The sequence below is a fragment of the Pseudomonas umsongensis genome (assembly GCF_012647205.1).
In the GTDB taxonomy this organism is placed as follows: domain Bacteria; phylum Pseudomonadota; class Gammaproteobacteria; order Pseudomonadales; family Pseudomonadaceae; genus Aquipseudomonas; species Aquipseudomonas umsongensis.
Genome location: NZ_CP051487.1, coordinates 6637057 through 6690075, shown reverse-complemented (window position 1 = coordinate 6690075; position 53019 = coordinate 6637057). Strand labels below are relative to the sequence as shown.

The following is a 53019-nucleotide window of genomic DNA, read 5'->3' as shown; positions in this document are numbered from 1 at the left end:
AGGTAAATTCAGGAGTCAGTCACGAAATGGGCCGGCATTTTAACAGGCTCAGAGAATTGTGCTGCTCTCTCCGACTTGTGACGTACAGCGCGATCTGTATTTGCCGGTTTTGTTACTTTCACGCAGGATGCACGACGAATTCGCGTCTAATGTTCGTAATTCCGGATACAAAGGCCTCGGATGTCCATTGGTCATCAGGGATCGGCGCGGCATAATGCCGTCGCCTACATCTTTGCAGAGTCTAGGGAGCTAGCTTGTCTACGCCTGTCGAACCCTTGCGTTTGCTGCTATTGGCCGAAGAGCCAGCGTGGGCAGCGTTGTTGCGCGAGTGTCTGGCTCCGATGGGGAGCTTGGCCGTGCTCATCAGTGCGCCGAGCTGGGAGTCGGTCAGCAGTCTGTTCGATGACAACCGCAGCGCGGTGTTGTTGACGATCCCGGCTCTCCAGCCGGCGCCGGGCCGTTGCTGCCTGCCGACGGTGTTGCTGCTCGAGCATGAACCCGTGACCGCGCCCGACGGTGTAAGCGACTGGCTGGTGCGTGACCATCTTGACCCGGGCATGTTGCGCCGTTGCCTGCGCCATGTGCGTGAGCGCGGCTTACTGGAAAACACCCTGCAACGCCTGGCCGAGCAGGATCCGCTGACCGGCATCGCCAACCGCCAGGGTTTCCAGACCCTCTTGACGGCGCGGCTGGCGGAAAACGATGGTCGTGGCCTGGCCCTCGGCCATCTTGACCTCGACAACTTTCGTTACGCCAATGATGCCCTCGGCCACCAGGCCGGTGACCGCCTGATCCTGCAAGTGGTCGCGCGGCTCAAAGGCCAGCTTGAGGCCGGCGATCAACTGGCGCGATTGGGCAGCGATGAGTTCGCCTTGCTGATCGACACCCGCCGCGCTCCTGAGCGCGCCGAATGGATGGCCGAGCGCATTACCGAAGCGTTGGCCGAGCCTTATTGGGTCGACGGCGAAAGCCTGCTGATCGGCTCCAGCCTGGGCATTGCCCATGCACGAGCGCAGGCGGGCGCCGACCCGTTGATGTGGCACGCGCATATCGCCATGCAGCAAGCGAAAAGCACCCAGGGCTGCACATTTCATATTTTCAACGAACGCATCAACCGCAATGCCCGCAGTATCGCCGACCTCGAAACCGAGCTGCGCCGGGCCTTGCGCCGCGATGAGCTGGAACTGCATTACCAGCCGCGAATGAACCTTGAAGACGGGCAAATCGTCGGCCTCGAAGCCTTGGTGCGCTGGCGTCATGCCGAGCGCGGCTTGCTGCCACCGAGCGAGTTCGTGCCCCTGGCCGAGCAGAGCGGTTTGATCGTGCCGCTGGGTTACTGGGTCATTTCCCGGGCATTGCGCGATATGCAGGCGTTGCTTGAGCTAGGTTTGCCGCCGTTGCACATGGCGATCAACCTGTCGTTCCGGCAATTTCAGGACAGCCAGTTGCTCTCGACCCTGAGCCGGCTGATCAGCGAGCGCGGAGTCGAAGCGCAGTGGCTGGAATTCGAACTGACCGAAACCGCGGTCATGCGCCGCAGCGACCTGGTCAAGCAGACCATGGACGCCCTTGGGCGCCTGGGCGTGCGCTTCTCCCTCGATGACTTCGGTACCGGCTTTTCATCCTTTGTGCACCTCAACAGCCTGCCGATTACGTTGTTGAAGATCGACAAGAGCTTTGTCGGTGGCATGGAGCAGCGCGAAGAAAACCGTCAACTGGTGCACGCGATGATCAACCTGGCGCACAACCTCAATCTGGAAGTGGTTGCCGAGGGCGTGGAGACGCCGGAGCAACTGGATCTGTTGCGCGGGTTCGATTGCGATCAGGTGCAGGGGTATCTGATCAGCAAGCCGTTGCCGTTGGCGGAGCTGGTGGAGTACCTGATGTTTGACGGCAATCAGCAGGCGCCGCTGGAAATCGTGGTCTGAACACAAAACCTGTAGGAGCTGGCAAGCCAGCTCCTACAGAGTTTTCATTCGGCCTGGATGGCGTCGAAATGTCCTGGCACCGGCTCCCGCCGAATCATCCGCTTCATCTTCCATTCAAACGCCAGCGTCAGGGCCACCGCTGCACAGGCCAGTCCCAGTGCCAAGCCCCACCAGACGCCCGTTGGCCCCCAATTCAAGTGGAACGCCATCCACCAGGCTGCCGGGGCGCCAATCAGCCAGTAACAGCCCAGGCCCACCAGGAAGGTGGTCTTGGCGTCCTTGAGCCCACGAATACAGCCCATGGCGATGGTTTGCGTGCCGTCGAACAGCTCGAACCATGCCGCCACTGCCAGCAGGCTCACCGCCAGGTTGATGACATCGCGAAACGCGGGGTCGTTGTGATCGAGAAACAGCCCGACCAACTGATTTGGCAACAGCCAGAAGACCATCGCAAAGCACAGCATCGCCACCGCGCCAAAAGCCAGGCCCACCCTTCCGGCCAGCCGTGCGTCCAGTAACTGCCCGGCGCCGTAGTGCTGACCGATGCGCATGGTGATCGCGTAGGAAATCCCCGCGGGCACCATGAATGCCACCGAGACAATTTGCAGGGCGATCTGGTGCGCCCCCAGCTGCGTGCTGCCCATGGTGCCCATGCACAAAGCGGCGAAGGCAAACAGCCCAACCTCCACGGCGTAGGTGCCCCCAATCGGCAGCCCCAGGCGCCACAGCTCCTTCAGGTACTGTCGGTTGAGCCGCAACAGACCCCGGCGCAGGGGATAGGCGTCGTAGGCCGGGTGCCGGCGAATGTGCCACGCCAGCGCCAGCGCCATCAGGTTGGCGACAATTGCCGTGACCAGGCCAATGCCCATCAGCCCCAGTTTCGGCAAACCGAACATCCCGGTGATCAACGCGTAGTTCAGCAGGAAGTTGGCGACGGTGCCCCCCAGGCTGATGACCATGACCGGCGTTGCCCGGCCGATCGCGCTGGTGAAGCCACGCAGGGCCATGAAGCTCAGGTAGCCGGGCAGGGCGAACGGCAGGAAGATCAGGAATTGACCGGCCGACTGGACGTTGCTTTCGGTCTGGCCGAACAGCAACAGTACCGGCTTGAGGTTCCACAGCAGCAAGCCCGCCACCAGCGCCATCAGCCAGGCCAGCCATAACCCGGCCTGGGTCAACCGGGTCGCGCCGAGGATGTCGCCCGCACCCTGGCGGATCGCCACCAGGGTGCCGACCGCCGCGATCACGCCGATGCAGAAAATCGACACGAACGAGTAAGTCGCCGCACCGAGCCCGCCGCCCGCCAGGGCCTCGGGGCTCAGTCGCGCCATCATCAAGGTGTCGGTGAGGACCATCAACATGTGCGCCAACTGCGAGGCGATCAGCGGCCCCGCCAGCCGCAGGATGGCCCAGAGTTCAATTCGCGCTGGATGCTGCATGGTCATCACGCTCGATTATCAAAGGAGACAGGAAAGCGTCGATTCTCGGCGCTCTACGGGGATTGCACAAAGGGATAAAAAGGATGGGTAGCATGATTCAAACTCATGCTGGAGATTTTCTGCTAGGGTATTCAAAACCGCTGTAGGAGCTTTCCTGATGTCGCGTCGTCTTCCTCCTTTATATGCTCTGCGCGCATTTGAAGCAGCGGCGCGTCACACATCGTTTACCCGGGCTGCGGAAGAGCTGTCGATTACCCAAAGCGCGGTCAGTCGGCATATTCGTACGCTCGAAGAGCATTTTGCCTGTCGGTTGTTTCACCGCAGCGGGCGAAACCTGCAACTCACTGAGTCGGCGCGGTTGATCCTGCCGGGCATTCGCGACGGTTTCTCTGCCCTGGAGCGCGCCTGCAATACCTTGCGCGCCGAAGACGACATCCTGCGTATGAAAGCCCCGTCGACCTTGACCATGCGCTGGTTGCTGGCGCGGCTCAGCCGTTTTCGGCACCTTCAACCGGGCAATGAAGTACAGCTGACCAGCGCGTGGATGGACATCGACTCGGTGGACTTCAATCAGGAACCGTTCGATTGCGCCGTGATCCTCAGCAACGGGCATTTCCCGCCGGACTGGGAGGCTACTTTGTTATTTCCAGAGGAACTGATTCCGGTGGGCGCGCCCAATCTTCTGAACGATCAGCCGTGGGACGTCGCACGGCTGGCCAGCACCGAACTGCTTCACCCAACACCCGACCGTCGCGACTGGCGCAGCTGGCTGGAGCGCATGGGCCTGACTGACCAGGTCTCACTCAAGGGCGGCCAGGTGTTCGACACGCTGGAGTTGGGGATGATCGCCGCCGCCCGAGGCTATGGCGTGTCCATGGGCGATTTGTTGATGGTGGCTGAAGATGTTGCGCAGGGTCGCCTGAGTTTGCCGTGGCCGACGGCGGTCGCCAGCGGTGAGAATTATTACCTGGTCTGGCCGAAAACCCGCCCCGGAGGTGAGCGTTTACGCCGCCTCAGCGTTTTTTTGTTGGGCGAGGTTCGGGCCATGGAGTTACCGGCGGTCGAGCACTTGAGCTGAATCATCGCCGGCAAGCCTCAATGGCGGATCCGTCGCCAAGCTAATCACACTTGGCATTGCTGGATACTTCCTTGCTCGCCTGTTTCAACAGGTTACCCAACTCAGCTGCGTTGGTGCTGTTGTAAATCCGACCTCCGGTATTTTCAGCGATACAGCGTGACGGGCCGCCCGCACCGATTTTCACCACGTTGACTCGCAGGCGTGGTTGCTCCCTGGCGATTCGACGGGATACCGCGCAAACATCCTGTCCGCAACCGTCTTCGCCGTCGACGAACATCACGATCACGGCATCGTTATTGCGTCCGTCGACCGTGCTCGCCGCGTGGGCCAGGCTGTCGGCCAGCGGTGTGCCTTCGTCGGGAACCAGGCCTCGAATCCCGTTGATCAACCGCGGGCGGTCGCCGAACTTGAACAAACCCCGGTCCGGCGTTCTTTCGCAGCCGGCAAAGGTGATCAGGCGTGTATCAATCTTCGGGTCCAGCCCGTTGATCATGCCGGCCAGCGACTCCTTGGCGACGTCCATGCGGCTGGGCTTGGCGGTAAGCCGCATGGTGCGGTTCGGGTCCAGCAGCTTGTTGATGTCAGGACCGTAGAACCAGTCCTCGTCGGCTCTCACTGCCTTGATGTTCAAATCCATCGAACCCGAGGTGTCGAGCACCACCACGAACTGCGGGACCTCTGACTTCGGTGCTGTTTTGCGGCATGCGAAGTTGTCCAGCGTCGGAGCTGGGGGCGGGGCTGGTGGCGGGGCAGCCACTACCGGTTTTGGTGGTGGAACCGGTTTGGGTGGCGGGGCCGGCTTGGGTTCCGGTACGGGTGCCGGTGCCGGTGCCGGTGCCGGTTTTGGGGGTGGGACCGGCTTGGGTTCCGGCACCGGTTCTGGTGTGGGTTCTGGTGCCGGAACAGGTTTCGGTTCCGGTTCCACCACAGGCGCGGGGGCGGGTTCAACCGGTTTCTCAAGCGGTTTCTCAGCCGGCGTAACCACCGGCGCCACAGGCGCTACAGGCGGAACCACGACCACCGGCTCACGGTGCAGGAACCACCAGAGCCAGAGCGCCAGAAGCAGCAACAGCAGCGCGAGTAAGGCCGCCGCGATCCACCAGCCACGCCGCGACGGCGGTACGATCGGTGCCACCGGAATCACTGGCGGCACAATCGGTTTGGGCGGACGCTGGTTCCAGCGCACCACCAAAGGCTCACCGTTGAGGCTGTAGAGTTTGTCCAGCTCAGGCGTGCCGAGCAGGCTGCGCAGGTCTTGCGCTTCCGTCGGTTGACCGCGTTTTTGCAGTTCATCCGCCAGCTGTGCGAGGGACGTTTGGCGCACCTCATAGGTTTCCAGCAAACGTCGTTGCGCGTCCTCGTTGAGATCGGCATAAGGCGTGGGTTGGCCACCCAGTTCAGTCCACCATTCCAGCACGTCGCCGCTGCCCATCCGCGGGATGGCAAACAGACTGGCGACGGTCGGCGGAAAGTGTTTCTGGATGAGGGCGACTTTGGCTTGCAGCGCACTCATCCCCTCCGATGTGGCTTGCGCATCCCTGATGACCCGCTGCATGACGACGATTCCTGAAAAAGTGCAGGCATCCCTCGGGATGCTTGCGGGGTGAAAAGTTACTCTTCGTAGCCGAGGCTGAATTGCAGCTGGTTGACCTTTTTCTGCAACGTTTTCAGTTCTTGCTGCCTGGCCGCCAGTGCCGCTGGCGATGCTTTGGCCGTTGGCGCCACTTGCGTAGCCTTGAGTTGCTTCTCGAGGTCGGCAATCTGCTTCTGCACTTGGGCTTCATTGCCGCGCCGGGCCTTGAGCGAGGTCAGCAGTTTCGACAGCGACTGATTCAGCGCCGCCTGGGATTTCTGCTGGCTGGCCAGGTCGGCCTTGGTGCTGAGCTGCTGGGCCTGAATGTTCTCGTACACCTGACGGAACATTGCGTTTTGCTTTCGGGATTCGCTCAGGGCCTCTTCCTTCTGCTTGACCTGATCGCTGTAACCACCGGAATAGTCGCAGTTCATCTTGGTCAGCATGCTGCTGTCGCGATTGGTCGCATCGCATTCGCCGGGCTGGGTCGCGCAACCGCTCAGGGCCAGGACGGCAGTGATGACCATCAGTTGTCTTGGTGTCATGTGTTTAGCCCAGGGTGATTGCGGAGCGTTGGCTGTACAGCGCGTCGACTTCCTTCTGGAGGCTGACGACTTTCTGGTTCATTCTCTGAATGTTCATCTCCACTTGCCTGATCTCGGCGCTGCTGCCTTGCGAACGCTCGGCGTCTGCCACCTTGCGGTACTCGGTGACTTTGGTCCGCATGTTGGCAAGGTCTTTGCGCAGGCGCGCGATGTCCGAATCGATCCCGGCGATTTGCGCCTGGGCTCTGCTCTTGTCGACTTTCTTGTTGGCGATGTCCTTTTTGATCTGGGCAATTTGCGCACGGTCATCATTGATCACTTGCTGAGCGGTCTCAGTCCGGGCGATCACTTTCTGCGTGTCTTGTTCGACGTCGCTGTTCATCTTCGCCAAGCGGGTGGTGGTGTCGGCGTATTCAGCGCGACGTTGATCCAGGTAATAGTTCGCACCCATGGCCACGCCACACGCGGTAATACCGGCAGCGATGACGCACACGGTTTTGTTGCTGCTGTTGGACAGCGCGCAAGCGAGGATGCCGACACCGGCGCCGACGGCGCAGGCCTGGTATCCGGACTTGCTGAAGAACTCTGCGTCATTGCCCTGGGTCAGGCGCGGGTCGGTACCGTCGCCTTCACCTTCGCCGAGCATGGAGCTGCCGGTGTTGGCGCAACCGGTCATTAGCAGGCTGCTGGCGACTACGAAAGCGATCTGTAGTTTGAAGCGAGTCCAAAGGCTGCGCGACATGGTGAAACTCCTACGTAACGGTGTTGACGCATTGTTATTGAGTGACGGTTTTGCAGCTGTTCAACCAGGCTGCAGTGTCGATTTTCTGCTTTTGCAGGAACGCTTTCTGATTGGCCCAGTGCGTGCGCAAGTAAGGTTTCAGGTCTTGCAACTGCTTGTTGCGGGTGATGATTTCTTCCATCACCGGGACTTGCGTTTCAAGCAGTGGCTGGCCGTACAAGGTAGCCGATTCCACCAGGCTGCTGGCGTAGTAACGGCTGAGTTTGTGCAGGCGATCCTTTTGCTCCTCGAGCTTGCCTTTACGCATGTCGCAACTGGTGTCTTTGTCCGCGCCTTCGCAGTTGAGCTTGTAGTTCTTTTGCAGGAAGTCCACGTACTGGCCGTCGTCGAGCATCTTGGTGCACAGGAACGCACCCAGGTTGAGGCTGGCGCGGATCGCCTGGTCGCGGGTTTCTTCCTGCTGCTGGTTGCTAGCGCGCAGCTGGTTCTCCAGGGCCTGGAGCTTTTCCTTGAGCGCTTTGTCTTCGACGCCCGAGGCGAGGCTGTTCAGCGATTGCACGGTGCCTTTGTCGGCGGATTCGGCTTCGTTGCTTCCGGTGCCGAGTTTCTTCCAGCTGCTTTCGATGCTGGCGACCCGTTCGCGAGAGGTGAGGGTCGGGGAGACCAACACCAGTCGCAGGCCGGTGGTCTTGTTTTTCACCTGGCCCTCGGCATTGTAATACGGTTCTTCCTTACGTAATGCAGTATGCAGGTCGGCCTGCGCGGTCAGGTAGTTTCCGCCACGGACGACGTAGCCGCCGGCCTGGCCGTGCTGGCGGTCGAGCTTGTTCAGGCGAAACGGCTCGAACATCATTTCGTCGACGTTACCGAGCATGTCATGCAGGCCCAGCGGGTTGGGCTTTTGCAGGCCGGTCAATTGCACTTTGCCGTTGGACGATTGCGCCCCGGCGAACCACTCGTAGGCGTTGATGCCTTCTGGCATCGGGTAGTGCGTGTCGCGGAATTCAGCAGCGCCGACTTCCAGCCCGCCGCGCGCGGCGAACTCCCATTCGACCTCGGTTGGCAGGCGCAGGAACCCTTGGGCGCCGTCTTCCTTGGGCAGCTTGCCAGCGGCGTTTTTGCGTAGCCACAGGTTGTACTTGTCGGCGGCCTCGATGGCTTGCACCCAGCTCACCGCCGTTTGCGGCAAGCGCATCTTGGTGGCAGCGGTGGGGCAGGTTGCTTCGGTCAGCGCGGCGTATTGCAACTGACTCATCTCGTACTTGGCCATCAGGTAGTAGCGGGACTTGTCGCTCTTGGCGCCGGTAAAACTGCCGGCGATAAAGGTCGGGCGGGTCTGCTCGACATAGCCGTATTCCGCACCGTCCTGACCGATGTTGATCGGATAGTCGTCGAGCGGGCCGGCGACCGGGATGAACACCTTGCGGAACACCATCGAGCCTTCGCAGGGCATCGGCAGCACGACGTCGCCAGCCTCGGGCATCGGGTTGTAATACTTCTCTTCCCAGCCCGCCGCCGAGGCGTCGAGCAAGTAGCCGAGGCTCAGGGGTAACAGCAAGCCAAAACGTTTATAGCTCACGCAGACTCTCCGCAGGTTGGATGTTGATGGCTCTCAGGGCGCCGATCATGGCCACCAAGGCAGCGACCAGGAAGGTCAGGAGCAGGGCGGCGACGCCATGCCAGACAGTGATGTGGCAAACGAAGGTGCCGGTGGCTTGGCTGCTGCCGAGCAGGTAGTCGAACAAATGACTGCCCACCGCATAACATCCCAGCCCGCCCACGTAGCCAGCCAGACCCAGCACCAGCGCTTGCAGGACCACGAAGCCGCCGACAGACCTGCGCTTGAAACCCAGCAGGCGCAGGACCGCCAGGCTTTTGCGTTTGCGATCGATGTTGGCCAGGAACGCGCCAACCATGGACGCCACGCAGCCGATCAGCGCCGCCATGGCGATCACCCCGAAGATCAACCCCAGCACATGGTTGATGGCTTTGACGTTGTCGATGTCGGCCAGTCGGCTCGACGTTTCGATGTGTTGTTCGTTGAGCCAGCGTTCCAGCGGCGCGACCTGATCGATGTCGCGCGCATAAACGCGGGCGCGGGCATACAGCGGCTGTAGATTATCCTGAGGCTTGCCGGTGGTGACGCCAAATTCACTGACCTGATAACCGTCGCGAAAACGCTCCAGATCCAGCAATAGCGGCGGGGCGACAAACGCGGCAGCGCGACCGAAGCGGGCGCCGTCGAGCACGGCCAGTACCGTCAGCGTCATCTCGCCGCGTTCATTGACACCTTCCAGGCGGCGTAAGGCGCGCAGCTGCACGCTGTCACCGGCCTTGGCCTGCAAGCGCTGCGCTGCGCTGGCGCTGAGGATCACCTGATTGCCGACGGGGTTGAGGGATGCCAGGTTCAGCTGAGGGTCGCCGGGCTCAGTGGCGATGATTTCCGCACCTTCGACAAAGCGTTGCATGCCGATCAGCAGGTCCGCCTGGGTATTGAGCGAGCGGGTTTGGCCGAGGGCAAAACCGGTCTCGGGGCGCTGGCGCAAACGCTCGATCCAGGCCGAGTCGTAGTTGCCGTTGCTGAGCATCTTCACTTCAAGGTTGCGCGGGTCGCGCAGCAGTTCGTCCTGCAGCTGGCTGACCACCCCGTGTTTGAGCCCGAACAGCAGCAACAACGGCGCGATCACCGCCACCAGGGACGCGGCGATACACAGCGAGACCTTGCGGTCGTGCCAGAGGTCTTGCAGTGCCAGTGAGCCCAGCAGGCGCAAGCGATCAGTCCATCGGTTCAAACAGAGTCTCCCCCTGATGGCTGATAGCGCCGAGACGCGGCAAGCCGAAATCCTTCAACAAAGCCCAGTCATGGGACACAACGAGCGCACTCAGGCCCATGCTCGACACCAGGCTCAGGAGCAACTCGAACAAACGTCGGGCACTGTGAGGGTCGAGCGCCGCGGTCGGCTCGTCGGCCAACAGCAGCAGCGGTTCATGGGCAATTGCCCGAACGCAGGCAACGCGCTGGCGTTCGCCAATCGACAAGGCTTGAGGTTGTTTATCCAGCAACCCTTGCAGGCGCAACACGTCAACGGCGTGGTCGATGTGATCGCTCTTCACCGGCATCCCGAGCAAACGGCGCGGCAGGCTGATGTTGTCGCGCACGCTCAGGAACGGCAGCAAGCCGCCGCTCTGCAAAATGAATCCCAAGTGCCGTGAACGCACCGCGGCTAGAGCAGGCTGGTCGTCAGTGGCCAGCAGTTGGGCGATATCCTGGGCGTGCGTCGGGCCCAGCCGGAAGCGCTCGAGCTCCACCGGCGCGAGCAACAGGCCGATGGCTTCGAGCAATGTACTTTTGCCGCTCCCACTCTCGCCGGTGATGGCGAGGATTTCCCCGGCGCCGACCTGCAAGTGCGGCAGTCGCACATGATGAGCCTGTGCGCCTTCACCACGGCGCACCAGCAGGTTCTTGATATCGAGCATGGACGTCTCGTTAAGGCATCATTTCCAGTGGCACGGGGTAGACGTTGTCCCGCGCATCGCTGTCTTTGGCTAAAGCGACCCAACGGTCGACATCGGCGTTGTAACGCTGGTAATGCCGCAGTTTGGTGTTCAGCGTGCGGATGAATTTTTCCTGGGCCAGGCCATCCCAGCTCTTCCAGGTTTCTTCATCGAGGTTCAGTACTTCGCTTTGATAGGGCAGGTCTTCGAGGTATTCACCGAGGGCGCCCATGTCCGCCAGTTTGGCATTGCTGTTCTGCTTGAGCTGATTGGGATCGGCGCCCATGGTCGCCGCCACCGAACGCAGGCGATTGAACATATCCGTCGGCGAAATCAGGCCTTCGTTGGCGGCATCGAGAATCTGCTTCATCACATCGCTCAAGTCGCTGAGCTGCGACTTGGTCAGCAGCACCCGTACGTCGGTGGTCGGGATGTTCTGCTTGATCAAGTCGCGGTCGGTGATCCATGCCTTGAACACTGGCGGGGCTTTGCTGTTGGTCTTCTCGCCGAGATAGGCGAGTTGCATGGCGTGGCCGATCAGCGCTGCGTCTTCGAGCATTTTTTTCTCGCCCGGGTCCTGCTTGGCGTTCGCCGCACTGCCGATGGCGTCTTCGCCCATGTAGGCGGCTTTCACTTGTGTAGTGATCGCGCCGGCCAGGGCGTCGACCTTGCGCCCGAACTCTTGTACATCGCCAGCGTTCACCGGGTAGTACAGCGAAGTGTTGGTGCCCGGGTAGGTCGACAGGTTCTTGTATTGCGCCTCGGCCTTGGCATGGTCCTTGGCTCCCGCCGGGGTTTTCAGGTGCAGGGTGTAAATCGCCACGCCCGGGTTGGCGGCTTCCATACGCACCTGCGCAGCACTCAAGCCGGTCTTCGACAGCTTGTCGTCGCCTTCGATGGCGCCCGCATCGGTGATCAGCACCACGTAGCGTGCGCCGAACTGGTTCCAGTCGACCTTGTCGATGCTCTCCATGACGCCGGCAAACGAGTCTTCATCGAAGCTGCTACTCGACACGGTGGCCTGCTTGAGGTCTGCAATCTTGGCGAAAAAGTCGGCACTGTCTTTCACCTTGGTAGGGTCGGCGTACATCTTGGTGGTGTATTCCAACCCCGGTACCGCCTGGGTGTTGGAGCGGAAAGCCACCAGGCCGAACTTGACCTGCTTGCCGAGGTTCTGCGCTTCGATCTTCTGGTAAACCTTGCGGATCGCCTCGCGGGTGCGGTCGATGTAGGGGTCCATCGAGATCGTCGAGTCGATGACAAATACCACGGCCGCACTGAATTCCTTCAGTTGGTTGGCTTTTTTCTCTTCGGCTTCCTTGCTGCCGGCAGCGCTGCTTGCAGCACCGCCCTTGGCGTTTTTGTCATCCGGCTTGCTGACAGAAGCGACGTTGAGCACGCGCGTGCGAAAACCGCTTTCGGTCATGACTTCTTCGCCACTGAGCACCGGCAGCAGGTAAAACTGCTTTTGCAGGTCGACGAAGTATTCAGGTTCTTCAGCCAGTACGCCCGGTGCCTGCTGGCCCTTTTTCAGCGTGGCACGCAGCGGCGCAACTTTGCTGACCGGGTCCGGCGCATCAAGGATGCCTTCAACGGTGGCGCGGTCCTTGAAGAAGAGCAGCCGGTCGCGGTTGGCCGGGTTGGTGAAGGCCAGCGTCAGCTGCATCTTCCAGTCGGTGGTGCAGCTGGCAGGCAGCCAGCCAATGGTTTTGCCATAACTGTCGGGGCCGACTTTCAGCCATTCGGCATTGTTTGCCTGGGCGCGCTCGTACACATAGAAGCGGCTGAAGACCGGTTGTGCTTCACCTTCGGCACCGCCCGCCGTCGGGCTGATTTTGCAGCCCGGTGTGGTCAGCACGCGTTGGAACAGGGTCTTTTTACCGGCCTGGATCAGCGGTTTGTCATCGGCCTGGGACAGCGGGCTGATGCACAGAGCGAGCAAGGCGGCACCGCTCAGCAGGAGTCGACTCATGGGTGAACGCATCACTTCTGCAACTCCTCGAAACGCTGCTTGGCTTCGGCATTGTTCGGGTCCTGGGTGAGGATGGTTTCATACCAGTAGGCGGCGGTGGCGTTGTCCGCGGCCGGGAAGCACTCGCTGGCCTTCAGGTATTTAGGGTCGTATTCGCGGGCATAGGCGTTGGCGATCAGCACGTCACCGGCCTGGGCACGGTTGGCGTACAGGCGCTGGGCGACGCCGCAATGTTTACTGGCCTTGGCCTGGTTGATGATCTCCAGCAACCTGGCACTGTCCGGCGCCGCCTTGATGCAGGTCTGGACGAAGGTCAACTCGGGCAGGCTGTTCATGCTCTCGAGGGTGCAGGCTTGAGCATTGGCGCCGGCAGGTGCGGCGGCAGTGGCTGCAACCGCAGGCGCTGGGGTGCGTTTGTAGAACCAGAATCCGGCGCCCGCCGCCAGCAGCAACACCACAATCAACAGGCCGATCAGGCCTTTGTTGCTTTTCTTCACCGGTGCGGGAGGCGGCGTATAGGCGCGCTCGGTGAGTACCGATTCCAACTCCATTTCTGGCTCGGCGGTGGACAGGGTCAGTTCAGGCAGATCCGGGATCTCCGGGATCTCTGGTGCCGGTGCCGGTGCGCTGAGCGCCGTCAGTTCGACAGCGCCGTAAGTCGAACGTGTCTGGCCGCCGGCCGTGGACGGCAACAAGCCGATGCCTGGCCGAACCACGCCTTTGTCGGCGTGGCCTTGGCCCTGTTCACGCAATTCGATCTGGAATTGCGAGTTGGCGCCGCCTTCCAGCAGCGGGTCAACCACGTCTGGTCCGACCTGGGTTTCCAACGCTTCGCCGTTGGCCATGAGGTTGAAACGCGAGACCTTGAACCAGAATGGGTTGTTGCTCCAGGCCTTGTAGTCCTGAAGGTAAAAACCGTCCTGGTTGCGCTGAATGGAAAATTCCAGCTGATGCTCGTCACCCTGCCATTTCTTCACAGTGAGGCGGGCCTGGCCAGGCACATTGGGCTCTAACGCGAGCAGGTCGACACGAATTGGCATTGCTTATCTCGCTGCGAAGGCTTTGAGCACTTGGCCCAGCCGTTCGTTCTGTTCAGGGGTGATTTCACGTCCGGCACCATGGCCGGCATTGTCCTGCGTGATGTAGGCCAGGCCCGAAAGCCAGTCGCCCAGGTACCGTTGCGCCTGATTCGCCGGTTGCGCCGGCAGTACGGGCACTTGTCCCGGGCCAATGTCGGTGTAGAAAGAAAACAGGGGCTCCTTGGCACCGGCGCGGCTGTTCGGACGCTCGCTCACCGGTTTCTGGAGGTAGCCGAACCAAGACACGAAATCGCGCAGCACGCGCTGCACTTCCAGCACCTGGCGCTCGACCAGTTGATCACGCCGCGCGCCACTTTGTGCGCGCTTGAGGACGGCGCGGCTCAGTTGCCCCGGCAAGTCCTGGCGATAGCCGGCGGTGATCAGTTCATCGACCACCGCTTCCAGCAAGGCCTTTTCCAGCCCCAGCAGGTTGAGCAGGCTTTGCCGGGTGGTCAGTTCACGCAGGTGCGCGATCCAGGCCTTGAACGCCGCTTTGGCGAAACGGTGCTCATTGCTTTGCAGTTCGGGTGCCGGGGTGGCAGTTTTACTGCTGACTGGCGCGTCATGGCCCGGGTCGTCACTGAAATCGAAATTGAAACCGGCGTCGTTGCCGTAGAGGCTCTGGCTCGGTGTCGGGGTGACCGGCTCGTCGTTCACGACCGGCTCATCATCGGTTTCGTACACACCGCTGAGGTACAGGTCGCGCACCTCTTCGCTCGGTATGTCGAGTTGATCGATCAATTCGCCAAGTACCGCGGGGCGACGGCCCAGGCCCGTCAGAATCATTTGCGCCTTGGCTTTCTTGGCGGCTGCGGCGCCGTCGTCGTCAGCGTGGTACCAGGTGCTCAGGCCGTGAGTGGTCAGGCCTTCGAGGCATTCGCTCAATTGCTCGCGGATACGCTGCAGTTTAAATTCGATATTCGCCACGCCTTTGAAACTGCCGCTGAAGTGGCTGATGCCACCGTCATCGTTGCGCAGCATTTCTGTCCAGGCGTTGACCGGATTCTTGATGTGTTTGCACACCAGCGCGTTGCTGGCGAAGCTGGTGCCCAGCGCGCTGACACGTTCCTGATAGATGGCATTGAGGCCGGTTTCCGCACCCGTCGCGTCTTGCCCGATGAACGCCGCATCCATACGCGGCTTGCGCACCAGGTAGGTGTTCTGGAACGGTGTGCCGGCCCAGTCGTTCATCCAGCTCAGGCTGCCGAAACGCTCCAGCATGGTCAGTTTGACCATGCCGTTCCAGCTCTCATCGTACTGATCGGGTGTCAGGCTCAGGGAGTTGGTAATGCGCAGGTCGAGCATGGTCAGCGCCCAGATCAGGCCAGTATCGCGCTTGCTGCGAGCAGCCGAGTCGGCGCCTTGGGTTTTTTCGATCCAGCGGGTCAGCACCGGGCCCACGTCGTTGACGTCGCTCTGCTTGGTCGAACTGGTGCAGACCACCAGTGCGTTCATTTCCTGGTTGTCGGTGTAGCGTTCGAACAGGTAGGCGACCTTGCCGCGCAGGATCAGCTGGGAAACGGAATTGTCCTTGGCGCTGGATTGCGGGTCGTTGGAATCGGCGATCTCGTGCAGTTTCTGGCGCCCGCGATAACCGGGGAAATCCAGCAGGTCGACCTGATTGACGATGTCATCTACCGGCGCCTCGATCAGACGGAAGGTCATTTCGGCGGTCAGTGCCGCCAGTTGCGCGACCGCAATTGCCTGACTGTTTTGCAGGCGATCGCCAACCAGCGGCCGAACCTCGATCGGCAAGTCCAGCGGGCTGCCGAAGCGTTCGAGGATGTCGACGTTCATGATGCTGTCGCGCTGGCTGTAGGTGTCGTTGTCGAAACTCACCAAGGCCTTCAACGGTGCGAACACGGTCTCGGGCAGACCCAGCTTGTGCAGCGCGCCGGCCAGTTTCTGGTACACGCGTGTCAACTCGCTTTGCTCACCCCAGAGGATCGAAAACAGCTCGGCCCGCTCCTGGAAATTCAGCCGTGGCGCCAGCTGCAACGCTTTGGGCCAGTACAGGTGCTCAAGCTTCTTCACCGAGTTGCGAAAATTGTCGCGCAGGTAATCCCACAGCGACACCAGATCGTCGGCGTTGACGCCCGTTTGCAGCGGCCCGGTTTCGCGGCCTTCGAACGGTTTGAGCACGCGCTGGATGCGCTCTTCGTCGATCTCGTAGGAAATCCGCTCAAGGTCGAAATCCTTGAACCAGGCGTTGGCGAGAATCTTCGCCAGCTCGATTTCCTTGAACAACGTAAGTTCTACCGGGAAGTCCTTGTCCTGGCTTGCCGTCGCCCGACGGCTGAAGCGCGTGACCAGGCCGGTGGCTTCCTTGCCTCCACCCACCGGGTTGATGTGTTTGATGAAGTCCAGGCGATGGTCGCCGAACTCGGTTTCCAGCTTGCCGTTCTGACCGGCGGCGAGGGCCGAAATCAGGTAGGACTTGCCGGCCTGGGACAAGCCGAAAAAGCCAATGGTCATCGGCGTGCAGGCCACGCGACCGAGGCTTTGAGCCAGGTTGCGGGCGCGGTGCAGGCGGATGTTCAGGTTGTCGGCTTCGCTGTCCAGGCGTGGCGCATTGCCGCGCGTCTGTTCAATCCAGTCCAGCGCTTGACCGGCGCCTTCATAAACAGCGGCCCAACTGGCAGAGAGCTGAGTTTGATCGGGGGTCAGGTCATTCATTTGCGTTTCACACTTCCACTGTCGAGCCAGTACTTGGTCTCGCTCAGGCCGGCGTCGAGCATGGTGTTGAGTTCCAGCTCGAGGTCGCTGCGCGGGTTGAAGTTGACGTTGTTACTGTTGGATTCGATGTCGCGAACCGAGAGGCGATCGCTGACCAGATCCTGCTTGCGCGTGTATTTGTCCGCCGGTTTGACCTCGAACCGCACCTTGAGCAGCGGGGCGCTGCCGTTTTCACCGGTTGCCCGGGAAAACTTCTCCCGACCCGCCTTGGTGAACCGCAAGGTGTACAACGGCGAAGCGGCCCAGCGTTCGGTGGCCAACTGGCGAAAACCGAGGCGCAGGTCGCCGCGCATTTCCAGCTGCGGTGTGTCGACGGCGTCGCCAACGCCAATTTCAGGTAGCTTGATTTTGTAGTCTTCGGACTGGATGTCGCGGTACAGCACGTCGGCATCCTTGATCACGTTGTTCAGATCGATGACGCCGATGTGCTTGACCGTCGAATATGGCTTGAGCGCCGATGCCCGGAAGTAGAAGTTCGGCACGCTGTGGTTGGCGCACAACAGGCAGAGCATGGCGCCGACCGAGGCGGTGCTTTTCGGGTCGTCGATCCGGCCGTTCTTGTGAAACGGATACCAGCCGCCGGTGCGGTAGTTTTGCAGCGCCAGAATGCGCCCCGGTGGCAGCGGCAACAGCTTGCGAATGAACGCCTGGATGCCGGGCAGGCGCGAAGGGCGGCCGGTCAGCAGCAAGACGTCACAGGGGTAATGCGCGACCACTTCACACAGTGCACCCAGGATCTTGGTGATGTTGATCTGGTCATTGAGGAACGCGGCATGGAGCTTTTGCAGGTCGAAGCTGATCGGCGCGTCATACAGGTCGAAACTGCTCTGGGCGCCGACATCGCGACGCACGGCGACATTGACGTAGTCGAGCACGGTCTGGCTGATGGCATTGTCACCGAGCAATTGGCGGTAGCTTTGCGGGATGACTTCTTGCGGGACCTGCGGATCGTAATGCTCATACGCCTTGAGCAGCGCCAGGCCCAGCGGGACGAACACCTGGAGGTTCAATTGCTGACGCAGGATCATGTCCTGTGCACTGACCGATTCATCGCCACACAGCCGTGACATCAGTGAGTTCGGAGCCTTCACGCCGGCGTTCTGCAGGGCTTTTTCGAAACTCGGCAGGATGAAGTCCTGGATCACGTCCAGCAGGATGTCGTCGCCGGCCACTTTGAAGCCATCGCGAAAACGCTGTTCCGGCACGATGTGCACGTTGCTGCCGCTGCCGGTATTGCCCGCGCGGTCGAGGCGGTAGTCGGTGATCACCAGGTCGGTGGTGCCACCGCCGATGTCGATGGTCGCGAGGGTGATGCGTTGACGGTCGACCTTGTCCGGCCGGGCGATGGTGTCAAAAAACTCTTCCGGGTGACCGGCGAAGTTCTCGTTGACCTCGGTGTACAGGTACACCAACTGGCCGCAGGACGCTTCGTCCCATTCCACGCGGATACTCGGGATCGGCGTGCGCGGACTGACAGCCTGATCCAGATGTGGATCTTCCTCGCCGGCATGCCAGCCGAGGCTTTTCCACACCAGGCCGATGGCTTGCAGCATGCGTTCGTTGAGGATACTGCGCTCGGCCTGCGGCATGCCCGGCGGCACGGTCAGGGTAATGCTGTTGAGCTGGCGCGGCACGCGGGTGTGACCCTGGCGCGAACGCTGGGCCGGGCTGTTGATTTGCGACAGCGCCTGGGCCAGTACTTCGGCGAGCATGAAGGTCATTAGCGAGCTGCGTGAGTAACGCGGCATGAACACCGGCAGACGATCGTCTTCTTCGAGGCTGTAAAGCGCCTCGCCGGTTTCGTTGATCAGGTGCGAGAACGGCGCGGCGGTGGCGTACGGCTCATTGTCGGTCTTTATGTACGAGCAGTTGAAACGCCAGCCGTGGCCATAGGCGTGTTCGTCCCACAGATAGCGTTTCGGGCTGGACAGGCCCGTGGAGCCTTCGGTGCCGCGACGACGACTGGCCAGGCGACTGGCCTCATTGCCGACACGGGCAATCGTCGCCCATTGGAACGCATCGTGGCGACCGCTCTTGACCGAGCAGTGGTCCTTGCCGAAGTACGCCTGGGAGAACTCCACGCGGCTTTCAAACGGCAGGTTATAGGTGTGTTCGGGGGTGATCAGGTCACGCAGTTCCAGCACGTAGTTCTGCTTCAGTCCGGAGCCGGCCTGACCGTGGTTTTCGATCAGGATGCCGCAGGTACGCGAGTTGCCGACGTCCAGCACCAGGTCTACCGGTATCGGTTTGACCAGGCCATTGCTGTCGTTGGCGACCACTTTCAGCTCGGGGATTTCAACTTTCGCCCGGGCCTTCGACTCCTGGGCGGCTGACGGTTTGCTCAACAGGCTGAGCAAGTTGAGGTAGTGCGCCAGGTGATGGTTGGCGCGGATATCGATGTCCAGCTCTGCGCGCGAACGGTGGGCATTGCCCTCATTGAACACTTCCAGCAACCACTCGTTGACCCACGGTTGCGCCAGGAACCAGCGGGTTTCGCTAGCCTTGGTCGCCAGTTTGAAAGACACGCCGGAGCTGATGTCTTCATCGTTCGGCGCCAGATAGGCAGTGCCGTCACGCTTGGGCATCACACGGCTGTCGAACGCCATCGTCAGGCGGTGGGTATTACCGTCGATGTCGGGAGTCGCCAATTTCACCAAGCGCATGCGCGACCAGTTGGTCGGACCTTCGTCGAAGCGATGCGGCGGCATGAAGCGGAAAAACGGGATCGGCAGCCAGATACCGTCGAGTAAATCGAGGCTGCTTTTCATATCGACGCTGAACGCAGGCTTGGCTTTTTCGACCTTTTCCGGTTCGGGTTCGTAGAAAAAGAAGTCTTTCTCTTCGTTGTACGCCAGGCGGCAGATCAGCCCGCTGATCATCGGTGCGAACTCGCCCGCCGGTTCCTTGCGGGGATCCAGGCGCAGGGCGAAATCCATGAACTGGATGCCGGTGTCGCTGACCAGCGTGACGGTGTCTTCGAATTGAGTGACTTCAGGCAACATGTCGAGTTATTCCGTTTTTATTCGGCCACTTGCCGCATGGACATGGGGAATTGTTCTTTTCCGTAACCGCCGGTGCAGTCCGCGATCGAGGTCGCCCCTTTGCTGCAGCTGACCTTGGGCATGTCGTAAGTGCTGCCATCGCCGCAAACGGCCTGGCCCTGGCTGTCGATGGCCAGGCTGCCACCCTTCATAGTAGCGCTCACTGGCCCGCTGCATTTCGAACCGTCGGCCTGGTGCACGGTGACTTGGCCCTTGCCGTCCTTGAGCTGGTACTCCAGACGCAGCGGCTTGCCGGTTCTGCGGTCCTGTATCCCGGCGCCTGCGCTGTACTGGCCATCGAGAAACTTGGCGGCACCATCGGCGGCGTCTGGCGGGATGCTGAGGGGAGGGCCGGGTTTGGCGGCGGCGGGTTTTTCTGCCTCGGGCGATGTGACATCCGGCGGTGCGGTTTTGTTTTCGGGTGTCGCGGTTTTGTTTTCGGCTGCCGGGTCTTTGGCCGGATCTTTGGCTGGGTCGGCCGCTGCTGCATCAGCCTCGGTGCCTTTGGCCAGGTCGGCCGCCGCTGCATCAGCCTCGGTGCCTTCGACTGGCGGCGCCTCTACGTCATGGGTTCCGGTCACGGCGGTACCGATGCCGGTTCCAGTGCTGGAGCCTATAACGGTGCCTGTCACCGGGACGCCATTGACCGTCGTGACATTGCCGGTCTTTGGCGGCTCTTCCAGGTGTTTCTCTACTGGCACAACGCTATCTGGCAGCAAATCTACCGCCACCAACGGAATCGGAACGCACCCTCGCAGGCCGAGCAACAGCCACAACAGCAGGAGCAACAGCGGCAGCAACAGCCACCACCACCAGCGACGCCACCATGGACGAGCAACCACCGGCATGACGGGCGCGACAACAGGCGGTTCGACCTCGGGTGGCAGCGTGAACGCGGGTGGGACCTGATAGAGGCAGTGCAGGGGATCGCTATTGCCCGTACCGGCATGCTCGAAACCCCAGAAGGTCAGCACCGGTTTGCCTTGCACCAGGTAGACGAAGTTTTCGTCCGGGAAATGAATCACGCGCTTGAGTAGCTTACCGAACACGGCTTTGTCGCCTTGCGGCTGTTCGGCGGAGTCCGTACCCAGGAAACGCTGGCTCAATTCTTCGAGCGCGTTTTTCAAGGCTTCAAGCTGGCGGCGGGCAGGGGCGCGTTCTTCTTCGGTCGCACTGCTCCACGGAATCACGTCGCCGTCGAGGGCGCTGTACCAGTCGATCCGGTTGCCGAGTTCATCGCTTTGAGGGATGGCCAGATGATCTACCAACTCGGGGTTCTTGCGGCGAATGGCTTCGCGCAATTGCAGGGCTGCCCGGTAGACCGGTTGACCTGTTTCGCCGAGGGCAGTGAATGACCCGCTCTTACCGCTGCGTAATAGTGCCCCGCGCATTCAAACTCCATACGATCCGTTGCGCAAAAATGACAGACAGATGTGTCTGTACGTGCTCCTGCATTTGGCGGGCGGCCTTAATGCCATGATGATATCACCGCCAGTCTGCCGGAGGTTTAAACCTTATGAGACTAACGTAAGCGTGCGGAGGTTGCATAAGGTCAATATTAATTGACGTGGGAAGGCTCGGGCGTGGGCTTTTTAAGCTTGCTGAATCGTTTCATCAGCGCTATAAAAAATGCACAACTCCAAGAAAGGCTTCCCCCATGACCTCGCTCAAACTCCTCGTTGTCCTTGGCGCGCTGTCCGCCTCCCACGCCATGGCCTGGGATTACGTCCTGCTCGACAGCGATAAAGCTGCGCAAAACTGGCAGATCACCAGCCAGCAACTCGGTGTGAAAACCGACCAACCCTTCTCCGTGACTCTTCGTACCCTGCACGGCGGTCGGCAAGAGGGCGTCAGCATCGTCGAGATCGATAACGGCAGGATGAAACTCTCCGTGGTGCCGACTCGCGGGATGAACGTGTTGCAGGCGTCGGTCGGTAGTGTGCGCATGGGCTGGGATTCGCCGGTCAAGGAAGTGGTCAATCCGTCCTTCATCGAACTCAATGGCCGCGGCGGTCTGGGCTGGCTGGAAGGTTTCAATGAGCTGGTCACCCGCTGCGGCTACGAATGGGTTGGCCACCCCGGCGTCGACAACGGCGAACTGCTGACCCTGCACGGTCGGGCCGCGAATATTCCTGCGAGCACAGTCACCCTGCACATCGATGAAAAACCACCGTACGCCATCACCTTGCGCGGTGAACTGAAAGAGCAGGCGTTCAAGAAAGTCGACTTCTCCGTGGCGACTGAGCTGGTCACCGAGCCCGGCAGCGTAACGTTCGCTCTCAACGACACCCTGACCAACAACGGTGACTATCCGAAGGAATATCAGGCGCTGTATCACAGCAACTTCAGCACGCCGTTCCTGGAACAGGGCGCCCGCTTCGTCGCGCCGGTGAAACAGGTCTCACCGTTCAACGATAAAGCCAAAGGCGATTTGTCGGACTGGCAAACCTATCGCGCACCGACCAAGGACTACGACGAGACGGTTTACAACGTGGTGCCGTATGCCGATGCCCAGGGCGATACGTTGACCGTGCTGCATGACAAGGCCGGTAGCCTTGGAGTTTCGGTCGGCTTCAACACTCAGACACTGCCCGTGTTCTCCCTGTGGAAAAACACCGACACCCAAGGCCAGGGCTATGTCTCGGGGCTGGAGCCGGGAACAAGTTTTTCCTACAACCGCCGTTATCAGCGGCCACTGAACCTGGTACCGACCATTGCGCCGAAGGAACACAAGCAGTTCCGCATCAGCTACAGCTTGTTGGCGGATAAGGCGGCTGTGGATAAGGCCTTGAAGCAGGTGGGCGAGATTCAGGCGGGGCGGGAAACTGAGGTGCGGCAGACGCCGTTGGTTGATCTAACCAAAGGGTGATGCCGGCTAGAGCGTTGTCGGCCGATATTGCAGCGCCTCGGCCAAATGTTCGCGTCCAATTCCATCGGCTTGTTCAAGGTCCGCCAGCGTGCGCGCAACTTTGAGCAGCCGGTGCGCTGAACGCAGGGAGAGGTTTAGTCGTTCACAAGCGGTTTCCAGCCAGTTTTCATCGACTGTGGATAACTTGCAGTGCTTACGCAGCGCCGGTAGATCGAGAAAGGCATTGGCACAGCCCTGACGCTTCTGCTGGCGCTCGCGTGCCTCGGCCACTATCAATGCAGCGCTGGCGCTGTCCTCTCCCGGTTTCACGGGGGGATTCAGCGCCGTGGCCTCCCGTGCGACGGTCAGGTGCAAGTCGATCCGATCCAACAGTGGGCCCGACAGCTTGTTGCGGTAACGTTGCACCATGTCCGGTGTGCAGGAGCAGCGGCCCGTGGGTTCGCCAAGATATCCACAGGGGCACGGATTCATCGCCGCCACCAACTGGAACCGCGCTGGAAACCGCACGCGATCCTTCGCCCGGGAAATCACGATATGCCCGGACTCCAATGGTTCTCTTAAAACTTCCAGCACCCGGCGTTCAAACTCTGGAAGTTCGTCCAGAAACAGGACGCCATGGTGGGCGAGGGTGATCTCGCCCGGCTGCGGTTTCGAGCCGCCACCCACTAGTGCGGGGCCTGAGGCAGAATGGTGGGGTTGGCGAAACGGCCGATGCGGCCAATGGCTCAGCGGTACGCAACTGGTAACGGATTGGATCGCCGCCACCTCCAGGGCTTCGCTTTCGGATAGCGGCGGCAGTAGCCCGGGCAGGCGACTCGCCAACAGCGTTTTTCCGGTTCCAGGCGGCCCGCTGAACAACAGGTTATGAGCGCCTGCGGCAGCAATCAACAGCGCCCGCTTGGCCGCCAGCTGTCCCTGCACTTCATTCAAGTCAGGATAAGGTTTGCTGGCGTAGAGCAAACCATTGGAGACGTAAGGCTCGATCGGTGTATGCCCATTGAAATGCGCGACAGCCTCCAGCAAATGATCCACCGCAATCACTTTCAAGCCCGACGCCAGGCACGCTTCCTCGGCATTGGCCCGTGGTACCACCAACGATCGCCCGGCCTTGCGCGCCGCCAAAGCCGCCGGCAATACACCGCGCACAGCCCGGACCGCGCCAGACAATGCCAGCTCACCCAGGCACTCCACATCATCGAGCGTCAACGTCGGCACCTGCACGCTCGCCGAAAGAATCCCCAGCGCAATCGCCAGATCGAAGCGGCGGCACACCGAATTGTGAGCAACCTATGGACATGGCTAGAGGCCTCATAACTACTGCACCTGAGGCCAACTGCTGATGTCCATAGTGAGTGAAACAGTTTCAGCAAAATTATCGAATTTTGTCCATACGTTGAAAGCCATTGGTACCGGCTACCGTATGGGCGATAGGTTTGATCTGGGACGGGATGTCTCTAATTTCATGTTCTCCATTGTCAGTTCAAAGATCCTCGCATCCGCTTCGACTAAGAGTGAAAGAGCTTTGTCCCTCTCAGTCTTTAATAGAGATATTTCATCGCGTAATGATCGGTTCCGTTTACGTTGTTTTAGTACTGATTGCCGAGAAGACTCGGGGCGAGCATCTCGATTTTTATCAACCCACTGCTGGATTTCGCTGACCAATTCCGGGTAACGACTTTTCCTTAATGCTGACGGATCACAGCCTGCCTCTCGTGCTACGTTATTTTGCGATACAACGCTGCCTTTAGCGATTATTAGTGGTGCACCAGACTTGAGTCGCTCAAAAGCGGCATAGAATAATTGCTCGGCTGTATCTTTCGAATTACTTAGTTTTAATGGCATTCAATATATTCTCAATCGCTCGTTTTTGGGCAGAAAGGGACTCGTAGAGAGGGGAGCAGGCTTCTGCTCCGCTTAGTCTTTCATCGAGTGCTTCCGAGAATTTTATCAGCTGTGGCTGGCGACTTTTGTCGATAATTACATCAGCACAAGGAGCTTTGCCGTCGCCGCCTCCGCAACGGATTATATTATCAACCCCTCCATAGGGACATGCCCCCAGTTTTGTACAGCCGCCTAGTAGAGTAGGCCTCCAGGAAATCATTCCCTTCCTAATCGCGAGATCGAGTGATTTTTGGTCCAATATGTTAATCCCACCAAAAATTGAGGATTTTCTTGATGTGCCATGGGGGCTAATAAATCTCTCGCTGGATACGAACACTAAATCTTTGGAAAGCATTTCATACATTGCATCAATATATTCATTGCGCGCCGATTGGTTAAGGCGCGCCGTTGAATATCCTTTCCCATAATATAACGACATCGCCCTTGTTCCATGCTTCAGTTGGTATTGCATGGATGGTTCTGAAACAAGCTCTGAGCCTTGCATGTTTACTGCTCCTGTACGGCGGAGCTGATGCCAGGCGAAGTTCCAAACATTACCTTCTTGAAATTTTTCCTCGTTTAGGCTTACTGTGACTTGGCGAGCCAAGTCTAAATCAGATTTAGTTATTTTCAATACATCGTTGTCGAATAGGTTTTTATAGAATTCAGCGACACTTGCATAGCTTGGGTAGCCTGGCCGAATGGCAGTGGAATTGATTTTGTCAACGGTCCCAGCCCATGGTTCGTAGCATCGTGAAATAAGCCATGGTGACTCTAGATCCTCTTGTGAAACTTCAATCATTGGATTGCTGATTGCACACTGCATCCTTAGATTAGAAATACAGCTGAGTGAAGTTACCGCTAATTCGACGGAAGGGGAGGTAACCCAGCGAGCATCATCATCGTCAATAGTTTTACTCGTCACTCCACATATGACGTACATCTGCCCGAACTGATCGTCCGTTTCTATGGATAAGCAGTTCGTGCGTAGATTCCACGCTTCCTTGATACGCATCATTGAAAAATTCAAGATGTAAGCCAATCCCACGTAGCTGATTAAATTTAAATAGCTGCTAAGCAATGTTATGCCCTTCCCTCCGCCGTCTAAACCCTTACCTGGGTCTACCACCCATTTAACTAAAAGGTCATGTATGCCAAATCTAAGAGCTGTTTCAGAAAAAGGCCCGACATAATGGTGGGTATTTATACTTCGTTTGCTTTCTTGAGGCTTAGTGAATGGCGACCGATTTCTAGTAACTTTCCTTAGTGCTTCGTATATACGGCTATGTCCGCCGTAATTTTTCGAATATGCCTCTAAACAATATGTATAACAGGCAACGATTTTTTCCCTGTTTGCCATAAAGTCATCAAGGCACTCTCTCAATCGATTAACCTGGTAAGTCCATATGCGAGGCGGTATGAAGGGGGTTTGATTGGTGGTGGGCGCAATGTAGCCAGACATTAGTTCTTTTATCCCGGAGGGATCAAGGATGACAACTCCAAGCTCGTTGCGCCATTCGTATAGGAAATGTAAATGTAAACGCAAGCTTTGCATTGAAGAATTTTTGAGTTTCTGCTTGATCAGGTCTAGTACTCGAGGATATCTGTGCAATTCAGTAGCGACTATGCCGGCTTCTGTACAAATGACAAATATTGGTTTGAGATCATTAATTTTTTTGATAAGAGTGGTCGGCTTGTTCACGCCCCTTGGCCCGTAAATAAACCATGCGGCGAAAATTCGTAGAATGTCAGCGTTCGCGTTGCTTATAACTGAACTCCGTGCGCGTTGTGGGCCGTCCCCAAAGTTGATATTCATTGAGCGTTTCGCCCATGGCCAAAAGTTCCATATAGAATCAGAGTAAACGCTGACCACATTGCCATTCTTGTCTTGTACGATGGGAAAGTCTGGCCGCGGAGGCCAACTGTCCGGCCTATAATTGGAGCTTTTGGTTATGTCAAACGAGGACTCCATTTGAAAGCGAAGATCGATACTATGTGGCTGATTCATTTACCGCTCCATTAGCTTTATAAATATATCCCAGTGAGGATGGTAATCCTCCTCTTCTACTCTCATTTGTGCTTCTGCAATCCAGTTTCTGGTTTCTTCGCTTGTCGCTTGATAAGCTTCAAGTCTTTTTGTGATTTCTTGTATGACGATCGCAGAAGGATGGGTAGCAACGCTGGTAGATCTATGGGTTGAAAGTTCCAAAGATTTGCAATAGCGATAGGATGCAAGTGACCACATATGATCAAAGCTATTTACGTCCCGCTGGTGCACGCAAAATAGACATCCCGAAGGGTTGCTACAGTCCGGTGTAGGCGCCGTTATCGCAGAATCCTGCACTGGCGCTGGCTTGTCGCCCATACACGCTCCTGGTCCAGGGGGCGCGATAGCTGGATCTATCTTGGCAATAAATCTGCTGATCTCAATTAGAGCCGTTTGATGATTTGGCCGAATGTAATCCCGAAGCAATGTAGCCTCAGAATGCTGGTTCAACTCTGCGACAAGCGATACATTCTTAGATTGACGAAGCAGCCAGTTAGCTCTGGTCTTTCTAAGTTCACGCGCTCCTACGGCTCTGATCCCAATCTCACGGCAACGCTTTTTAATAGATTGAAAGGTCGGAGCTACATTTTCCGGTCTTCCTTTGGGTGAAGATATCGGAAAAAGGAGGCCGTCGGGATCGTCTCCATATATTTCCTTGCGCCATTCTAAGTATTTTTCAAAGTGCGATCGGTATTCGCTATAAATCTGAAACTCCACCTCTCCTTGTGCACGATGTTTATATATACGGCGAACGATATATCCTTTTCCGTCGCTCTGATAAGAAAATCTTCCAACCCTTAGTTGATGCGCTTGGGCTAAATTCATGCCCGTTTGAGCGATGAATATGAGCAACTCTGCCTCAAGTCTTAGGTTTAGTATCGGATATCGGTGGCTCCAAGATGTATTGATTAAGCTATTGTTCCTTCTGTTTTTTCTGGAATCGCTATTGTGTGGCTTCAACTTTTCATTAGGCATCATTCGACACCACTCATGTAGAGTTTTTCCACAGCGAAGCTCTATGACGATTGGTAACCGTTCCCTAACCTTCTCCTGAGTAAGCGCTTCTGAAATATCGAGCAGTAGCGCCCCCATCGAAAAGGCGTCGCTAAGGTTTTGTTTTTCGGATTTTGTGAAGTTTGTTTTTCTCTTCGGTTTTTTTATTCTGGTCTTATGTATTAGTTTAGTATTTAAATTGAGAGCCTCTTCTAGGATTGGACTAACTCGCGTTACCAGAGAAAAAATAGTAGTTAAGCTCGCGCCACCCTGGATACGATTTGCAAACAGCAAAGCTTCGGTCCAATCGATAAATAATTTTTCCGTGTTTTGGAAAGTTAAGTCGACATTCTGTTCGTCAGCCCACGCATAGAATCGTCTAATTCCCCCAATTTGGGATTTGGCTGTACTACGACTTCCGCCCCCAGCCAATCTTGCGCATATTTCATCATGTATTTTTTCAACTAGCGGCAAGCGACCTAGTATAGGTGCAGAAAATTTACCCTGTCTGATGAGCGAGTCAATTTTATCTATATGATAGGCCGACGCTCCTCGATGCAAGAGGCTAGTCAAATCCCAAGGGGTACCAAACTTCCCATAAACGACGTTGGGTATTCTCAACGATGGCAGCGAATCACTCGTCATCAGATCGCCCTTCCGAGAGAATGCTTAAAAAAACTCGACTGAATTCATTTGCGATTTTCGCTTTAGCTGGAGTTCGTTCGATAAACTTAATGTATCTTAACGATGTTGCCTCATCCTTATGCAGCAATGCGTCTTTGATAATGGCTAATGCATTGACTACTCCCGCAATAGGCACGAGCAATATTGCTAATTGCGTCGCGAACGTTGCTCGAGAACGATGAAAATAAAATCCTTCTAAAAAATTATTTCCGGTTGCTTTACTTTTTTTGCGAAGGTTGTGCATCTCAACGTTTAAAGCACTGCTTTTTTCTGTATTTCCAGTGGTATAGGGATTGCCATGTCTCGTTAGAAATACAAGGTTTTTGTTTTGCTCTTTAGCTTTAGAAACCCTGTCTTGACGCTGCTGGCTATCGACATAGATCAGGATTAATTCAAGATGCGGTTTAGTAATCCAAGCAAACCCTGTCACCCCAAATTTTGTTTTAACACTTGGCCTCGCTCCAGGGCCAATGGCTATTTTATAGAGGTCGCGCGATTGCGGGTCAGGGACGGCGCGCCTAAGGGTTTCTACCTTTAGGTCTGATAAAGTACCGATCCTCATTCCAGTATAAAAACCTAGCATGAGAAATAAATATGTCTCCCAACTAGCATTGTCTCTGGCAAATTCTAGAATTTTATCTCTGTCTTCTGCTGAAACTGGAATTAGCCCATCTTCCAGTTTTTCTATGTTTAATTTTCTATTCTTTATCGCTAGGTCCGTAGTTTGGACAGCTATTGTTCTGTCAAAGCCGACGGCGTTTGTGAAGTTAATACTTACAAATTTCTCTTTCCAGAGAGGCCAATCAGAGGTAAGAAAACCGTTTGCCCTCAACCAGCGATAAAAATTAATAACATCTCTCATGCGCTGTGTTGCAGTGGATGGTGCGATTAAGCCAGAGTCGCGTTGTACGATTAAATGACCTCTGAAACGCACGAGACAACGATCAGCCTTCTTTACTGGAAAGTACCACCAATCCGTTTTACTCTGCTCCAACCAATTGGCATACATCAGAATGGAAGTCATATTAGATCGTACTGTATCGATGCAAACCTCTCGTTCTGTAGCGCGTTGCATCGCCCAGAGATTTGCTTCCCGCCATGGCATGGAGTCCTGCCATATTATCTGCGGAAGTCCTTCGATTCCTTCTCTCGTCGTAACAGACGTCCAAACTATATGGTCCGTATTGACGCTGCAGCGGTGGGGTGAATATGAGATATATCGGAGACGCGCCATGCCAACACCATCACAAGAGGTTTCCAATCCTTCTTCAGGCTTCCTTACCTGTTGCCAAAAAAAGGGGTAGGAATCTCAACATAACGGGCGTCTAAAATTTTCCCACTGAAAGGGGAATTATTTTTTGTCCATGGCATGAATGCTAAGGCATGTGGCGTCCATGACTCCATCTAACCCGTGCCCGCCATCCTTGGGCAAATCCGCCGGTGCCAGGTTCAGCGTGATGCGCCGTGGCGGAAACTGCAGCCCCGAATTGATGATCGCACTGCGCACCCGGTCCTTGCTTTCCTTCACCGCCGCCTCGGGCAGGCCGACCATGGTCAGTGATGGCAAGCCATTGGCCAGGTGGACTTCAACAGTGACAGCGGGCGCATCCACGCCAATCTGGGCGCGGCTGTGGACGATGGAGAGGGACATGGTCGTTCCTTGAGGTGACGAGAGGCCGCTTCCTGCGGGTTTTTCAAGGGTAGACGTGGGAGAGGGGATTGGTGGAGTGGTTAGGCGGGCAAACTTTCACGGGATATTACGGTGACGCTCCGCGTCGCTTCAGAGGCGGAACGCGGAGCGTCCCTGGAAGCATTCCCACGCAGAGCATGGGAAGGATCAGTTACTTCAGTTATTCAGTTTCCGCTGGTGGGCTCAGCTTCGCTTCCAGCTCCGCCACTTTCGCCTCAAGAGCCTCCAACCGTGCCCGGGTGCGTGCCAACACGACCATCTGGCTATCGAACTCTTCGCGGCTGACCAGATCCAGCTTGCTGAATCCGCTCTGCAACAATGCCTTGAACTGGCTTTCGATTTCGCTTTTCGGCAGTGGAGTGTCGCCGCTGAAGAGGCGGGAGGCGGTGCCTGTCAGGGCGTCGAGGAAGTCTTTGGGCGCGAGCATGGGGGAATGTCCTGGTAGCAATGCCCGGCAGTGTACCACGCAGTGTCTATAGTCAAATTCGCGGGCAAGGGATGCACGCTTTTCGAGCATGGGGACGGACGGTATCGCACCGTTGTTGTGCGTAACGCGTTGGGTGTTGTCGTGAAGTGGTTGCGATCTGTTGGCAAAGGCTTGAAATCAAAGTGTTTTGTGGAGATGGCAAGCTTTCTGCTTAGATGCTGATGACCCATGCACTGATGCAGTCGCTGTGACGAATGCAGTGCGCCAGGCGAGACGCGGGGAGTGTTTCGCAAGGAGCGGTTAGCTGGCGTCGTACGGGCAGGTAAGGCCGACGATGCGTTACAAAGCCAGGCACTGCGCTTAGACTTGAGACGGGTTTGTTTTCCTGGGGCAAGTCCACCAAATTCGGGAGAGAGTTTTCATGAAGCTAGTCACTGCCATCATCAAGCCGTTCAAGTTGGACGACGTGCGCGAGTCGTTGTCCGAGATCGGCGTGCAGGGCATTACCGTTACTGAAGTCAAAGGCTTCGGTCGGCAGAAGGGTCACACCGAGCTGTATCGCGGCGCGGAGTATGTGGTCGATTTCCTGCCAAAGGTGAAGATTGATGTCGCCATTGACGACAAGGATCTCGACCGGGTTATCGAGGCGATAACCAAGGCGGCCAACACTGGCAAGATCGGTGACGGCAAGATCTTCGTGGTCAATCTGGAACAGGCGATTCGCATCCGTACCGGCGAAACCGATACCGACGCAATCTAAGCCGCCACAAACCCAACGCCCCAGGAGAAAACAAAATGACTCTGCGTAAATTCGCAGGGCTAGGAGCCCTGTTGTCCTTCGTAATGCCCAGCCTGGCCTTGGCGGCAGACGAAGTGGCGGCCCCAGTCCTCAACTCCGGCGACACCGCCTGGATGTTGACCTCGACAGCCCTCGTGCTGTTCATGACCATTCCCGGCCTCGCGCTGTTCTACGGCGGCATGGTGCGCTCCAAGAACATTCTGTCGGTGATGATGCAGTGCTTCGCCATTACCGGCCTGATCAGCGTCCTGTGGGTCATTTATGGCTACAGCATTGCGTTCGACACCACTGGCATGGAGCAGGGCGTCGTCAACTTCAACTCCTTCTTCGGTGGCATGGGCAAGGCTTTCCTCGCCGGTGTCACGCCATCCAGCCTGACCGGCCCTGCGGCGCTGTTCCCTGAGGCGGTGTTCATCACCTTCCAGATGACGTTCGCCATCATTACCCCGGCGCTGATCGTCGGTGCCTTCGCCGAGCGCATGAAGTTCTCCGCGATGTTGATCTTCATGGGCATCTGGTTCACCCTGGTGTATGCACCGATCGCGCACATGGTCTGGTCCGGCAACGGCGGCCTGATGTGGGACTGGGGCGTGCTGGACTTCGCTGGCGGCACCGTGGTGCACATCAACGCCGGTGTGGCCGGTCTGATTGCCTGCCTGGTGCTGGGCAAGCGCAAAGGTTTCCCGACCACGCCGATGGCCCCGCACAACCTGGGTTACACCTTGATGGGTGCGGCCATGCTGTGGGTCGGCTGGTTCGGTTTCAACGCCGGTTCCGCTGCGGCGGCCAATGGCACTGCCGGCATGGCGATGCTGGTCACTCAGATCGCGACCGCCGCCGCTGCGCTGGGCTGGATGTTTGCCGAGTGGGTCACCCACGGCAAGCCAAGCGCATTGGGTATCGCTTCGGGTGTCGTGGCCGGTCTGGTTGCGATCACTCCTGCTGCTGGCACCGTGGGCCCGATGGGTGCCCTGGTTATCGGCCTGGCAGCGGGCGTGGTGTGCTTCTTCTGCGCCACTACCCTGAAACGCAAGCTCGGCTATGACGACTCCCTGGACGCCTTTGGCGTGCACGGTATCGGCGGTATTCTCGGCGCGATCCTGACCGGTGTATTCGCTGCACCGTCCCTGGGCGGCTTCGGCACCGTGACCGACATCGCCGCACAAGTATGGATTCAGTGCAAAGGCGTGGGCTTCACGGTGATCTACACCGCCATCGTCACCTTCATCATCCTCAAGGTCCTGGACGCCGTGATGGGCCTGCGGATCACCGAGGAAGAAGAAGCGGTCGGCATCGATCTGGCGCTTCACAACGAACGCGGCTACAACTTGTAAGCACGCGCATGAAAAAATCTTGCCCGGCTTGCCGGGCATTTTTTCGTCTGGAGTTTGTCATTGAAGCAAAGGCTGAAAGGTTTTTTCTTACAGCTTTTACGACGTTTGCGATGCGAGTTTTTGTGCCGCCAATGGCTTACATGATTGAAGGATGATCAGGGCCTTTGTTTTTTCCCTGAGCGCGCTAGAATGCGCCCCGGACGTGCGGAGAACTGTATGTGGCAACAGACTCTGATAACCCTTCGGGCGAGGCCCCGGGGCTTTCATCTGGTAACGGACGAGTTACTCGCTGGCCTGCCTGAACTCAAGGCGTGCCGGGTCGGTCTGTTGCATTTGTGGATACAGCATACCTCGGCGTCGTTGACCATCAACGAGAACGCCGATCCGGCGGTACGTCGCGACTTCGAACGATTTTTCAATCGTCTGATCCCACAAGGAACAGACGGCTATGAGCATAACGACGAAGGCCTGGACGACCTCCCGGCGCATTTCAAGGCCAGTGTGCTTGGCTGTCAGCTCAGTTTGCCGATTTCGGCGGGTCGACTGGCGTTAGGGACCTGGCAAGGCGTTTACCTGGGCGAGCACCGTGATCATGGCGGTGCCCGTAAAGTCCTCGCCACCTTGCACGGTGAAGGGGCATAACCGCTGGTCAGCAGCGGCTGTTGATTTTTTTCCGGCAGCCTTCGACAGAGGGCAAAGCTGGGCTATAACTAATCTGCTTTTCGCAAGTCATGAGGTAGAACATGAGCGACGATGATCTGGAAAACGACGACCTCGAAGTAGGCGACGACGACGAAACCGAAGAAGGTCTGGAAGCAGCGGCGGAAGACGTCGCTGAAGACGACGGCGGTGATGCCCCCGTTCCGACCGCCAAAGGCAAAGCCAAGGCAGCGGTATCGGTCGATGAGCTGCCGAGTGTCGAAGCCAAGAACAAGGAACGTGACGCCCTGGCCAAGGCCATGGAGGAGTTCCTGGCTCGTGGTGGCAAGGTGCAGGAAGTGGAGGCCAATGTGGTCGCCGATCCTCCCAAGAAGCCAGACAACAAGTACGGCAGCCGGCCTATCTGAGCCTGCTACGCGCTTGCTGAAAAAGCCCGCCGTCGCTGCGGGCTTTTTCATGCCTGAAATAAAACTCTGGGCTCAACGAGACCCAATGTGGGAGCGGGCTTGCCCGCGAATGCGGTTTGTCAGTCGACACCTTTATTGACTGTCACGACGCCTTCGCGGGCAAGCCCGCTCCCACAGGTTGCTATGTCAGGCTGAGGTTGCATTCCACCGCGCCAACAACGCTGGCAACTCGGTCAGGCTGCGAATCTCGGCATCCGGCAAACGCTCGTTTTCCCAGACCTTGCCCGCCGGGTTAAACCAGATCGCCCGCAACCCTGCCTGTTGCGCACCGGCGATGTCATCCCCTGGATGATCACCGATATGCACCGCCGTCTCTGCGGTTGCACCACCGCGCTGCAGCGCTTCATGGAACAGGCGCGCATCGGGTTTGGCGACGCCGATGTCTTCGGCACACAACGCAAACTTGAAGTAGTCCGCCAGCCCCAGCCGGCGCACGTCGGCGTTGCCGTTGGTGACCACGCCAAGGGTGTAATGGTTGGCCAGTGCCTGGAGGGTGGGTTGCACCTCCGGGAAGATTTCCAGCTGATGCCGGGCATGCAGGAACACTTCGAAGCTCTGATCGGCCAGGTCCGACGCTTCAGCGTGAGCGTATCCGGCTTCTTCCAATGCGTGAAACAACACGCGCCGGCGCAGGGCGCTGATACGGTGCTTGAGGTTTGGCTCGATGCTCAGGATGCGTTCGCGAATGGCCCACAAATGCTCCACCGGTATCGCTCCAAGGTTGGGCGCATGTTCAGTCAGCCATTCCCGCAATACGGCTTCGGCGCTGACGATCACCGGGGCGGTGTCCCACAGGGTGTCATCGAGGTCGAAAGTGATCAGTTGGAGAGTCATGAATCGTCGCCTTTAATGCGTTTGGCCCGTGGGTGGGCGCTGTCGTAGACGGTTGCCAGGTGCTGGAAATCCAAATGGGTGTAGATCTGGGTGGTCTTGATATCCGAGTGGCCGAGCAGTTCCTGCACCGCCCGCAGGTCCTGGGAGGACTCCAGCAGGTGGCTGGCGAAGGAGTGTCGCAACATGTGTGGGTGCAGGTTTTGCCCCAGTTCGCGTTCGCCCGCCGCCTTGACCCGCAACTGGATCGCCCGCGGCCCCAGGCGCCGGCCTTGCTGGCTGACAAACACCGCATCGTCTGCCGGATTGGCCAAGGCTCGCAGTGGCAGCCACTGTTCCAGCGCCTCGCGAGCTTTTTTGCCCACAGGCAGCAGACGGGTCTTGCTACCCTTGCCGTGCACCTGGACCATGCCGTCCGCCAAATCCAGCTGATCGAGATTGAGCCCGGTCAGCTCCGACAAGCGCAGTCCGGAGGAGTAGAACAGCTCAAGGATCGCCTGATCCCGGCGCGCCAGGAAGTCGTCTTCCACGCCGCCTTCCAGCAGTTGCAGCGCACGATCAGTATCGAGGGTCTTCGGCAAGCGGCGCTCGCCCTTGGGCGGTGCGAGGCCATTGGCCGGATCGTGGTCGCAGAGACCTTCGCGGTTCAGGTAGTGATAAAGCCCGCGTACTGCCGACAGAAGACGCGCCAGGCTGCGCGACGATTGGCCTTGTGAATGCAGGCGGGCGACCAGGCTACGCAGGCGCTGGATGTCCAGGGCCGCCCAACTGGCGATGTTCTGTTTGACGCACCAGTCCAGCACTTTGTCGAGGTCGCGGCGATAGGCCGATAGCGTGTGCGGCGACACCTGCCGCTCACTGCGCAGGTGTTCGCAGTAAGCGTCCAGTTGCCGTTCCATTTTCAGCGTACCGAGCGCAGGGAGCTGTTGAATCGTGGCAGCACGCGGCCCATGACTTCGGCGATGTAGCTCAGGAACAGCGTGCCCACCGAGCTCTTGTAGTGCTGCGGATCACGGCTGGCGATGGCCAGTATGCCGTGGATGCCTTGATGGCTGATGGCAACGACGGCGGTGGAGCCAATCTGCTTGCGCTGTTCTTCGCCGAACAGAAAGTCCAGTTCATGCTCGCGCAGGGTGCCGCTGACGCTCTTTTCTTCCTGCAGCAAACCACCGATGGCCACTTGTGCCTCGGCGTGGGTCACCCAGCGGCCCACCGGCATGGCGTTGTCGCCCAGCAGGATGAGGCTGACGAAGGGAACCTGGAAGTCCTGGCGCAGGCTGTCTTCGACGCAGATCACCACGTCTTCGAGGCTCGTCGCGTCGAGCAGGGCGAGAATCAGGCGGCGGGTCTTGTCGAACAGGCGGTCATTGTCGCGGGCCACATCCATCAGGTGCGAGAGGCGATGACGCAGTTCTATGTTGCGGTCGCGCAGGATGGTCATCTGCCGCTCCACCAGCGAAACGGTATCACCGCGCCGGTGGGGGATGCGCAAGGATGCAAGCAGGTCTTCGTGCTCGACGAAGAAGTCCGGATGAGCCTCCAGGTACGCGGCAATGGCCGCCGCCTCCAGGCTTTCGGACGGTGATTCGTCGGGCTGTCGGGCGGGTACCTGAGGCTTATCGGTCATGGTTGTGGCTCACTCAAAGACGCACTTGTCCTTCATAAACGCGCACTGCCGGGCCGGTCATCATGACCGGTTGGCCAGGGCCTGCCCATTCAATGGACAAGCGCCCGCCAGGCAGGTCGATCAGTAGTGGCGAATCCATCCACCCCTGGCTGATCGCAGCGACTGCGGCGGCGCAGGCGCCGGTACCGCAGGCCTGGGTTTCACCAGCCCCGCGCTCCCAGACGCGCAACTGCGCACGGCTCCGGTCGATAACCTGGAGAAAACCGACATTGACCCGTGCCGGGAAACGCGGGTGATGCTCGATTTTCGGCCCCAGTTCATGCACCGGTGCGTTGTTGATATCGCTGACCCGCACCACGGCATGGGGGTTGCCCATGGACACGGCGGCCAATTCGACGGGCGTGCCATCGACGTCGACCTGATAGTTCAGGGCCTGTTCTTGCGCCTGGAACGGAATGTCGGCCGGCACCAGGCGTGGAGCGCCCATGTTGACACTGATCTGGCCATCGCTGCGAACATCGAGCTCGATAATGCCGCTTTTGGTTTCGACACGGATCTGCCGTTTTGCGGTCAGGCGCTTATCGAGCACAAAACGGGCGAAACAGCGTGCACCGTTGCCGCACTGTTCCACTTCGGAGCCGTCGGAGTTGAAGATCCGATAGCGGAAGTCAACGTCCGGGTTGCTCGGAGCTTCGACGATCAGCAGTTGGTCGAAACCGATGCCGGTATGCCGGTCGCCCCATTGCTTGGCATGCTTGGGCAGTATATGCGCGTGCTGGCTGACCAGGTCGAGGACCATGAAGTCATTGCCCAGGCCGTGCATCTTGGTAAAACGCAGCAGCATGGTTTTACTCCGGCAGCAGGCTTTCGCCAGCGAACAACTCGGCTACCGTCTCACGGCGACGCACTTCAAATGCCTGATCACCGTCCACCAACACTTCGGCGGCGCGGCCGCGGGTGTTGTAGTTGGAACTCATGACAAACCCATAGGCGCCAGCCGAATGCACGGCCAGCAGGTCACCTTCTTCCAGGGCAAGCTCACGCTCCTTGGCCAGGAAATCGCCGGTCTCGCAGATCGGGCCGACGATGTCGTAGGGACGCGCAGCGGTATTGCGCGGGCGCACGGCGGTGACGTCCATCCAAGCCTGGTAAAGCGCCGGGCGGATCAGGTCGTTCATGGCTGCGTCGACAATGGCGAAATCCTTGTGCTCGGTGTGCTTGAGGTACTCGACCTGGGTCAGCAGCACGCCGGCATTGGCGACGATGAAGCGGCCCGGTTCGAAGACCAGCGACAGGTCGCGACCGTCGAGACGTTCACGCACGGCCTTGATGTAGTCGCCAGCCAATGGCGGCTCTTCATCGCGATAACGCACACCCAGGCCACCACCGAGGTCGATGTGACGCAGGTAGATGCCGCAGTCACCGAGGCGGTCGACCAGGCCCAACAGGCGATCGAGGGCATCGATGAACGGTGGCAGGGTGGTCAGTTGCGAGCCGATATGGCAATCGACGCCTATCACTTCCAGGTTAGGCAGTTGGGCGGCCCGCACGTAGACGTCTTCGGCGTCGGCGATGGCGATGCCGAACTTGTTCTCTTTGAGACCGGTGGAAATGTACGGGTGGGTACCGGCATCGACGTCCGGGTTGACGCGCAGGGAGATCGGCGCACGAACACCGAGCTCGGCGGCCACCACTTGCAGGCGTTCCAGCTCGTCGGTGGATTCGACGTTGAAGCAATGCACGCCGACTTCCAGCGCACGACGCATGTCGTCGCGGGTCTTGCCGACGCCGGAGAACACGATCTTGTCGGCGCTGCCGCCAGCGGCCAGCACACGTTCCAGCTCGCCACGGGAAACGATGTCGAAACCGGCGCCAAGACGCGCCAGGACATTCAGCACACCCAGGTTGGAGTTGGCCTTGACCGCAAAGCAAACCAGGTGAGGCATACCGACCAGGGCATCGGCATAAGCCAGGTATTGGGCTTCGATGTGCGCACGCGAGTAAACGTAGGTCGGTGTACCAAAGCGTTCGGCAATAGCAGACAGTGCAACACCTTCCGCGAACAGTTCACCGTCACGGTAGTTAAAAGCGTCCATGATGTTCCCTTATTGGTAGACGTCGTGCTTGTGCGACTTGGAGGGCTGCTTTTGCGAGGACTTGGCTTGCTCTGCAGGGTCCTGATCTTCATCGGGAAGGTACAGCGGGCCTTTTTGACCGCAGGCCGACACAAGGCAGGCAACCGCGAGGAGCGCAGCAAGGGAAGAGATCAGGCGCTTCATGGCGAAATCCTTGAAAATGCATTAATTGCGCCGGAGTATACCGGCCACCCGGCAGCTTGCCTATGCGACGGGGCTCCCGTCCGGCGGGCCTTGCAAGATGCCAGTCGGTATCATGGAGTCCCTGTGGGAGCGAGCCTGCTCGCGAAAACGGTGGGTCCGGCAGCTATGATGTTGCATGTGCCGACCTCTTCGCGAGCAGGCTCGCTCCCACAATTAGTAATCCTTTGCATTCGGCAAGCAGCGTCCGTATCTTGCGGCGCTTGAGCCTGATCAGACATTTTTGAGGTTGCCGCAATGAGTTTGTCCGAAGCCCGTTTCCACGATCTGGTCGATGCCACCCAGGAAAAACTGGAAGACATCTTTGACGAAAGCGACCTGGATATCGATCTGGAGAGTTCGGCCGGTGTACTGACCGTCAAATTTGAAAACGGAACCGCACTGATTTTCAGTCGCCAGGAGCCCCTGCGCCAGCTGTGGCTGGCAGCTGTGTCCGGCGGCTTCCACTTCGACTACGACGAAGAAAGCGAGCGCTGGATGTGCGACAAGAGCGAAGAGCAGTTGGGCGAGATGCTTGAACGTATCGTCAAGCAGCAGGCTGACGTCGAGCTCGATTTCGAAGGCCTGTAATCTCGTGACCCAGTCCGCGCCTGCTCGCCCTCCCAAGCCGCTTTACAGCAACGTCAGCCCGGCGGTGCCTTCCCCGTGCAGCGGCGTGTGTCGGCTGGACGAGCAGAAGGTCTGTCTCGGGTGTTTCCGTCATGTGGAAGACATACGCGAATGGCGCTCGGCGGATGACGAACGCCGCCGGGTGATCTGCGCCCAGGCCTCGCAACGCAAAACCACCGACACTCCCCGGTAGGGACACACAGCCGTACGCCGGTGGCGGCTTGTATATTTTTTGAGCTGTGATAGTGTCCAGAAACGCCTCAACCCATCGAGGCTTGTGAAAACCCCGCCTTTTTCTGGCGGGGTTTTGCTTTTTTCGTGCAGAAGAAAGGAGTCTGCCCTGATCATGACCGCACCTTCCATCACCCTTACCCGTCTAGACGTTCAGCGTCTGGAGCGTCTGATCGACAGCCTGGATGAATCGCTGCCGGGCGTTATCGCGCTGCAAACCGAACTGGATCGCGCCGATACAGTGGTCGGCCACGATGAAGTGCCCGCCGATGTCGTGACCATGAATTCCCGCGTGCATTGCCGTGAAGAAGGCAGTGGCAAGGACTACCACCTGACGCTTGTGTATCCGAAGGATGCCAACGCCGATGAGGGCAAGATTTCCATTCTGGCGCCAGTCGGCAGCGCGTTGCTGGGCCTGAAAGTCGGCCAGCACATCGACTGGCCAGCACCGGGCGGCAAGACGTTGAAACTGACCCTGCTTGAAGTCGAATCGCAGCCAGCCAATGGCGGCTCCTTCCCCGAGTGACGCCCTTTCAGACCTGCCCGAGCGCCTCGTTCAATGCGCGCTCCAGGTCGGCCTTGTAGCGCAGATACAGATTGCTTGACCCCTGACCATCACCGAGCAGGCCTGACAGGTCCAGATCGGTGATGTAGCAGCGGTAGCGTTCGGTCTCGTGGCGCTGCTCGACGATTTCCCGGGCGACCACGCTGAACAGCTGGTCGCCATGTTCCAGCTCGCTAAACTCCCGCTGATTGCAATACAACGTGACCTGCAACTTGCCCGGAGCGGCTTTGCCGACGATCGCCTGTACGTCATAGAAGGGTTTGTTGACCGGGGTTTGCGGTGCCGACCGCGCATCCACCCGCCGCGCCCGGCCAGTACCCGAAGGCAGCAGTTGGTAATACCGGGTGTCCAGGTTCGCAGGCTGAGCCGTGTCCATTGGCAACGCGGCGTCGCGCCGGTACTGGATCGATTGCAGGAAACGCTGCAGCGGCGCCAGCAGGCTTTGCTCGTCATGCCACGGCAGGTGTTGCTGCCACAAGGCATTGAATTCATCGAGCACGTACAGGTCAGCCTGCGCTTCATTGACCCGGTAGAACACCTGGATGCAGCCGGGCCGACCCATCGGCAGCAGCAAGGACAGGTCGTGGTCGTCCAATGCCATCGGGTCCAGGTGCAGCGGGCTGTAGCTCGCCCGGTCTTCGCCGAGACAGTCCAGCAGTCCCGGCAGCGTGGCCTGCGTGATGTGATTGACCTGGCCGGGTATCAGCTCAAGTACGTGGTAATGCTGCTGGACCTGGATCAGATAGCGGTGATTGAGATTGCTCAGCAGCAGGTTCTGCGCGGTTTCGAGAATGTCTTCGACGCGCTGGGCAATGAATTGCGCACGGTTGTGACAGAAACAACGGACTCTCAACCTGGGTTGGCGTGGCCCACCAGGCAGAGCGTTGAGATAGTCGCGTAGGCAATCAAGCAGGGCGTGGGGACCGTCGTAGCGGCTGACCAGCACCTCGTTCCAGCTGTTGAGCGTGACCTGGTCCAGGGTCAGCACCAGGTTTTCCTTTACGCCTGCGTAGCTCAAGGAGTCGGTGCGCTCGGTGGTCATCAGGATGTTCAGTTCGCGGTGGTGCTTGAGTGGATCGATGCCAACGTTTACCAGAATAAGCACTTCGCTGGGCGCGCTGGCACGCAGCAGGGCTTTTTCGGCGACGGCCGGCAGTGGCAGGGGAATGCTTTGTTGCAGGCTGCCAAGCAGGTTGAACAGCTCGAATTCGCTGAGGTCGCTGCTGCCCGGGTGCAAGGCCAGGCGGGTGCTGCTGTCGATCACGCCGTTGCGGTGGCACCAGGCGAGTAGCTCGATTAAATGGCGACTGCGTTTGATCGGGGCGAAATGTTCCCACTCAAGGGCGGTGAGGCTGCCGTTGTACAAGCCCCACTGGCTTTGGTCCGGTTCTTTCCTGCTCGGCGCGTACACCAGCGTCAGGGTATCTTCGGCCAGGTCCGGGGCGATTCCGGGGTTGATGAACTCGACCTTGTTCGCCTTGCGTTCAAACGCTGCGTACAGTCGCCTGCCCAGTACGCTGAGGTCGCGCTTGTTGATCGGGCTGATGGTTTGTTCATGGCGGGCAAACTGGGTCAGGAAGCGATAGCTGAAATTCAGTTCGTTGACCAGGGCCCGGCGCTCCGAGATGACCTGGCGGACTTTCCACTGGCTGCGGCTATCCAGCAGGGCCAACTGGCGCTGATCCCATTGCCATTCGCGGGCCAGGCGCTCAAGTAATGAGCGTTGCCAGCCCTGGGTGCGCCCACCGCTGCCGGTGAGTTTGCGGTTGACCTTCAGGTACAGCGCCCGGCGCACCAACTCCAGCCGCTCCGGTTCGTTGCGGGCGATGAGGTACTGCGCGATGCGCCGATAGACCACGACGTACGGGTCCAGCTCATCGAGGTCGAGCCGATTGGCGAACACCTCCTGTTTGAAACGCAGGCTCAGGCATTGGACTCTGGGGTGTTCGCTGGCGTACACCTCGATCAGCAGGAGTTTGAGCACCGACTTGTACGGCGACTCGATGCCCTTGAACAGCTGCCAGAGCCCGGCACCAATGAACTCGCCGGGCGGAATGCGGGCCAGATGGCCCAGGTCCAGGGTTTCATCGGCGCGAATGAAGCGCTTGGACGTCAGGGTATGGGTGTACTGGGCATAGTTGGCTTCCTCATACACCGGCACCAGCCACCAGATCGGCGTGCGCCCCGCCAGCCAGATCGCCGTGCGATAGAACTCGTCCAGCAACAGATAATGCTGGGTGGTACCGCAGTCTTCCGAACTCAACTGGCCGTCGCGCTCGCCTTTTACGAAACGGACCGGATCGATCAGGAAAAAGTGCGCTTCGGCGCCCTGGGTCGCAGCCCAGGCTTCGAGCAGATGGCATTTGCGGCGCAACTCGGTCAGTTCGTTTTCGCTCAGGTCCGGACTGTGGCAGACCCACACATCCATATCGCTCTGGTCGGCCTGGGCCAGGGTGCCGAGGCTACCCATCAGGAACAGGCCGTGAATCGGCCGTGGTGGATTGCTGCCGTGGCGCGGCTTATAGGAAAAGGAGCGGGTCAGGCGCTGGGCTTCGGCGAGGACGTTGGCATCCGGCTCGAAATTCGACAGCCCGGCCGGCGTGCCGCCCGAAACGTAACCCGGCAGCAATGGGTGATTGACATGGAAGAACAGCGGAAGGAGGTTCAATACCCCTTGCTGGCGCGTCGACAACCCTTCCATGGCACGGGCCATGCGCCCCTCGTTGAGCTTGAGGAAGCGTGCGCGCAGTTGGCTGAGCACCTTGCGGTCAATTCCCTGGTCCAGATCGGGGCGGATTTCATGGGTGCGGGTCATGTCAGCTCAAACCGGCTCGCAGGGCTCGGACGTGGATGCTCTCGGGATGAGGGGCAGTTTAGCGCCTGGGCCCCGGGACTTTTAAGCTGATTTTTTATTTCTGGCGTCAGATTTGTATCGTGTTACGAAAGCGGGCTACAAAGTGCGCCCGCGGAAATCCTTGAGCAGGAGTTTCCGTGGGCGGTGCAGGGGAATTCAGGCTGTTTCTTCGGCTCTCAGAATGGTGAGCACGGTTTGCACGTTTTGCGCGGCATCACGACCCAGGCTGGTCAGGTAACCGCCATCAGGCTGGTCGATCAGTTCTTTTTCATGCAGGCGTTTGGCAGCGGCAATGTGTTTCGGGGCAGCGGTTTGATGAATTTTCAAACCTTCCTGGGAACTGTCCAGGTTGAAGAGTGCGAGGACTTCCAGTTCGGCAACCAACTCAGGGGTAAGCGACATAAGGACTCCAGACTTTCTAGGAATTTGGCGACAGCGTCCCTAAGGTGATCCCACTTGTGCGGCATGTCCAGTGTTCGTGACAGGGTTATTTCTTTTCCGGCGGCAACTCGGGCAGAGCCCGCAGCGCGGCTTCGTACCATTCGGTATTGAACGCGCGGTCTTCGTCGAGCATCGTGTCGATTTCTATGGCCAAAACGTGAGCCATCAGATTGAGGATGTCTTCGCGCTCGTAGCCCACCAGCGTCAGCTTGTTGAAGGTCGCTTTGGCAGCCGGCGGATTGTCGCTTTCGATCTGGTTCTCGATGGCTTCGGTCAGCGTGGTTTCGGCGAATTCTTCTTCGTCGTTATCGATATCGGTTGGCTCGGTCATGGCAGGCTCCTCTGGGAAAGTTCATCAGTTTAACTGCATTCAGCCGCGTGATGCTGCTGGAAAGAAAGCCCGGAGCATTCTATAAACAGGCACTGCCCACCCCCGCACAGCCTGGAGGCTATGTGATGCTCAAGCTTTATGGTTTTTCCGTCAGCAACTACTACAACATGGTCAAGCTGGCGCTGCTGGAGAAAGGATTGCCGTTCGAAGAAGTGCCGTTTTACGCGGGCACCAGCCCTGAGGCGTTGGCCATCAGCCCGCGCGGAAAAGTTCCGGTACTGCAGGCAGAGCAGGGATTCATCAATGAAACCAGTGTGATTCTCGAATACATCGAGCAAAGCCAGGGTGGCAAGTCATTGCTGCCAAGCGACCCCTTTGAGCGGGCGCAGGTGCTGGCGCTGGCCAAGGAGATCGAGCTGTATATCGAGCTACCGGCGCGTGCCTCTTATCCCGAAGCGTTTTTTGGCATGACGCTACCGGATGCGATCAAGGAAAAAACCAAGGCCGAACTATTGCAGGGTATTGCGGCGCTAGGCCGGCACGGAAAATTCAGCCCCTACGTGGCAGGCGAAAACCTGAGCGTGGCGGATCTTTATTTCCTGTACAGCGTGCCGCTGGCGTGCGGAGTAGCGAAGAAGCTGTTCGAGATCGATCTACTGGCTGAGCTGCCGGCAGCCAAGGCGCTGCTGGAGCGTCTGGGCGATAACCCGAATGTTCAGCGAATTGCGGCGGACAAGGAAGCAGCGATGCCAGCGTTCATGGCGATGATCGCGTCCAAGAAGTAGATTGTAGCGTTCTGAAATCAGTCATCGCGAGCAGGCTCGCTCCCACAGAATTTGATGTGTGAACACCATCCAATGTGGGAGCGAGCCTGCTCGCGAAGCTTTTAGCTTTTAGCTTTTAGCGGCTGGCGAGCAGTGCCTGACCGCGTGCTACGGCGGCCTTGACCTGTGCTGGCGCTGTCCCGCCGATATGGTTACGGGCATTGACCGAACCTTCCAGGGTCAGCACGGCAAACACGTCCTGATCGATCTGGTCGCTGAACTTGCGCAGTTCTTCCAGGCTCATTTCCGCCAGGTCCTTGCCGTTTTCCACGCCGTATTTCACGGCATGGCCAACGATTTCATGGCAGTCGCGGAAAGGCAGGCCGCGGCGTACCAGGTAGTCGGCCAAGTCGGTGGCAGTGGAGAAGCCGCGCAGGGCTGCTTCGCGCATCATCGCGTGCTTTGGCTTGATCGCCGGGATCATGTCGGCAAAGGCACGCAACGAGTCGCGCAGTGTGTCAGCGGCGTCGAACAGCGGTTCCTTGTCTTCCTGGTTATCCTTGTTGTAGGCCAGGGGCTGGCCTTTCATCAAGGTCAGCAGGCCCATCAGCGCGCCGAATACACGACCGCTCTTGCCACGTACCAGCTCCGGCACGTCAGGGTTTTTCTTTTGCGGCATGATCGAGCTGCCGGTGCAGAAACGGTCCGGCAGATCGATGAACTGGAACTGCGCGCTGGTCCATAGCACCAGCTCTTCGGAGAAGCGCGACAAGTGCATCATCGCGATGCTGGCCGCTGAGCAGAACTCGATGGCGAAGTCGCGATCGGACACGTTGTCCAGCGAGTTGCCGCCCACGGCGTCGAAGCCCAGAAGTTGGGCGGTGTATTCGCGGTCGATCGGGTAGGTGGTGCCGGCCAGCGCGGCGCTGCCCAGTGGCATGCGGTTGGTGCGCTTGCGGCAGTCGACCAGGCGCTCGTAGTCGCGGCTGAGCATTTCGAACCAGGCCAGCATGTGGTGCCCGAAGGTCACCGGCTGAGCCGTCTGCAGGTGAGTGAAGCCAGGCATGATGCTACCCGCTTCGCGCTCGGCCTGCTCCAGCAGGCCTTTTTGCAGGCGGGTGATTTCGCCGAGGATCAGGTCGATTTCGTCACGTAGCCACAGTCGAATGTCGGTGGCGACCTGGTCGTTACGGCTGCGGCCGGTGTGCAGTTTTTTACCGGTCACGCCAATGCGGTCGGTCAGGCGTGCCTCAATGTTCATGTGCACGTCTTCGAGGTCGACGCGCCAATCGAACTGGCCGGCCTCGATTTCACCCTGGATGGTCTTCAGGCCATCGATGATGCTGTCGCGCTCGGCATCGGTCAGCACACCGACCTTGGCCAGCATGGTGGCATGGGCGATCGAGCCCATGATGTCGTGGCGATACAGGCGCTGGTCGAAGGTGACGGAGGCGGTGAAGCGGGCGACGAAGGCGTCGACGGGTTCACTGAAGCGGCCGCCCCAGGACTGATTGGTCTTGTCAGTGCTCATGAATTCGCTCGTATCGGCTGTAGAAAGATGGCGTTGAAAGCTGCCGCGGATAATAACAGGGTTGCCAATCCTGTCGCTGGCACTGGTCGACTGGTTTTCATTGCCCAGGGTGTCAGAGCATGTGTGCGAACAATTTGCACAACGATATTTTTCAATTGAGCAATAACGTTCCGGCAACCGTCTACAGTTGGACAGTAGGATGAGCGCACTTCTCGGTGCGCAAGAGGACTATAAGAAGAGGGGGTGTTCATATTGCGTATCAGCAAACCCTGTGGCGATGTGTCGCCAAAGCGGGCCTGGGCCGCTAATCGCCCGGCAGATAAAAATTTAGCTGCCCGACCAGCGGCACTTTTTGACGCTCGCGCTAGTCTTAGCGTGGATCGCGGTGACGGACGTCACTTCACCTGTCTACGCTATCCTTGTGCGAGACTCACGCAGGAATCCAGCGCAATATGAATGTCCTGATCGTTGATGACGACCCCCTTGCCCGCGAGCGCCTGAGCCGAATGGTTGGCGAGCTCGAGGGATACAGTGTCCTGGAGCCCAGCGCTACGAACGGCGATGAAGCGTTGGCACTGATCGACAGCCACAAGCCGGATATCGTGCTTCTTGATATCCGCATGCCAGGCCTCGATGGCCTGCAAGTGGCTGCGCGATTGTGCGAACGTGAAACCCCGCCTGCCGTGGTGTTTTGCACGGGGCCCGATGAATTTGCCGTGGAAGCCTTACAGGCCAGCGCCGTAGGCTATCTGGTGAAACCTGTGCGAACTGAACAATTACATGACTCGTTGAAAAAAGCCGAACGGCCCAATCGTGGCCAGCTCGCCGCCCTGACTCGCCCTGCCGCCGAAAGTGGCAACGGCCCGCGCAGCCATATCAGTGCTCGTACCCGCAAGGGGATCGAGCTGATCCCGCTGGACCAGGTGGTCTATTTTATTGCCGACCACAAGTACGTGACCTTGCGTCACGAAAGCGGTGAGGTGCTGTTGGATGAGCCGCTCAAAGCCCTTGAAGATGAGTTCGGTGACCGTTTCGTGCGTATTCACCGCAACGCACTGGTCGCTCGCGAGCGCATCGAACGGTTGCAACGAACACCGCTGGGGCATTTCCAGCTGTTTCTAAAGGGCCTGAACGGCGATGCATTGATCGTCAGCCGACGCCACGTGGCCGGCGTGCGGAAAATGATGCAACAGCTTTGATTCGCTGGTTGCTGGCGGACTTCACACCCGATTGCCGGATATCCGGGGCCAGGGAGGCCGAGTAGTTTCTGATACAAGTCAAAGTGGATTTGGCTGAGCTGTTATTATCCGCCGTATCTATTCAGTACGGATTGATCCATGTCCTCTCGCCAGATCCGCATCGCCACCCGCAAAAGCGCTCTTGCCCTGTGGCAGGCCGAATATGTCAAAGCCCGTCTGGAACAGGCCCATCCGGGTCTGCTCGTGACCTTGGTGCCCATGGTCAGTCGCGGCGACAAGCTGCTTGACTCACCCCTGTCGAAAATCGGCGGCAAGGGCCTGTTCGTCAAGGAACTGGAAACCGCGCTGTTGGAAAACGAAGCCGACATCGCCGTGCATTCCATGAAAGACGTGCCGATGGACTTCCCCGAAGGTCTCGGCCTGTTCTGTATTTGCGAGCGCGAAGACCCTCGCGATGCATTCGTGTCCAACACTTACGCCAGCCTCGATGCATTGCCTGCGGGCAGCATCGTTGGCACGTCGAGCCTGCGCCGCCAGGCCCAGTTGCTGAGCCGTCGTCCGGATTTGGAGATCCGCTTCCTGCGCGGCAACGTCAACACGCGCCTGGCCAAGCTCGACGCTGGCGAATACGACGCCATCATCCTTGCGTCCGCCGGCTTGATCCGGTTGGGCTTTGAAGATCGCATCACCTCGGCCATCAGTGTCGACGACAGCCTGCCGGCCGGTGGCCAGGGCGCAGTGGGCATCGAATGTCGCACCGCCGACAGCGAAATCCACGCACTGCTCGCACCGCTGCATCACCAGGACACCGCGACTCGCGTGAGCGCCGAACGTGCCCTCAATAAACACCTCAATGGCGGCTGCCAGGTGCCGATCGCCTGCTACGCCGTGCTTGAGGGTGAACAGGTCTGGTTGCGTGGCCTGGTGGGAGATCCGAGTGGCGGCCTGCTGCTCAGTGCCCAGGCCCGAGCGCCGCGTGGTGACGCCGAGGCGTTGGGGGTGCAAGTGGCCGAAGACCTTTTGAGCCAAGGCGCCGCCGAAATTCTGAAAGCGGTCTATGGCGAGGCAGGCCACGAGTGACGGGCTGGCGCCTGCTGCTGACGCGTCCGGCGGATGAGTCGGCGGCGTTGGCCAGTCTTTTGGCCGACCAGGGGATTTTCAGCAGTAGCTTGCCGCTTTTAGACATAGTGCCGATCCCTGTCTCTGACACAATCTGCGAAGTGATCCGCGAGCTCGATCGCTACAGTGCGGTGATTGTGGTCAGCAAGCCCGCTGCGCGAATCGGCGTCGAACTGCTCGAGCGATTTTGCTCTCAAGCACCGCGTGTGAAGTGGTTTAGCGTCGGCTGCGCGACGGCACGGATTCTTCAGGATCACGGCATGGACGTGAGCTTTCCGGAGGAGGGCGACGACAGCGAAGCCTTGCTCGAGCTTGCGAGTTTGCGCGAGGCTCTCGCCGGGCCTGATCCGCGTGTGCTGATTTTGCGCGGGGAGGGCGGGCGTGAACTGCTGGCTGAGCGTTTGCGCGAGGCAGGTGCTAGTGTCGAGTATCTGGAGTTGTACCGCCGCGAGCTGCCGCAATACCCCTCGGCAGCCTTGGAGCAGCGGATCGAAACGGAACGCCTGAATGCACTGGTGGTCAGCAGTGGACAAGGTTTTGAGCACCTGCATCAATTGGCTGGCGATGCCTGGCCGCAGTTGTCGCGGTTGCCGTTGTTTGTACCAAGCCCCAGGGTCGCCGAGCTGGCACGTGCCGCCGGAGCCCAAACAGTTGTGGATTGTCGTGGCGCCAGCGCCACGGCATTGCTGACGGCGTTGCGGGAGTATCCCGAACCCGTTCTCTAATGCAAAGGATGGATACGTGAGCGAAACAGCCTTGCCAAAAGATGACGTCCGGCCAGTGCTTGAAGCGCCGGTTGATGAAATGCAGCCGCCACCTGCTGCGGTGCAGCGCCGCGGCAATGGGCTGGCCATCGTCGCGCTGCTGCTGGGCGCCGCCGGTGTCGCGGTGGGTGGTTGGGGGGTCTGGCAGGTGCGTCACCTGCAAGCGATCAACCAACAGCAGTTGGGTCAGGTGCAGGCGTTGAGTGACGAGGCGCAGAGCCTGAAACTCAATGATCAACGCCTAAGCGCGCGTCTGGAGCAACTGCCCGGCGCCGATGTGCTGGAAGAGCGCAGTCGGCTGGTGATTCAGCTTCAGGGTGATCAGCAGCGACTCAATCAACGCCTGGAAACCGTCCTCGGCGCCAGCCGCAAGGATTGGCGACTGGCAGAGGCCGAGCACTTGCTGCGTCTGGCCAGCCTGCGTCTTTCGGCCCTGCAGGACATCAGCAGCGCCCAAGCCCTGGTGCAAGGCGCCGATGAAATTCTCCGTGAACAGAATGACCCTGGCTCCTTTGCCGCTCGCGAGCAAGTGGCCAAGACCCTGGTGGCCCTGCGCAGCACCGAACAGCCGGATCGCACCGGTTTGTTCCTGCGACTGGGGGCGTTGCGCGACCAGGTGATCAACCTGACCGAGCTCGCGCCCGAGTACAAGGATCGCGGCGAATCCTTGCTGGGACTGACCGCCGATGGCGACGGCGCCAGCCGCTGGGCGCAATGGTGGGATCAGATCTCGCGCTACATCCGTATCGATTTCAACGCCGACAAGAATGTTCGTCCTTTGCTGGCCGGGCAGAGCCTGAGTCAGGTTCGCCTGGCGCTGAGCCTGGCGCTGGAGCAGGCGCAATGGGCTGCGCTCAACGGTCAGGCAGCGGTGTATTCGCAAGCACTGGCAGAGGCGCGGGATGTGCTCAAGGGCAACTTCAACCCGGACAATCCCCAGAGCAAAGTGATGCTCGAACAGGTAGCGGAACTGAGCAAGCAGCCGGTCTCCGTGGTCACCCCGGACCTGACTGGCACCCTGAGTGCGGTCCAGGGCTATTTGGAGCGGCGTAACGTCAACGCCGAGGACTCGATCAAGCCGCTGGCCAAACCTGCCGCGAATACCGCGCAGGAGGCCACCCCATGAAACGCCTCTATGTGATCGTGTTCCTGGCCATTGCGGCTGCGGCTGCGCTGGGCTTGGCCATCGCCGAGCATTCAGGCTACGTCCTGATCGCCTACAAGAGCTTTCGCTACGAATCGAGCCTGTGGGCAACCCTGGCCTTGATCGCCGTTCTCTGGCTGGTCTTCTGGGGCATCAAGGCGTTGATCGAACTGGTGACGACCTCCGGTGGCGTGGTCAACCCGTGGTCACGGCGCAATCGCAGTCGCCGGATCCAGGTGGCGATAGAGCATGGGCAGCTGGACCTGGCCGAAGGTCGCTGGGCCAGCGCGCAGCGTCATTTGCATCGGGCCGCAGAAGCCGAGCGCCAGCCGCTGCTTTACTACCTCGGGGCTGCGCGGGCCGCGAACGAACAAGGTCGATACGAAGAAAGTGACAATCTGCTGGAGCGTGCTCTGGAGCGTCAGCCCCAGGCCGAGTTGGCGATTGCCTTGAATCACGCGCAGTTGCAGACCGATCGTGGTGATACCGAGGGCGCCCTGGTGACCCTGCAGGCCATGCACGAGCGTCATCCGCATAACGCACAGACGCTGCGTCAGTTGCAGCGCCTGCATCAGCAGCGAGGTGATTGGTCGGCAGTGATTCGCTTGCTGCCTGAGCTGCGCAAGGACAAAGTCCTGCCAGCGGCTGAACTGGCCGAACTGGAGCGTCGAGCCTGGGGTGAGAACCTGTCCCTGGCGGCGCATAAGGACGTGGAAGGGGCGCTCGGTTTACAGGCGCTCGATCGCGCGTGGCAACAGCTGACTTCGGCTCAGCGCCAAGAGCCGCAATTGGTGCTCGCCTATGCCGAGCAACTGCGGCAACTGGGGGCCCAGGTGCAGGCCGAAGAAGTCTTGCGCACGGCGCTGAAGCGTAACTATGACAGTCATCTGGCGCGCCTTTATGGATTGGTACGCGGCAGTGACCCGGCTCGCCAGTTGCAACTCGCCGAGGGCTGGCTCAAGGATCATCCGACAGATCCTGGCCTGTTGCTGACGCTGGGTCGCCTGTGTCTGCAAAGCAGCCTGTGGGGCAAGGCCCGGGATTATTTGGAAAGCAGTCTGCGGGTACAGCGCAACCCGGAAGCATGCGCCGAACTGGCCCGCCTGCTGGCACAGATGGGAGACACCGAACGCAGCAACCAGCTATTCCAGGAAGGCCTGGGCTTGCTCGATGAGCGCTTGCTGGCGGCACCGTTGCCGGTGTTGGCTCGCGTTTGACCACTGAGTGAAGGATCGCTCGAATGGGCGATCCGCTGCTCCAGAGTCTGTCGGAATTCTCCCTTCACAATCCCGCTTCAGCAAAGTCCTACAGACCATTGCATCTTATCCTCCGATGCCTGTCGGGATTTCCTAACGTATTTGCTGAAGTGTCTGCATCTGCCCGCCTTGTAAGGGTTGCGCAGTTTCCACTACCGTAGCTGTCGGACTCTTATTGTTACGGAAACGCCATGTCGTTGGCCTGCCCCCGCTCCCTGTTTTTCACTGTGTTCATCGCAGGCGCCCTGGCCTTGGGCGTTTCCTATTACCTGGAATATGCAGTCGGCCTCCAGCCATGTGGCTTGTGTCTGTTGCAGCGGGCTTGCCTGGCGCTGTTGACCGGTTTGAGCCTGATAGCTTCGGTGCACGGTCCCGGTCGCCTGGGGGCCTTTGTGTATTGGCTGCTCGGGCTGTTCTGCGGCCTGTTGGGCACATTCACGGCCTGGCGCCAGGTGTTGCTGCAAAGCGACCCAGTGCATCAACTTTCCGCCTGCTCGCCCGACCTTGCCGAGGTATTTACCAGCGCCCCGTGGTTACGGGTTGCGCAGCAGTTGTTCCAGAGTGCCGTCGACTGCCCGCGGATAGCCTGGACGTTGTTCGATTTGAGCATTCCGGAATGGAGCCTGCTGTTCTTCGTAGCGGTGATGATTCCGGGAATTTATCAGCTCATTGGCCTGGCCTTGAGCGCCAGCAGACGACCGCTCGGCGGCGAGTCGTCGCATCGGGTGCTTGCCAAAGATTAAACACTTGTATGAACTTTATCGTCTGAGTACCTTGAAGCCACCGTCGTGCGGGCATAATCTGGCCCGCACGTGTCATTGGATTTATGTTGCTCGATGACGCTCTGCCTGGTCGATCTTGATTCTCAAGTGTGTGACAGGTGTAGAGCAGCATGACCCACAAGGGAAGAGAGACCGCCATGCTCGAAAGTTGTCAGAATGCTCAGGAACGTTGGGGTGGAGTTCATCTGCTGATTGACCGCTGGTTGCAGGAGCGTAAAGAGCTGATCGATGCGTACGACAAGCTCGGAGCAAAACCTGAGGCACTGTCCGAGAACCGCAAGCCCTTGCAAGAGTTCTGCGGCGTCCTGGTCGATTACGTATCCGCCGGCCACTTCGAGATCTACGAACAATTGACGGGGGAGGCCAAGGCCTTCAACGACAAGCGTGGCCTGGAACTCGCCGAGACCATCTACCCACGCATCGACGTCATCACCGAGAAGCTCCTCGCGTTCAACGACCTGTGCGATGCCGGGAAGTGTGTTGCTGATGAGTTCAAGACGCTGGGGGGCTTGCTGCATGAGCGCTTCGAACTGGAAGACTGCCTGATCGAAGTGCTGCATACCGCTCACAAGGAAGAAGATTCGGTTCAGGCCTGATCGTTCTCCCCGCAAAACATGAAAACGGTGCGCCATGGCGCACCGTTTTTCGTTTGTGCTTTCAGCTGGAGGCGTCGCGCAATTCGACTTCGAATACCAGGGGAGTGAAGGGGGCGATCAGGTCGCCGGCACCGTCGGCGCCATAGGCCTGCGATGATGGAATCACCAGGCGCCATTTGGCACCGACTGGCATGTTTTGCAGCGCGCTGCGCCAGCCGCTGATCACGCTATCGAGACTGAACCATTGCGGTTGATTGTTTTGGTCGAACACTGTGCCGTCAGGAAGTCTCCCGATGTAAAGCACCTGGACCTTTGCGTTTGGTCCGGCCTTGGTGCCGTTACCCGGTGCCAACTCGGTCAGCAGGATTCCATCCGCCAATTCGCGAACGCCAGGTTTGGCTTTTTCCTTGGCGAGAAAGTTTTGCTCGTTTTCCAGCGCCAACGTGTTTTGCGGCGCAGGCGTCTGCATGCTCACCCGCGCTTCGTGCTCGCTCAGAATCTGTTCGATCTGCTCGTCCTTCAACGCCAGTGGCTTGCCTTGATAGGCCTGCTGCAATCCG

Annotated in this window: 45 protein-coding genes and 2 pseudogenes (1 of these 47 only partly in view); 18 read left to right on the top strand and 29 right to left on the bottom strand. The window is 58.8% G+C overall.

Annotated features, from left to right (window positions below; translation table 11 throughout):
• Positions 1–254 precede the first annotated feature (254 nt).
• Positions 255–1928 carry a putative bifunctional diguanylate cyclase/phosphodiesterase gene (locus tag HGP31_RS30365; protein ID WP_020799399.1) on the top strand — a complete coding sequence of 558 codons (1674 nt, stop codon included), beginning with the start codon at positions 255–257 and terminating at the stop codon, positions 1926–1928.
• 44 nt (positions 1929–1972) lie between these two features.
• Here HGP31_RS30365 and HGP31_RS30360 read toward each other — a convergent pair whose 3' ends face one another.
• Positions 1973–3367 carry a NorM family multidrug efflux MATE transporter gene (locus HGP31_RS30360; protein WP_042955649.1) on the bottom strand — a complete coding sequence of 465 codons (1395 nt, stop codon included), beginning with the start codon at positions 3365–3367 and terminating at the stop codon, positions 1973–1975.
• Positions 3368–3524: 157 nt separating this feature from the next.
• Here HGP31_RS30360 and HGP31_RS30355 point away from each other — a divergent pair, with 157 nt between their 5' ends.
• Positions 3525–4445: a LysR substrate-binding domain-containing protein gene (locus HGP31_RS30355; protein ID WP_020799397.1), complete on the top strand. Its 921-nt coding sequence runs from the start codon at positions 3525–3527 to the stop codon at positions 4443–4445.
• Positions 4446–4485: 40 nt separating this feature from the next.
• Here the strand turns inward: HGP31_RS30355 and HGP31_RS30350 are convergent, their stop codons facing one another.
• The 11 genes from HGP31_RS30350 to HGP31_RS30300 are packed head-to-tail and all read right to left on the bottom strand — an operon-like array spanning position 4486 to position 21019.
• Complete coding sequence (locus HGP31_RS30350; protein WP_168759121.1) at positions 4486–6000, bottom strand: vWA domain-containing protein; 1515 nt, start codon at positions 5998–6000, stop codon at positions 4486–4488.
• 56 nt (positions 6001–6056) lie between these two features.
• Positions 6057–6563, bottom strand: a complete 507-nt coding sequence (locus HGP31_RS30345; RefSeq protein WP_168759120.1) for an ATP-binding cassette domain-containing protein — start codon at positions 6561–6563, stop codon at positions 6057–6059.
• A gap of 4 nt (positions 6564–6567) precedes the next feature.
• Positions 6568–7305, bottom strand: a complete 738-nt coding sequence (locus HGP31_RS30340; protein ID WP_020799394.1) for a hypothetical protein — start codon at positions 7303–7305, stop codon at positions 6568–6570.
• Between the two features lie 34 nt (positions 7306–7339).
• Positions 7340–8884 carry an SUMF1/EgtB/PvdO family nonheme iron enzyme gene (locus tag HGP31_RS30335; RefSeq protein WP_020799393.1) on the bottom strand — a complete coding sequence of 515 codons (1545 nt, stop codon included), beginning with the start codon at positions 8882–8884 and terminating at the stop codon, positions 7340–7342.
• Positions 8874–10097, bottom strand: a complete 1224-nt coding sequence (locus tag HGP31_RS30330; RefSeq protein WP_033039478.1) for an ABC transporter permease — start codon at positions 10095–10097, stop codon at positions 8874–8876. Before HGP31_RS30330 ends, HGP31_RS30335 begins: the two co-directional genes overlap by 11 nt.
• Positions 10081–10782 carry an ABC transporter ATP-binding protein gene (locus HGP31_RS30325; RefSeq protein WP_168759119.1) on the bottom strand — a complete coding sequence of 234 codons (702 nt, stop codon included), beginning with the start codon at positions 10780–10782 and terminating at the stop codon, positions 10081–10083. Before HGP31_RS30325 ends, HGP31_RS30330 begins: the two co-directional genes overlap by 17 nt.
• A gap of 10 nt (positions 10783–10792) precedes the next feature.
• Positions 10793–12772 carry a vWA domain-containing protein gene (locus HGP31_RS30320; RefSeq protein ID WP_168759118.1) on the bottom strand — a complete coding sequence of 660 codons (1980 nt, stop codon included), beginning with the start codon at positions 12770–12772 and terminating at the stop codon, positions 10793–10795.
• Between the two features lie 11 nt (positions 12773–12783).
• Positions 12784–13812, bottom strand: coding sequence for a hypothetical protein (locus HGP31_RS30315; protein ID WP_168759117.1), 1029 nt, complete (start codon positions 13810–13812; stop codon positions 12784–12786).
• Between the two features lie 3 nt (positions 13813–13815).
• Entirely contained in the window at positions 13816–16527 is a 2712-nt protein-coding gene (locus HGP31_RS30310; protein ID WP_020799388.1) for a putative virulence factor, read from the bottom strand.
• Positions 16524–19589, bottom strand: coding sequence for a virulence factor SrfB (locus HGP31_RS30305; RefSeq protein ID WP_020799387.1), 3066 nt, complete (start codon positions 19587–19589; stop codon positions 16524–16526). The genes HGP31_RS30310 and HGP31_RS30305 overlap by 4 nt, the downstream gene beginning before the upstream one ends.
• 17 nt (positions 19590–19606) lie before the next feature.
• On the bottom strand, positions 19607–21019 hold the full coding sequence (locus HGP31_RS30300) for an SrfA family protein (protein ID WP_168759116.1): 1413 nt from the start codon (positions 21017–21019) through the stop codon (positions 19607–19609).
• 266 nt (positions 21020–21285) lie between these two features.
• Here HGP31_RS30300 and HGP31_RS30295 point away from each other — a divergent pair, with 266 nt between their 5' ends.
• Complete coding sequence (locus HGP31_RS30295) at positions 21286–22497, top strand: aldose 1-epimerase family protein (protein ID WP_020799385.1); 1212 nt, start codon at positions 21286–21288, stop codon at positions 22495–22497.
• A gap of 6 nt (positions 22498–22503) precedes the next feature.
• Here HGP31_RS30295 and HGP31_RS30290 read toward each other — a convergent pair.
• From HGP31_RS30290 to HGP31_RS30265, 6 genes and pseudogenes are all read right to left on the bottom strand, one after another.
• A pseudogene (locus tag HGP31_RS30290) lies at positions 22504–23760 on the bottom strand (YifB family Mg chelatase-like AAA ATPase); the annotation flags it as partial.
• Positions 23761–24319: 559 nt separating this feature from the next.
• Positions 24320–26080 (bottom strand): hypothetical protein, encoded by a 1761-nt coding sequence (locus HGP31_RS30675; protein ID WP_240963515.1) that lies wholly within the window; start codon positions 26078–26080, stop codon positions 24320–24322.
• Between the two features lie 306 nt (positions 26081–26386).
• Positions 26387–28063: a tyrosine-type recombinase/integrase gene (locus HGP31_RS30280; protein ID WP_168759115.1), complete on the bottom strand. Its 1677-nt coding sequence runs from the start codon at positions 28061–28063 to the stop codon at positions 26387–26389.
• Positions 28053–29126, bottom strand: a complete 1074-nt coding sequence (locus HGP31_RS30275) for a site-specific integrase (RefSeq protein ID WP_240963514.1) — start codon at positions 29124–29126, stop codon at positions 28053–28055. Before HGP31_RS30275 ends, HGP31_RS30280 begins: the two co-directional genes overlap by 11 nt.
• A 390-nt stretch (positions 29127–29516) precedes the next feature.
• A pseudogene (locus HGP31_RS30270) lies at positions 29517–29753 on the bottom strand (magnesium chelatase domain-containing protein); the annotation flags it as partial.
• Between the two features lie 199 nt (positions 29754–29952).
• Positions 29953–30219: an accessory factor UbiK family protein gene (locus HGP31_RS30265; RefSeq protein WP_020799348.1), complete on the bottom strand. Its 267-nt coding sequence runs from the start codon at positions 30217–30219 to the stop codon at positions 29953–29955.
• A 421-nt stretch (positions 30220–30640) separates the two neighbouring features.
• Here HGP31_RS30265 and glnK point away from each other — a divergent pair, with 421 nt between their 5' ends.
• The 4 genes from glnK (at position 30641) to sutA (ending at position 33419) form a co-directional block, all read left to right on the top strand.
• A complete protein-coding gene (glnK, locus tag HGP31_RS30260) occupies positions 30641–30979 on the top strand; it encodes a P-II family nitrogen regulator (RefSeq protein WP_002555808.1) in 339 nt (112 codons plus the stop codon).
• Positions 30980–31014: 35 nt separating this feature from the next.
• Positions 31015–32352: an ammonium transporter gene (locus HGP31_RS30255; protein WP_020799347.1), complete on the top strand. Its 1338-nt coding sequence runs from the start codon at positions 31015–31017 to the stop codon at positions 32350–32352.
• Between the two features lie 216 nt (positions 32353–32568).
• A complete protein-coding gene (locus HGP31_RS30250; RefSeq protein ID WP_033039357.1) occupies positions 32569–32994 on the top strand; it encodes a secondary thiamine-phosphate synthase enzyme YjbQ in 426 nt (141 codons plus the stop codon).
• Between the two features lie 101 nt (positions 32995–33095).
• Positions 33096–33419, top strand: coding sequence for a transcriptional regulator SutA (sutA, locus tag HGP31_RS30245; protein ID WP_007980816.1), 324 nt, complete (start codon positions 33096–33098; stop codon positions 33417–33419).
• A 186-nt stretch (positions 33420–33605) separates the two neighbouring features.
• On the opposite strand, the gene HGP31_RS30240 is transcribed toward sutA, so the two are convergent.
• The 6 genes from HGP31_RS30240 to lptM are packed head-to-tail and all read right to left on the bottom strand — an operon-like array spanning position 33606 to position 38216.
• Positions 33606–34313: an HAD family hydrolase gene (locus HGP31_RS30240; RefSeq protein ID WP_033039360.1), complete on the bottom strand. Its 708-nt coding sequence runs from the start codon at positions 34311–34313 to the stop codon at positions 33606–33608.
• Positions 34310–35209: a tyrosine recombinase XerC gene (gene xerC / locus HGP31_RS30235; protein WP_033039362.1), complete on the bottom strand. Its 900-nt coding sequence runs from the start codon at positions 35207–35209 to the stop codon at positions 34310–34312. Before xerC ends, HGP31_RS30240 begins: the two co-directional genes overlap by 4 nt.
• Before the next feature lie 2 nt (positions 35210–35211).
• Complete coding sequence (locus tag HGP31_RS30230; protein ID WP_020799343.1) at positions 35212–35937, bottom strand: DUF484 family protein; 726 nt, start codon at positions 35935–35937, stop codon at positions 35212–35214.
• Between the two features lie 13 nt (positions 35938–35950).
• Positions 35951–36781 carry a diaminopimelate epimerase gene (dapF, locus tag HGP31_RS30225; RefSeq protein WP_020799342.1) on the bottom strand — a complete coding sequence of 277 codons (831 nt, stop codon included), beginning with the start codon at positions 36779–36781 and terminating at the stop codon, positions 35951–35953.
• A 4-nt stretch (positions 36782–36785) separates the two neighbouring features.
• A complete protein-coding gene (gene lysA / locus HGP31_RS30220; RefSeq protein ID WP_033039364.1) occupies positions 36786–38033 on the bottom strand; it encodes a diaminopimelate decarboxylase in 1248 nt (415 codons plus the stop codon).
• A 9-nt stretch (positions 38034–38042) separates the two neighbouring features.
• Entirely contained in the window at positions 38043–38216 is a 174-nt protein-coding gene (gene lptM / locus HGP31_RS30215; protein WP_020799340.1) for an LPS translocon maturation chaperone LptM, read from the bottom strand.
• Between the two features lie 294 nt (positions 38217–38510).
• Between lptM and cyaY the strand changes: the two genes are divergently transcribed.
• The 3 genes from cyaY (at position 38511) to rnk (ending at position 39639) form a co-directional block, all read left to right on the top strand.
• Positions 38511–38843 carry an iron donor protein CyaY gene (cyaY, locus tag HGP31_RS30210; RefSeq protein WP_020799338.1) on the top strand — a complete coding sequence of 111 codons (333 nt, stop codon included), beginning with the start codon at positions 38511–38513 and terminating at the stop codon, positions 38841–38843.
• 4 nt (positions 38844–38847) lie between these two features.
• A complete protein-coding gene (locus tag HGP31_RS30205) occupies positions 38848–39075 on the top strand; it encodes a DUF1289 domain-containing protein (RefSeq protein ID WP_081648183.1) in 228 nt (75 codons plus the stop codon).
• Between the two features lie 153 nt (positions 39076–39228).
• Positions 39229–39639, top strand: coding sequence for a nucleoside diphosphate kinase regulator (gene rnk, locus HGP31_RS30200; protein WP_020799336.1), 411 nt, complete (start codon positions 39229–39231; stop codon positions 39637–39639).
• Positions 39640–39646: 7 nt separating this feature from the next.
• Here rnk and HGP31_RS30195 read toward each other — a convergent pair whose 3' ends face one another.
• From HGP31_RS30195 to HGP31_RS30185, 3 genes are all read right to left on the bottom strand, one after another.
• Entirely contained in the window at positions 39647–42493 is a 2847-nt protein-coding gene (locus tag HGP31_RS30195) for a class I adenylate cyclase (protein WP_033039367.1), read from the bottom strand.
• 195 nt (positions 42494–42688) lie between these two features.
• Positions 42689–42934: a TIGR02647 family protein gene (locus HGP31_RS30190; protein WP_008066390.1), complete on the bottom strand. Its 246-nt coding sequence runs from the start codon at positions 42932–42934 to the stop codon at positions 42689–42691.
• An 85-nt stretch (positions 42935–43019) separates the two neighbouring features.
• On the bottom strand, positions 43020–43304 hold the full coding sequence (locus HGP31_RS30185; RefSeq protein ID WP_020799334.1) for a hypothetical protein: 285 nt from the start codon (positions 43302–43304) through the stop codon (positions 43020–43022).
• Positions 43305–43429: 125 nt separating this feature from the next.
• Between HGP31_RS30185 and HGP31_RS30180 the strand changes: the two genes are divergently transcribed.
• Positions 43430–44089 (top strand): glutathione S-transferase family protein, encoded by a 660-nt coding sequence (locus HGP31_RS30180; RefSeq protein ID WP_168759112.1) that lies wholly within the window; start codon positions 43430–43432, stop codon positions 44087–44089.
• 115 nt (positions 44090–44204) lie between these two features.
• On the opposite strand, the gene argH is transcribed toward HGP31_RS30180, so the two are convergent.
• A complete protein-coding gene (argH, locus tag HGP31_RS30175) occupies positions 44205–45599 on the bottom strand; it encodes an argininosuccinate lyase (protein WP_033039373.1) in 1395 nt (464 codons plus the stop codon).
• 452 nt (positions 45600–46051) lie between these two features.
• Here argH and HGP31_RS30170 point away from each other — a divergent pair, with 452 nt between their 5' ends.
• The 7 genes from HGP31_RS30170 (at position 46052) to rsd (ending at position 52459) form a co-directional block, all read left to right on the top strand.
• A complete protein-coding gene (locus HGP31_RS30170; protein WP_020799331.1) occupies positions 46052–46798 on the top strand; it encodes a LytR/AlgR family response regulator transcription factor in 747 nt (248 codons plus the stop codon).
• Positions 46799–46936: 138 nt separating this feature from the next.
• Positions 46937–47878 (top strand): hydroxymethylbilane synthase, encoded by a 942-nt coding sequence (hemC, locus tag HGP31_RS30165; RefSeq protein ID WP_020799330.1) that lies wholly within the window; start codon positions 46937–46939, stop codon positions 47876–47878.
• Entirely contained in the window at positions 47875–48642 is a 768-nt protein-coding gene (locus tag HGP31_RS30160) for a uroporphyrinogen-III synthase (protein ID WP_033039378.1), read from the top strand. The genes hemC and HGP31_RS30160 overlap by 4 nt, the downstream gene beginning before the upstream one ends.
• Before the next feature lie 16 nt (positions 48643–48658).
• Positions 48659–49807, top strand: a complete 1149-nt coding sequence (locus HGP31_RS30155) for a uroporphyrinogen-III C-methyltransferase (protein WP_020799328.1) — start codon at positions 48659–48661, stop codon at positions 49805–49807.
• Positions 49804–51042: a heme biosynthesis protein HemY gene (locus tag HGP31_RS30150; protein ID WP_020799327.1), complete on the top strand. Its 1239-nt coding sequence runs from the start codon at positions 49804–49806 to the stop codon at positions 51040–51042. Before HGP31_RS30155 ends, HGP31_RS30150 begins: the two co-directional genes overlap by 4 nt.
• Before the next feature lie 230 nt (positions 51043–51272).
• Complete coding sequence (locus HGP31_RS30145) at positions 51273–51824, top strand: disulfide bond formation protein B (RefSeq protein ID WP_020799326.1); 552 nt, start codon at positions 51273–51275, stop codon at positions 51822–51824.
• Between the two features lie 176 nt (positions 51825–52000).
• A complete protein-coding gene (rsd, locus tag HGP31_RS30140; RefSeq protein WP_083349898.1) occupies positions 52001–52459 on the top strand; it encodes a sigma D regulator in 459 nt (152 codons plus the stop codon).
• 61 nt (positions 52460–52520) lie between these two features.
• Here the strand turns inward: rsd and HGP31_RS30135 are convergent, their stop codons facing one another.
• Positions 52521–53019, bottom strand: partial view of an FKBP-type peptidyl-prolyl cis-trans isomerase gene (locus tag HGP31_RS30135; protein WP_168759111.1) — the 3' portion only. Its footprint extends 167 nt past the window's final position; 499 of the gene's 666 nt are visible here — the last part of the coding sequence; its start codon lies off the right edge, out of view — the gene reads right to left on this strand; its stop codon occupies positions 52521–52523.

Coding starts and splice junctions, on each gene's coding strand:
- rnk (WP_020799336.1), top strand. CDS start 39,229: ATGACCGCACCTTCCATCACCCTTACCCGTCTAGACGTTCAGCGTCTG.
- HGP31_RS30305 (WP_020799387.1), bottom strand. CDS start 19,589: ATGTTGCCTGAAGTCACTCAATTCGAAGACACCGTCACGCTGGTCAGC.
- HGP31_RS30275 (WP_240963514.1), bottom strand. CDS start 29,126: ATGACTTCCATTCTGATGTATGCCAATTGGTTGGAGCAGAGTAAAACG.
- HGP31_RS30280 (WP_168759115.1), bottom strand. CDS start 28,063: ATGACGAGTGATTCGCTGCCATCGTTGAGAATACCCAACGTCGTTTAT.
- HGP31_RS30265 (WP_020799348.1), bottom strand. CDS start 30,219: ATGCTCGCGCCCAAAGACTTCCTCGACGCCCTGACAGGCACCGCCTCC.
- cyaY (WP_020799338.1), top strand. CDS start 38,511: ATGAGTTTGTCCGAAGCCCGTTTCCACGATCTGGTCGATGCCACCCAG.
- HGP31_RS30355 (WP_020799397.1), top strand. CDS start 3,525: ATGTCGCGTCGTCTTCCTCCTTTATATGCTCTGCGCGCATTTGAAGCA.
- xerC (WP_033039362.1), bottom strand. CDS start 35,209: ATGGAACGGCAACTGGACGCTTACTGCGAACACCTGCGCAGTGAGCGG.
- HGP31_RS30195 (WP_033039367.1), bottom strand. CDS start 42,493: ATGACCCGCACCCATGAAATCCGCCCCGATCTGGACCAGGGAATTGAC.
- HGP31_RS30300 (WP_168759116.1), bottom strand. CDS start 21,019: ATGCGCGGGGCACTATTACGCAGCGGTAAGAGCGGGTCATTCACTGCC.
- lysA (WP_033039364.1), bottom strand. CDS start 38,033: ATGGACGCTTTTAACTACCGTGACGGTGAACTGTTCGCGGAAGGTGTT.
- argH (WP_033039373.1), bottom strand. CDS start 45,599: ATGAGCACTGACAAGACCAATCAGTCCTGGGGCGGCCGCTTCAGTGAA.
- HGP31_RS30250 (WP_033039357.1), top strand. CDS start 32,569: ATGTGGCAACAGACTCTGATAACCCTTCGGGCGAGGCCCCGGGGCTTT.
- dapF (WP_020799342.1), bottom strand. CDS start 36,781: ATGCTGCTGCGTTTTACCAAGATGCACGGCCTGGGCAATGACTTCATG.
- HGP31_RS30240 (WP_033039360.1), bottom strand. CDS start 34,313: ATGACTCTCCAACTGATCACTTTCGACCTCGATGACACCCTGTGGGAC.
- lptM (WP_020799340.1), bottom strand. CDS start 38,216: ATGAAGCGCCTGATCTCTTCCCTTGCTGCGCTCCTCGCGGTTGCCTGC.
- HGP31_RS30190 (WP_008066390.1), bottom strand. CDS start 42,934: ATGTCGCTTACCCCTGAGTTGGTTGCCGAACTGGAAGTCCTCGCACTC.
- HGP31_RS30360 (WP_042955649.1), bottom strand. CDS start 3,367: ATGCAGCATCCAGCGCGAATTGAACTCTGGGCCATCCTGCGGCTGGCG.
- HGP31_RS30295 (WP_020799385.1), top strand. CDS start 21,286: ATGACCTCGCTCAAACTCCTCGTTGTCCTTGGCGCGCTGTCCGCCTCC.
- HGP31_RS30170 (WP_020799331.1), top strand. CDS start 46,052: ATGAATGTCCTGATCGTTGATGACGACCCCCTTGCCCGCGAGCGCCTG.
- HGP31_RS30325 (WP_168759119.1), bottom strand. CDS start 10,782: ATGCTCGATATCAAGAACCTGCTGGTGCGCCGTGGTGAAGGCGCACAG.
- HGP31_RS30255 (WP_020799347.1), top strand. CDS start 31,015: ATGACTCTGCGTAAATTCGCAGGGCTAGGAGCCCTGTTGTCCTTCGTA.
- HGP31_RS30145 (WP_020799326.1), top strand. CDS start 51,273: ATGTCGTTGGCCTGCCCCCGCTCCCTGTTTTTCACTGTGTTCATCGCA.
- HGP31_RS30230 (WP_020799343.1), bottom strand. CDS start 35,937: ATGACCGATAAGCCTCAGGTACCCGCCCGACAGCCCGACGAATCACCG.
- HGP31_RS30345 (WP_168759120.1), bottom strand. CDS start 6,563: ATGACACCAAGACAACTGATGGTCATCACTGCCGTCCTGGCCCTGAGC.
- HGP31_RS30315 (WP_168759117.1), bottom strand. CDS start 13,812: ATGCCAATTCGTGTCGACCTGCTCGCGTTAGAGCCCAATGTGCCTGGC.
- rsd (WP_083349898.1), top strand. CDS start 52,001: ATGCTCGAAAGTTGTCAGAATGCTCAGGAACGTTGGGGTGGAGTTCAT.
- HGP31_RS30350 (WP_168759121.1), bottom strand. CDS start 6,000: ATGCAGCGGGTCATCAGGGATGCGCAAGCCACATCGGAGGGGATGAGT.
- glnK (WP_002555808.1), top strand. CDS start 30,641: ATGAAGCTAGTCACTGCCATCATCAAGCCGTTCAAGTTGGACGACGTG.
- HGP31_RS30180 (WP_168759112.1), top strand. CDS start 43,430: ATGCTCAAGCTTTATGGTTTTTCCGTCAGCAACTACTACAACATGGTC.
- HGP31_RS30320 (WP_168759118.1), bottom strand. CDS start 12,772: ATGAGTCGACTCCTGCTGAGCGGTGCCGCCTTGCTCGCTCTGTGCATC.
- HGP31_RS30310 (WP_020799388.1), bottom strand. CDS start 16,527: ATGAATGACCTGACCCCCGATCAAACTCAGCTCTCTGCCAGTTGGGCC.
- HGP31_RS30340 (WP_020799394.1), bottom strand. CDS start 7,305: ATGTCGCGCAGCCTTTGGACTCGCTTCAAACTACAGATCGCTTTCGTA.
- hemC (WP_020799330.1), top strand. CDS start 46,937: ATGTCCTCTCGCCAGATCCGCATCGCCACCCGCAAAAGCGCTCTTGCC.
- HGP31_RS30150 (WP_020799327.1), top strand. CDS start 49,804: ATGAAACGCCTCTATGTGATCGTGTTCCTGGCCATTGCGGCTGCGGCT.
- sutA (WP_007980816.1), top strand. CDS start 33,096: ATGAGCGACGATGATCTGGAAAACGACGACCTCGAAGTAGGCGACGAC.
- HGP31_RS30185 (WP_020799334.1), bottom strand. CDS start 43,304: ATGACCGAGCCAACCGATATCGATAACGACGAAGAAGAATTCGCCGAA.